This window comes from Geobacillus sp. Sah69 (genome assembly GCF_001414205.1).
GTDB lineage: Bacteria > Bacillota > Bacilli > Bacillales > Anoxybacillaceae > Geobacillus > Geobacillus stearothermophilus.
This window is the reverse complement of sequence record NZ_LLKS01000019.1, coordinates 225660-283330: the sequence shown is the minus strand read 5'-3', so window position 1 is coordinate 283330 and position 57671 is coordinate 225660. Positions and strand designations below refer to the sequence as shown.

Here is a 57671-nt window from a genome sequence, read left to right as displayed (position 1 = left end):
CATTCTTTCAATCGATTTACTTTGTTGCTCAACCGTTGTTTGCCGTTCGCCAGGCTCAAATAACATAAAACCAGATTCATCAATTTTTTTGCACAACTCCAAGAAATGTTCCGCATCGCGAACTTCAATCGGTCTGATCATCATTTTTTCTTTCTCCCTTTATCATCCTTTATGCCGTCGCCGTACGGTGAAACACCTTCGCAAACTGCGTATACCGCTCCACTTGGCGGCGGTCGACGTCATAGCCGATGCCGGGAGCGTCCGGCACGCGGATCAAGCCGCCGTGCACCTCAACTTCCGGCGTGATGATATCCCGCTCCCAATAATGCGACGACGCGGCGGTGTCGCCGGGAAGGGTGAAGTTTTCCAACGTCGTGATCGCGATGTTGTGGGCGCGCCCGACGCCTGCTTCCAGCATCCCCCCGCACCAGACCGGCGCACCGCGCTCAGCGCAAAGATCGTGGATGCGCTTCGCCTCGCCAAGCCCGCCAACGCGCCCGATTTTGATGTTGATGATGCGGCAGCTGCCAAGGTCAAGCGCCTTGCGCGCATCGTCATAGGAACGAATGCTTTCATCAAGGCAAACCGGCGTCTGAAGAAGCGGCTGCAGCCGAGCGTGATCGACAAGATCGTCAGCGGCGAGCGGCTGCTCGATCATCATCAGCCCGAATTCATCGAGCGCTTTCAGCCGATCCGCATCGGCAAGCGTATACGCTGAATTGGCATCGGCCATAAGCGGCACGTCAGGAAACGCGCGCCGCACGTCGCGGATGACATCAACGTCCCATCCCGGCTTGATTTTCACCTTGATCCGCCGGTACCCTTGCGCCACATACCGTTCCATCACCTGAAGCAGATCGGCAACCGTCGGCTGGATGCCGATGCTGACGCCGACTTCAATGTCCTTTTTCGTTCCTCCGAGAGCTTGAGAAAGCGGAACGCCGAGCCGCTTGGCGTACAAATCCCATACCGCCCCCTCAAGCGCCGCTTTCGCCATGTTGTTTTGGCGGATGGCAGAAAAGCGCTTTGACAGCTCCTCCGGGTGGTGAATCGGCTCAGCCAACGCAAGCGGCACAAGGAAATCCTCGAGCATATGCCAGTTCGTTTTCACCGTTTCCTCGCTGTACCACGGGGCGGAAAATGCGACCGATTCGCCCCAGCCGGAAACGCCGTCGCCATCGACAACTTCCACTAAAATCAACTCTTTCCTTTGAAACGTGCCGAAGCTCGTCGTAAACGGCGCCTTCAACTCCATTTGCAAATGGCGCAATATGACGTACTCGATGTTGATCGTCATTCTTCTTCCCCTTTCTGCTGCCATCGTTCACTCCGCCGCTTCCATATGTAATAAAGCACCCCTTCCTCCAGGCAGCGCCAAGCGCCGGCGGCAATCCATCCTTCCGCAAGCAGCCGCTGAAACAAGGCGCGCGTCGCCAGCCGCCACTCAAGCGCCAGCGCGAAATCCTGCTCTTTCAGCTGCGGAAAGTCAAGCGGGATGGCTGTCAACAGCAACGGCGCCGCTGTTCCATCGATGTCTCTCAGCACCGGCTGCAATAGGCCGTCAGCCCTTTGCCCTGCCTCGAGCACCGTCAGACTTCTGGCCTTGAGAAGATCAGCTTTAGCCAAGCTCCGCTCCCCGGTCGGACGCTCATCAAGCCGCCATTCGACGATGAAGCGGTCAGACGGCAGTTGACCGTTCAACGCGTCATTCATTTCGCCGTAGCAGTTTTCCACATACTCGACGCCAACAGCCCCAAGCTTCGCCAAGTTCAAATAGCCGTTGCGGCTTTGCAGCGGGTCATACGTCCAGCGGATGACTCGGTAGCCGCGCCGCCGCGCTTCTTCCGCCTGCTTCCTTTTCAGACGGTAGCCGATTCCTCGGTCGCGAAAGGAAGCATCAATCCCCATCATATGGGAACAAAGATACACTTCCCCGTTTCGAAACCCAGGGAAGCTATACACAAAGCCGACGAGTTTCCCGTCCATATACGCGCCGATCACAATGCCGCCGTTTTTTGCCGCCGTCAACGTTTGATGGAGCGGAACCGGCGCTGTTTTCCAAATCTCCTCCTCAAGCTTGGCCATCTCTTTCAACTGTTCGATCGTCTCAATGATTTGCAGTGACAGAGACACGCCCGTTCTCCCCCTGCAGCGCAAACGTCGCAAACGTATTGATGACCGTTCGCGCCAAAATTTCCACACCGGAAAGCAAATCATCGCGCCGGAACGTCATGTTCGGGTGATGGAGCCCCGGACGCAAGTCGCAGCCCAATCCGAGCATCGTTGTTTTCAGCTCCGGTTTTTGAAAGGAATAAAAATGGAAATCCTCTCCTCCCGATGTCACAACCGGCGGAACGCATTTTTCCGTCCCCAAGGCCGCGATAATCGCCTCCTCCATCATCCGCACCGCATCTGGATCAGGATGAGCGGCGACAATGCGCGTCCGTTCCACTAGTTCAATCTCCGCCCCATAAATGGCAGCGACCCCGTTGATCACATGACGCAGCCCTTCAACGAGCCGCTCCATCGCCTCGTTCGTTTGCGCCCGCAAATCAAGGGCGAATTCCGCGTAGCCCGGGATCGTGTTCGCATCTTTTTCACCGGCGTGAAACTTCGTCATTTTGATCGACGCCGGCACTTGGGGATCGACATGAATTTTGCCGAGCTCTTGCACAATGGTGCTGCCGACTTCAATGACATTGACGCCTAAATGCGGCCGCGCCGCGTGCGCCGCCACACCGCGGATCCGCCCTTCGATGCATTGCGCCGCCCCATGGATGATCGCCGGCGCCGCATATCCGCCTTTCACTTCTTGAATCGGCCGCAGGTGAACGCCGTATAAAAACGACACGCCGTCGACCGCTCCTTTTTCGATCAGCTTTAACGCCCCTGTTCCTTTCTCCTCGGCCGGCTGGAACAAAAACCGGAGCGTCCCCGGCGGCTCATAGCCGATGCGGCGAAGCAGCTTCGCCACCCCGAGCACGATCGTCATGTGGGCATCATGTCCGCACGCATGGTTCGGCTGCCAAACGCCGTTCACTTCTTGCCAAAGCGCATCCATATCGCTGCGCACCCCAACCGTAAACGGCCCGGCGCCGATTTCCGCCACCACACCCGGGCAATCGGCAAACGTCCGCACCCGATATCCTTCGCGCTCCAACTCTCGGCGGAGAAATTCAGTCGTTTGCCACTCTTCCCAGCTGATTTCTGGATGGCGGTGAAGGTGATCGAAAACCTCCCATAGCTCCGCTTTCATCTGCTCGATAATGTCTTTCATTCCACTCTCCCCCGCTGTTTCAAAATCAATAGAAAAAACATCGTTATATTCATTATAATATTCAGACAAACAAATACAACGATAGGCAAATGATTGAAAAAAACAGACACGTGCCATTACGGGCGGCGCTTTACCAGCTGGTTGACGACCTCAGAAAAAATGAGCCCCATCGCAATCGCCCCAGAAATCATGAACGCTTTTGCCGCTAGTGAAATGGCCGCATTGTAATCGTTCATGACAACATGGCGCATCGCCTCAAACGCTGTTCCGCCCGGCACAAGGGGAATAATGCCAGAAACGATAAAAATCGTCGCCGGCGTTCGATAGCGGCGGGCGAACCCGTTGCTTACAAAAGCGACGAAAAACGCCGCTGCAAACGTGGCGGCAACACCGTCCACCCCCGACCGGGCGGCGGCCATATACATCGCCCAGCCGCTCATGCCGACAAATCCACTGTGCGGCAGCAATCGTTTCGGAATATTGAAAATGACGCCAAACAGCGATGACGCCACAAAGCTAAGCAACAGCTGCACAATCATCATCGGTACTCCCTGCTAACGAATCGATAAAATAAAGGCAATGCCGGTGCCGATCGCAAACGCGGTTAAAAACGCCTCAGCACCGCTCGACAAACCGGCGATCAAATGGCCGGCCATTAAATCGCGCACCGCATTGGTAATCGCCAGCCCCGGCACGAGCGGCATCACCGAGCCAATCATCATGTTTCCTACGTCCCTGACAAATCCGGCACTTTCCATCAACAGCACGATCCCACCGGCGACAAAAGCGGAAAAAAATTCAGCGAAGAATCGGATTTTCACGAACCGATGCATCATTTCAAAACACCAAAACGCCATTCCACCAGAAAGAAGGGAAGGGAGAAAATGATTCATGCCGCCTAACAGCGAGGCAAAACAAGCGCTCGCCGCCGCTGCGGCAACGGTTTGCTGCCAAAGCGGATAACCGAGTGGCAGCTGCTGAACGCGTTCCAGTTCTTTGCGCGCTCCGTCGAGCGACAGTTCGCCGCTGCTGATGCGGCGGGAAATGTGGTTGACAAGCGCCATCTTGGATAAATCGGTCGAACGCTCGGAAATGCGAATAAACCTTGTTACATTCGTTCCCTCAACGGAAAACATAATGCCCGTTGGGGTCACATAGCTGTGAGAGCGGGAAACACCGAACGAAGCGGCGATGCGCCCCATCGTATCTTCCACCCGGTACGTCTCCCCACCGCTTTCAAGCATCAATTTTCCCTCTAATAAACAAACATCAACAATGTCATCCACCCGCTCCGTCATGACCGATTTGCTCCTTTCGTTTTCACCCGGCATGGCATTGGCCATCCCGTTTTCCCCTGCCGGGCGCTCATCGCAAAAACAAACTCCCACCAAACAAATTGGCAGGAGCCGCCTCGGATATCGTCTTTGTCAAACTTGTTTCCATTATAGCAAACAAGCGGTTGACTACCAAACCGTGAAGGAACTCTCACCATTTCCCTTTCTTTCCTATTTTTCTGTTTCTTTCGCCTGATTTTTCGCTCTCACAGTCGAAAAATAGCGCACCGGCGGAAGACGAGACAGCGGTTCAACAAAATGAACAAACGAACACCAGCACAAAAATCGAAACGAACTCGTCCCCCACGCAAGCGATCAAGATAGAAACAAAAGGGAATATGTACCATAAAACTGCTGCCAGCGCCAAAGCAAACGGTCAAAAACACCAAGCGGCGGTTGCTGTGAACAAACAAACAGAGTCTCGTGTCTCGGTTTCCCATTCACAACAACTGAAGCAGGCAGCTGCACCGCAAGTGAAAGCCGACCATCCGGCAGGCCAAGGGAAACAGAACAAGCAAGAAAACAATAGAAAATGAGTTCCGAATGACATACTCCCGCCACCTGCGTATTATGAGTTCTTCATTTAAAATGAGAAAGGGGCTGACCCAAAAGGCTGTCTGACTTCAAGATAGACACGAAATATAGTGCGGAAGAAGCGGTCAATGCCGTATATAGAGAGACGAAAGGGGGTGTCCTGATCCTTTTGGGACACCCTCTTGGCGTTTGGCCATGTGCAACGCCGCTCCCTTTTCCCTGTTTCTTCAGTTGTCCGTTTTGCTTTCGACCGCTTCTCTCCTTTACGCTCACGTCGAATGATGGCGGTTCTCCCGCTCCGAGATGATTTTCGAAATACGCACAAACCCCAACATACAGAGAATCGTGATCCCCCAACCAATGCCTTCGCGAATGACAATCGCACGGTCAAACGCTTCGACGTCGTAGCGAACGATCAAGTACGCCTTAATCGCCGCCAACAGCCCGTCGCGCAAAGCAAAACCAACAGTGATCCATTGAAAAAGTGAAAAGACATCACGTTCCAAAAACCGTCTTTTCATGACCGAGCGCGGAGCCCCCTGCATTTCCACAAAATCAAGAGAAAAATAAAGCAACAACGGGCGCTTGACAACGACCGTCACCAAAAAAAAGACAGACAAAACAATCGAGTACCAGACGTCATTCCATAACATCTGCAACGCAGAGCCAGCGAATATGTTCAACAGCGTACTAACGGCCAGATTAACAATCAAAAACGTGCCGGACCATTGCACTTTGCGAATACGCCAATAGCGATAAACGGTATAAACCGCTCCCGGCACGGTACAAATCAACATCGCCCCGTACTCCCCAACCGGGCTGCGCAATGCATGCCAAAGCACGATCGGAAACACCACATAGAATACGACATCAAACATGACCATCCGCTTCCCCACCACTTGTCTCCTCACTCTCCCTTTCTCTTTTCACATACGCCCTCATCATTCACCGAGTTCCGCGCCAATGACTCGCATCCTTTTAGCCTCAATCCAAGCCGACACCTCTCCCACCCCCGCTTCTTCTCCATCAGCGTGAACGGGGACGGGAGCGGCGGGGCGAATGTGCACGTTCCGCCCGGCAAACACGGAAACTTCTTTCATTCGCACATGCCCGCCCCAAAATACGGTTAAAAACAGCCCAAGAATTTTCCAACGCTGCATCGGCCCGACGACCGTCACATGAAGCAAGCCGTCATCACCCCGGGCGAACGGGGCGATGCGCATTCCCCCACCGTAGTATGGGTGATTCGAAACCGTTGCCAGCCAGGCCTTCAAAAACGAATAATTCTGTCCATCCACACAAATATCAAGGTCAACCGGTTGATAGCGAAACAACTCTCTTACTAAATAAAACACATAAATGAACGAACCGAGTCCAAAACGATTCAGCCTCCCTTTCCATTTTGAACGGTTGGCCATGCGGGCGATATGGGCGTCAAAACCGCAGCCGACGCTGTTGGCAAACGCGCCGTCGGGCACGGATAATCCCTTTTCTTACCTATTGGCGGTTTGTTTCATTTTTCCTCTCGGCGAAATAAGAAAAATCCGAACCCGCAAACCGGATTCGGATCAGTCATCATTCCTCACCGATAATTTTCACTTCCAGCTCTAAATCAACTCCGAACTTCTCCTTTACGGTTTTGCGCACCATGTCGATCGTCGCGATGTAATCGGCAGCCGTCGCATTGTTTTTGTTAATGATGAATCCGGCGTGCTTCGTCGACACTTCCGCACCGCCGAATCCTTTTCCCTGAAGGCCGCTGTCTTGGATGAGCTTGCCGGCAAAATAGCCCGGCGGCCGCTTAAACACGCTGCCGACCGACGGATACTCAAGCGGCTGTTTCGATTCGCGCTGAAATGTTAAATCATCCATTTTCGCCTTGATTTGTGCATAGTCGCCCGGCTGCAGGGAAAAGACGACTTCAAGCACAATATCATGCGTCCGGCTGATGATGCTTGTTCGATAACCGAGCTCCAGTTCCTCGTTTGTCAATGTTTTCAACTCGCCGGCGAGCGTCGCCACCTTGACATGGTCAAGCACATCTTTCACTTCCCCGCCGTACGCTCCGGCGTTCATCATAATCGCCCCACCGACCGACCCCGGAATGCCGCAGGCAAACTCCAACCCGGTGAGATGTTGTTCGAGCGCGAACCGCGACACCGCTTTAATATCCGCCCCGCTTTGGGCGATCACGTTGTTTCCTTCACGCCAAATGCGGTTGAGATGCTTCAGCTGCATGACAATGCCGCGCAGCCCGCCGTCGCGGATGATGACGTTCGAACCGTTGCCGAGAAGGGTAAACGGCAGGCCGTACTCCTCTTTCAGCCGCAACACCTCGATGACTTGCTCGTACGTTTCCGGCCAGACCAGAAAATCAGCCTTGCCGCCGATCCGCACTAATGTATGGTTTTTCATCGGCTCATCGCGCAGGACGTTTCTTTCCCCACAAATCTCTACGAGTCTTTGATAAATATGTTCCGCACGTTTCATCGTTCTGTCTCACCTTCTTCTCTCATTCCATGCCGCTTGGCGGCATTCATTCCACATCGTTTCCATTATCGCCGGAATCGCGCCGCATATCAAGTGGGCAATGTTCCTTATTCTGTTTTATTCGGGACTGGGCGGAAAGGTGACGTTTTTGCCGGACGGAAAAAGCAATCTACAGGAAACGGAGCACCCTTCGCGTGCAGAAAAGTGGAGCGGTCTGTCCGCTGAAAAAACGGAACCGCGTTACGCGATCCAAGATCAACCCCCATCACCTTTGTTTCGTGTCGCGGTTCCACTTCAAATGTGACCGCAACAGCCAAGTACCATTTCTTTCTCCTTGCAACGATTACATGGTATCGTTTTTTTTTCATCATCATTCAATTATGAAGAAAACGGCTCGCTTTTATCCCCCCCTCGAGGAGTGGGCTTTCTCGCTCGCTGATCTGTAATGCGGACGAGAGCAAAGAGGTTTACAATCATATACATATGGAAAAAATGGTAACAACCATTTCATGGGAGGGAGTCCATTGCACGACGCACACGACGCATTAGCAGAGGTCAGCGCCATTCTCGGCCGGTCGAAAGAGGCGCTCAGCCAGTTTCAAGCGATTTTAGAGCCGACAATTGAACAAGCGGTTGATGATCATGAACGGCTGTATTGGCATCATATTTACGAAGAAGAGGAGCACCGATTTGACCGTTTGGCCGCCCTGCTTCCAAAGTTGGAGGAGGCATTGGCGGACGAAGCGTTCTTATCGCGGGAAAACGGCGACTTTTTGCGCCTGTTGCAAGACATCAGCCTAGAAAAATTCGGCTTGCACAACTTTTTGGAGCATCTCGATTTGTCGTTGTTTCATTATAAAGGGACGGAACATGAACCGGCGATTGCGGCACTGCGCGACATGACCGCTGCGGACTACCAACAGATGAAAGCCGCTCTCGAAACGCTCAACCGTGCGCTCGATGCGCCATTGTCTTTCGACGCTTCAGTGCCGACGGACGAAAAAGAGCATCAAAAAGACCATTTGAAACTGGCTCAGTACGCTGTCCCTCCTTCCGACCCGGCGCCTGTCCGCCCATCGATCGGAACGAGACGGCAACTGACAGTCGGCAGCTTAAAACACGGATAAGAAAGGAGAGGAAACATGGATAAAATGAAGCTGTATCCAGAAGCCCCGCTCACAAGCAGCCAATGGGGCGAGCTTGACGAACTGGTCATTGAAACGGCGCGGCGCCAGCTCGTCGGCCGCCGATTTATCGATTTGTACGGTCCGCTCGGCGAAGGTGTCCAGTCGGTCGCCAACGATATTTATATGAACCCGGAACAGGGGGACATGAGCTTCCACGGCAAAGAGCTGAGCCTTTCCGAGCCGGCGCGCCGCGTGCATTTAACGATCCCGCTTTTGTATAAAGACTTTATTTTGTACTGGCGTGACATTGAACAGGCGAAACAGCTCGGCAGCCCGATCGACTTTTCCGCCGCCGCCAACGCCGCCCAGCAGTGCGCGCTGCTCGAGGACGATTTGATTTTCAATGGTTCAACTGAATTTGATGTGCCGGGCATTATGAACGTCAAAGGAAAAATCGCCCACATTCGCAGCGATTGGATGAAATCGGGCAACGCCTTTACTGACGTCGTCGAAGCACGCAACAAGCTGCTTCAGCTCGGCCATACCGGCCCATACGCGCTCGTCTTGTCGCCGGAATTGTATGCGTTGATCCACCGCGTCCATGAAGGAACGCACGTGCTTGAAATTGAGCACATCCGCGAGCTGATGACCGCCGGCATTTACCAAACTCCGGTCATTAAAGGCAAACGCGGCGTCGTCATTGACACCGGCCGGCAAAACATCGACCTCGCTGTCGCGGCCGACATGCAAACTGCGTTTTTAGACACAGAAAATATGAACTACCTATTCCGCGTCTATGAGTCCGTCGTACCGCGCATCAAACGTCCAAGCGCCATCTGCACGCTCGAGGATCCGAACGAGTCAGCATGAGCAGCGCCTGATCCGGAGAAGCGACACGCGGGCTTCCCTTGCCATCAAACAGCAAGAACGGCATATGGCCAGCGATCCGCGCCATGAAAACGAGGCTACAGCAAATTCCCTTTAACGAAGACGCGCCCGGACGATAGGGGAGATCGCCGGGCGGTTTCTTGATTTTCCCATTAAGCGGTGCGGGCCGTTTGTCCTTGAACGTTGGAGACGAGCAGCGACAATTCGGGGCTGAGCGCCTCAACACCGATGTCATCGATAATCATTTTCGCTTCCCGCCAAAAATGAACGGTATAACTGCCTTCATAAATCTCAAAGAGGCGTTTTAAATAGCGCCGCTTGTTGTTGATGGCTTCCCGTTTATAAGCGGCGTTGTTCAGCTCACGAATTTTTTTATGTTCAGGCGCAGAGATGACGCTGATGTCATGAACGTTGACGATGAGCCGTTCCCCTTGTTCGGTCACAAAACCGACCGAATAGTATTGGGCGCCTAGTTGATCGATATGAACGATGCAGACGTTTCGATATTCTTCGCCGGAACGGAGGCGGAGAAGCGCCGCTTCCACCGCGCCGCCGACTTTTCGCTCGTTGGCCAAAATCGCTTTCATATCGCGCAGTCCGTTCATCGGAATGCCCATGGTGTCTCCCCCTTGTCCCTAGCCAAGATGGCGTTTTCGCAATTCCTTTTACTATTATGATACCAATCATTCATTCGGATGTAAATGAGATTCATTTTCAAACTAACCATGTAATTTAAAGGAGATGTGTAAAAAAATGGATAAAACATTCACGGTCGGCTCACTGAAGCCTGCCGTCCGGCCATCGGAGCGCTCCATTTCTGCCGCGCCGCCTAAGCCCGATGGGCCGTCCGCCGTGCGGCCGTCTGTCATTCAAATCGAACAAAAAGGGAAAACGTTCACCGTGCAGCCAGCCCCCGGCGTTTCGCTTCTTGACGCCGCCCTAGGACAAGGTGTTCTGCTCGATCACAAATGCAAAAAAGGAACGTGTGGCCGTTGCATGGTCACCGTTCTCGCCGGCGCTCACCTTCTCGCTCCGAAAACGCGGCGCGAGCGCGAAAAAACGGATCAACCAGCCAAACGGCTTGCCTGCCAAGCACAAATCCAATAAGCCGAGCGCTATTTTAGCACGATCGGCTTATTTTTTCCCATGCAACCGCTCCCACCTACTTTCTCTCATTGCCTGACTCTTTACGCCATGGTATGATGGTGAGAAATACAAAAAACGGAGGGGATGCCTATGAGAACGGTCACCTTAACCGACGTCTTTGCCCATCCGATTGCGCAAAAATATTTAAAACGATCCGGCCTCGCCCACGCCATCACCGCGGCGTACCATGCCTACCACCTTGCCCTCCGCCACGGAGTAAACGTCGACTTGGCGACAAAAGCGGCACTGCTTCATGATATCGGCCATTACACATGGTACAAAAACGGCCGTTGGGACTACGAACAATACCGGCAAAACGACATCCATGCCATCAAAGGGGCCGAGCGCGCCCATAAGCTGCTGATCCGCCTTGGCGAACATCCGCAAAACGCTAAGGAAATTGCCCTGGCGATTTTGCTTCATACCGATTCCTACCTTCCAGAAGGAGAATGGAAACGAACGCCGCTTCAAGCCATCGTCAAATGGGCCGACGAAGCCGACGAGGAGCCCGGCGGCCGCCACCATTATCGAACGATCAGCGACGACTTAGCGTGGAAAAAAATCCGCCAGCTCGACGAACTCGTCAGCCGTCAGCACGGAAAAGAGCGACTCGGGGATATTGTTTGACCGCTTGCCTTGATGTCGCCATTCCCCTTGAACAGACGCGAAACATCGCCACGAACAATGTATGCTCTGAACGGAAACAGCTCACCCTTTCATCAGGTGGGCTGCTCGCGCGCCAGCGACACAGAACGATACATACCATCGAATGCCCTCTTATATCCTCATCGTCCACTCACGCTTTAAGTTTGGCGTGTTGCTCAAGCCACTCTTTTCGTTCTGATGGGTACACGTACGTGTAACACGTGTACTTCTCGCCATCAGCATCTATGGCGGTCACGGTGATCCGTTCATAATGGTTAGGCTGTCCCGGGCCGTGATACCCTTCAAGCTGGTCAAGTATGGCAAGCGCCGTTTCCGGGTCGCCAAGCTGGTTATAGGCGATGGCGCTTGAACCCAGCTGAGCGAAACGTTGAAAAATCGCTTCCCCCCCTCTTCAGCCATACCTCGTCATTGTCGTGCTCCTCTTCCACGAGCCACTGATTCAATTGCTCGCGCAGCCGTTCGATTTCCTGTTTTTTCCCCACTTCTCCCGTCCCCTTTCGCATTCAAAAGCAAGTTTTTTCTCATTATACCAAGGTAAGGCGCCCAAGCCTACCGTCCGACAACAAGCCGCAACATCTCTTTTCCTTTTCTCTTCCCCATTGTATAATGCAGCGAGAATCCCTCCGTTAATCATGTTTTCCGGCAAAAAACCGCGTTGGACGATGCCCCAACGCGGTTTTCCTTACAGCTCATCAAACCCATTATCCACTTGCACTTTCGTATATTGGCGCGGTTTTTGCTCGAAGAAGTCTGATTTGCCGAGGTCGACTTCTTCATACGCTTTAATCCAGCGGAGCGGGTTCGTCCGATAGCCGTCAAACGGGCGGTCAAAACCGAGCTGATGAGCGCGGACGTTGGCGTAAAACTTAATGTACGCTTCCAAATCAGCCAAGTCGATGCCATCGATGTCATTCCCGATGATTTCCCCGGCCCATTCGATTTCCAGCTCAGCCGCTTTCGTAAACGTTTCACGGACAAAATCGGAAAGCTCCGGCGTCCGATACTCCGGGTATTCGTTCAACACTTCCTTGAAAATTTTTGTAAACAAATCAACATGAATGTGCTCGTCACGGTTGATGTAATTGATCATCGTGCTCGTCGCCACCATTTTTTGCTGGCGCGCGAGGTTGTAGAAAAAGGCGAACCCCGAGTAGAAAAACAATCCTTCTAAAATAACGTCAAAGACGATCGACCGCAGCAAGTTCTCCACGTTCGGCTCTTCGGCAAACGCCTTGTAGCCGTTCGTCACAAAATCGTTCCGCTTGCGCAGCGTCGGTTCGTTTCGCCAAAAGTCGAACACTTCATCTTGCTTTGCTTTCGGCACAAGGCTCGAGAGCACGTACGAATACGAATGGTTGTGAATGACTTCCTGCTGGGCAAGCATGATCATCAAGGCATTGATGCTTGGATCGGTAATGTAATCCGCCACACGTCCCGCGTAATCGGTTTGAATGCTGTCAAGCAGCGCCAACAGGCCGATGATTTTCAAAAACGCCTCCTGTTCGCGGGCGGTCAGCTGCGGAAACTGCTTCACATCTTGGGCCATATTGATTTCAAACGGTGTCCAAAAGTTGGCGAGCATTCGCTTATATTTCGCATACGCCCATGGGTAGGCGATATCGTCCCAGTTCAACACATTCGAGCAGCGGCCGTTGATAATGCCCGTCGAACGGTTCGGCGCCTCTGGATCCATAATCGGCCGTTTGACTAAGCTGATTGTCATGATCCATTCCTCCCTTTCAGCTAAGCTTCGGCGTGAATCTTTCCCCGGAATCGGCAACGTCTGGGGGAAGACCGTCAGCTCGCGCAAGAATCGCACTCGTCGATCGTCCCCGATGTCGAACGCACGTAATACGTCGTTTTCAGCCCCGACTTCCACGCCGTCAAATGCAAATCGAGCAGCTCTTTTGCCTTAATCGTGTTCACGACGTAGAAATTAAAGGAGATGGCTTGGTCGATATGGCGCTGGTGGGCGGCGTTTTGCTTGATGCTCCAGCGCTGGTCGATATGGTACGCCGATTTGTAATACCATGTCGTCTGTTCGTTTAAATCCGGCACCGTAACGGGAATCTTATAATCTTTCTTTTCCTCGGCGTACACTTTTAAGAAAATCGGGTCAATGCTCGCTGTACTGCCGGCGATGATCGACGTCGAGGCGTTCGGCGCCACCGCCATCACATAGCCGTTTCGCATCCCATAGCGGGCCACGTCTTGCTTCAGCCGATCCCAATCCAATTCACCGTGGCTTTCGTAGCCGCGCCGCTCAAAATAAGCGCCTGTCTGCCAATCCGATCCTGGAAACGCCGGGTAGCTCCCTTTCTCTTTGGCGAGCTCCATGCTCGCTTGAATCGCCAAATACGCGATCGTTTCATACAGCTCGTCGGCATAGCGGACCGCTTCGTCCGACTCCCAGCGAATGCCTTTTAACGCCAACAAATGATGCCAGCCAAAGGTTCCAAGCCCGACAGCGCGGTATTTTTCGTTCGTCAGGCCGGCTTGCAGCACAGGGATATTGTTTAAATCAATGACATTATCGAGCATCCGCATTTGAATCGGGATCAGCCGCGCCAAAACGCCGTCGGTCACCGCCCGCGCCAAGTTGATCGACGATAAGTTGCAGACGACAAAATCGCCTGGGATTTTCTCAATGATGATCGTCCCGTCTTTCACATATTGCCGCTTCGTCACTGTCGGGCTTTGGTTTTGCGCGATTTCCGTGCAAAGGTTGCTGCAGTAGATCATCCCGAGATGGCGGTTCGGGTTTTGCCGGTTCACTTCATCGCGGTAAAACATAAACGGCGTCCCCGACTCGAGCTGGCTGCGCATAATGCTTTTCATCACGTCGATCGCCGGCACTTTTTCTTTCGACAGCCTTGGTTCGTTGACGCATTGCCAATATTTCTCGCGGAAACTCCCGCGCCCTTTTTCCTCATCATAAAAATCTTCCAAGCTAAACCCCATCACCTTCCGCACTTCATGCGGATCAAACAAGTACCAGTCGCCGCGCTGTTCGACTTGCTCCATGAACAAATCAGGGATGCACACGCCGGTGAACAAATCATGCGTCCGCAGCCGTTCGTCGCCGTTGTTGAGCCGCGCATCGAGAAACGCAAAAATGTCTTTATGCCATACATCTAAATAGACGGAAATGGCTCCTTTTCGCTGTCCCAACTGATCGACGCTCACCGCTGTATTGTTCAACTGCTTCATCCACGGGATGACGCCGGAGGAGACCCCTTTGAATCCTTTGATGTCGCTGCCGCGCGACCGGATTTTGCCTAAATAGACGCCGATGCCGCCGCCCGATTTCGACAAATTGGCGATGTCGGTGTTGCTGTCATAAATTCCTTGCAAGCTGTCATCGACCGTATCGACAAAGCAGCTCGACAGCTGGCCGTACGACTTCCCAGCGTTGGCAAGCGTCGGCGTCGCCACGGTCATGTATAAGTTGCTTAACGCCCAATACGCTTCCTTCACGAGCGCAAGGCGCCGCTTTTGCGGTTCATTCGCCATGAGCGTCATGGCAATGACCAAAAACCGCTCCTGCGGCAATTCATACAACCGCCGCTCATAATCGCGCGCCAAATACCGGTCCGCGAGCGTGCGCAGCCCAATGTACGTAAACAGCTTGTCCTTCTCCGGATCAAGAAACGCACCGATGGCGTCGACTTCTTCTTTCGTATAACGTTCAAGCAAGAACGGACTGTACACCCCTTGTTCCGTCAGCGCAACAAGCAGCGAGTAGAAATCGCCATACCGCTCGCGTTCATCGTACCCGCGCTGCCGCGCCGCTTCACGGTACAATTGCCGCAAATACAGCCGGGCGCACACAAACGTCCAGTCCGGCTCCTCTTCATCAATGTAAGAAAGTCCTTCCAAAATAGCCGTTTGGTGCAGCTGTTCTACCGTGACGGACTCCTTTCGGCTAAGAAGCTGCCAAACACGCTCGACGTATTCATCAAGCGACAGACGGCCGAATCCAGCGGCGGCTTGCCCAATCAGCGACACAAACTCTTCACGTGAAAACGAAACCGACTTCCCTTGATCATCGAGGATGACCGTTTTCGTCAATGTGGTCATTCGTTTCTTCTCTCCTTCCATAAAAAAATCCGCTCGGGCAGGCGAGCGGATGAAACGACAGACGAAAAAAGGCAGACGAACCCTTTGTTCTTTTCCCCTATCGTTTCATCTTCTCACACCCCGAAGAACATGAAACGTTCCAAGCAAGGCAGGTCTCCTGACTCGTGCATCGTCCTACTTTGGGGCCTTCCCAGCGGCGCGCCGAACAGCTCTTGCCGCCAGTGGCCATCCCATTTCGTCCGCACATACAGTTGCGGGGGCAGTTCCGGATTCGCACCGGATTCCCTATTAAGTCCTGATGGACACCGTTGCTTGGCAGAACAATATGTAGTTGTAAAAAAAGACCTCAAAACCAATATATAGTAGTTTAGCATCCTGATGGAACAAGCATATACCAAAACCGGGAAAATTGCAAGAGCGGGAGAAAGCAAATTTTCTCTTTCGCTTCGCCAAAGGCAAGGAAACTGTCCGCACCATCGAAAAAGGCGTTCTAGGTGTCGCCCTTAGAACGCCCTGTCGTTTCCCTGCTACGCCTCCAAAACAGACGCTGGCCGCTCCTCGCTTTGTGCGGATGAAGCAAAATCGTACTTCTTTTCCACATACACTTGATGCCAAACCATAAACGCCAACACCGTCCACAGCTTGCGGCTGTGGTCCGCCTTGTGGCGGGCATGTTCATCCAGCAGCCGATAGAGCACGTCCTTATGGAACAGATGATCAGTTTCGCTTTCGTTGATGAGCTGTCTCGCCCAGTCATACATTTCGTTTTTCAGCCAGTGGCGAATCGGCACGGGGAACCCTAATTTTTTCCTGTTTAACACATGATCCGGCACGATGCCTTCGGCGGCTTTACGTAAAATATATTTCGTCGTACCGTTGGCTATCTTCATATCAGGGGCGATTTGCCTAGCAACCTCAAATACCTTTTTGTCTAAAAAGGGAACGCGCAGCTCAAGCGAATGGGCCATCGTCATTTTGTCCGCTTTGACTAAAATATCGCCCCTTAGCCATGTATGAAGATCAATATACTGCATCCGGTTGACGGGCGGGTCATGAAGCGTTTCGCGGTAAAACGGAGCCGTCACCGCCGTATATTCGCACCCTCCTCGGTACGTTTTGAGCAGCGCCGCTTTTTCCTTTTCGCTATAGATTTTGGCATTGCCGACATACCGCTCTTCAAGCGGCGTCGTGCCGCGCTCCAAAAAGCTTTTTCCTTTCATTCCGTCCGGAAGCAGCTTCGCGATCATCCGCAACACCGCTTTTACGATGTTTGGCATACGCACAAACAGCCGCAGCGACTCTGGTTCGCGGTAAATGTTGTAACCGCCGAACAGCTCGTCCGCCCCTTCGCCAGAAAGCACAACCGTGACATGCTTTCTCGCCTCACGAGCGACAAAATAAAGCGGCACCGCCGCAGGATCGGCAAGCGGATCGTCCATATGCCACATAATTTTCGGCAGCTCTTCCATATACTCCTGCGGTGAGATGACATAGCTAATGTTGTCTACCCCAAGCTTCTCTGCCGTTTCTTTTGCGACATCGATTTCACTGAACCCTTCCCGCTCAAATCCGACGGAAAAGGTCTTCAGGTGCGGATGGAATTGTTTCGCGATGGCGACGATGAACGATGAATCAATGCCTCCCGACAAAAACGCACCGACCGGCACATCGCTGCGCATATGGACGTTGACCGAATCAAACAGCGCATCGCGGATTTTCTTTACAAGCTCCTCTTCCGATTGGCGAATGGGGTCGAAGGATGCCTTCCAATAACGATGAATCGTGAGCGGTTTTCCGACTTGTTTCTTGAGATAATGCCCCGGCTCCAGCTTGTAAATGCCGGCCGACATCGTCAGCGGCTCAGGGACATATTGGAATGTTAAATAATGCTGCAGGGAATCGCCGTTTAGCGACTCCTGTCCCAGAGCGAGCAAGATGCTTTTCTTTTCCGAAGCGAAAAACGTGCAGTCTCCTTGCTCCGCATAAAAAAACGGCTTAATGCCGAACGGATCCCGCGCCGCAAACACCGTTTTCTCTTGCTTGTCCCAAATGACAAACGCAAACATCCCGCGCAGCTTTTCGACCGCTTTTTCTTTTTCCGCGCTGTAAAGGGCGACAATCACCTCGGTATCCGAATGCGTCGCAAACGAATATCCTTTCGCCGCCAGCTCTTCCCGCAATTCAAGATAGTTGTAAATTTCCCCGTTAAAAATGATCCAATATCGATCGTTTTCATAAGACAGCGGCTGATGTCCCGCCTCCAGATCGATGATGCTCAGCCGCCGAAAGCCAAAACTCACGTAGTCATCAAAAAAATACCCCTCATCGTCGGGGCCGCGATGGGTAATCAGGCGGTTCATCTCCACCAACGTTGTTTTCCATGTTTGCTCAATCGCTCTCGGGCGATCATGAATACAGCCAATAAAACCGCACATGGCGATGATTGTCCCTCCACTTTGCTAAGAAGAATTCAAAAACAACACCAAAAACCTTTTTGTTTAAAACTAAAATGACCCGTGGTGCTAGTTGAGCTTTATCGCTCAACTAGCCCAAGTGTAACCAGGGAATAAGCTAACAATATACCGTCTAGTGCCACTTCAAATCCGATAATCGAATTGGCTCGGATCCCCGTGATGCGATAGTGATCAACCAGAACCGAGAACACCGTCTCGATCACTTTGCGTTTTTGTTGGATCCACTGCTCCCATGTCTCAGACGCACGATGTTTCTGGTTTTTTCGAGACGGAGTCCAAAGCGCCATTTGGTATTCTTCGTACAGCCTTTTTTGCAAGTCACGGCTAATGAATCCTTTGTCCCCAAAGTTATACGGGTGGGGAATTTGGGTCATCACGCTTTCGGCTGCGATTCGATCGTGGCAAGATGCTTCCGTCACCACATACCCCATTGGCAGCCCTTGATCGGTCACTTGAAGGTGCAGCTTCAACCCGTAGTACCATTGCTTTTTGGAAGCGCAATACCCGATGTCGGCGATCTCTTGAAACCGTTTRACGCGATGCATTCTTGCCGTATGGCACAACGGGAGCGGCAAGCTGTCMACGACGGCATAGGCATGATGTTGACCGCGTTTTGCCAGCTCATGCCGGATCCATTTGATGGCGAAACCAAGCGCCCGGCAACGGCGGTTGTATCGGGAGCGTTCAAGAAACGAGCCGTTTGTGAACAAATTTCCCGTGACAAAACGATGCCATGCCCGTTCGGATGTAAAACCGAGCAGCTTTCCTAAAAGATGAATGGCGATGATGACAGCGTCCTCTTGCTTGACCAAATGGCGATTTCGACGATGAAGATGCACCTGAATGCATGAAAGTTGAGCAGAAACAAAAACGAAAATGGCGGCATATTGCTTTTGAATCTTGGCTCGATCTGTAGTAAAATGAAAGTGCTCTTGCATGGGGATTCTCCTTTCGAATGGCAGGTCGCACTTTCATTCTACAGGAGATCCGCCAGCAAGGGCTATTTTTATGCTTGCTCAAGTTTATCTAGCACCACGGGTTGTATTAAGATTGTGCACCCGCTTTACATGGAGTGGCGGGCATGATAGCCTTGTTTGGCGATGCTGATGTTGTAACATCTGGCTTCTCGGCAGTAGAATCATGCCCGCAGAGGCTCCATGTCAAGCGTCATCGCTCCCCACTCTTAAAGGGGCAGGAACTTAGTAAAAAATTAACTTTTTTGTGTCCAAAAATTTGACGTAAATCCATTTACACTATATGACTAGAACAGAAACTTTATATGATGTCAACTCCCGAACCAAATTTTTAACTTTTTATCCAAAAATATTTTTCATTTTTGTGAATATTTTATTTGCGATATTTTTCACAAGTTAAATGTATGCTACACTACATATGTACAGATCAAAAAGTCCCTTTTTGCCTAGAAGGAGGATTATAATCATGAAAGCTGCAGTTGTGGAACAATTTAAAAAGCCGTTACAAGTGAAAGAAGTGGAAAAACCTAAGATCTCATACGGGGAAGTATTAGTGCGCATCAAAGCGTGTGGGGTATGCCATACAGACTTGCATGCCGCACATGGCGACTGGCCTGTAAAGCCTAAACTGCCTCTCATTCCTGGCCATGAAGGCGTCGGTGTAATTGAAGAAGTAGGTCCTGGGGTAACACATTTAAAAGTTGGAGATCGCGTAGGTATCCCTTGGCTTTATTCGGCGTGCGGTCATTGTGACTATTGCTTAAGCGGACAAGAAACATTATGCGAACATCAACAAAACGCTGGCTATTCCGTCGATGGTGGTTATGCTGAATATTGCCGTGCTGCAGCCGATTATGTCGTAAAAATTCCTGATAACTTATCGTTTGAAGAAGCCGCTCCAATCTTTTGCGCTGGTGTAACAACATATAAAGCGCTCAAAGTAACAGGCGCAAAACCAGGTGAATGGGTAGCCATTTACGGTATCGGCGGACTTGGACATGTCGCAGTCCAATACGCAAAGGCGATGGGGTTAAACGTCGTTGCTGTCGATTTAGGTGATGAAAAACTTGAGCTTGCTAAACAACTTGGTGCAGATCTTGTCGTCAATCCGAAACATGATGATGCAGCACAATGGATAAAAGAAAAAGTGGGCGGTGTGCATGCGACTGTCGTCACAGCTGTTTCAAAAGCCGCGTTCGAATCAGCCTACAAATCCATTCGTCGCGGTGGTGCTTGCGTACTCGTCGGATTACCGCCGGAAGAAATACCTATTCCAATTTTCGATACAGTATTAAATGGAGTAAAAATTATTGGTTCTATCGTTGGTACGCGCAAAGACTTACAAGAGGCACTTCAGTTTGCAGCAGAAGGAAAAGTAAAAACAATTGTCGAAGTGCAACCGCTTGAAAACATTAACGACGTATTCGATCGTATGTTAAAAGGGCAAATTAACGGCCGCGTCGTGTTAAAAGTAGATTAAAAAGTAGATTAAAAAGAAGGCGTCTGAGGGCGCCTTCTTATTTTACTTCAACGGAAAATACTTGATGATCATGAAGCTCTTCCTTATTTACGTCCCACAAAACGTCCGATACGGTCGATCAGACGGCTCAGGAGGTATAGCATATTACCCGTGGTGCTAGATAAACTCAAACAAGCATAAAAATAGCCCTTGCATGAGGATCCCCTTAAAATGAAAGTGCAACCAACCATTAAAAAGGAGCTCCTTTTTTTTCCGCACCCGCCCGTCAGTCGATGCTGCACAGCTCGGGCGGGCAGCCTTCGCAGGCGATTTGGTCGCGCAAGTATTGCAGGTCGTGGACGCGGATTTTGCCTTTTTGCACGGAGATGACGCCTTTTTTCCGCAAATCGCCGAGCATGCGGTTGACGACTTCACGGGAGGTGCCGCAAAAGTTGGCGAGCTCTTGGTTCGTCAGCGGCACGTCGATCAAAATGCCGTCTTCTTTCATGACGCCGTAGCTGTTGCACAAACGGATGAGCGTTGAATAGAGCGCTCCTTTTTTGCCGTGTAAAATCAAGTCGCGGAATTTCGTCTGCGTTTTGCGGAAATGGAGGCTCATCCATTTCATCAACTCGATCGCCAGCGTCGGATTGTTGGCAAGTTCTTGTTCGAGCGTCTCGCGCTTAATGGCGGAAACGACGCCGTCTTCCAGCACTTTCGCCGTCAGCATGTAGCGGGCGCCAGGGCAAAACAGTGTCAGCTCGCCGATCAAATCGCCCTCGCTGCAAATGCGCAGCGCGAGCTCCTGTCCGTCCATGTCCATTTTGCTGATTTGGATTTTCCCCGATTGGATATAGTAAATATCGTCTGCTTTTTCCCCTTCTTGAAACAAGTACGTTCCCTTCTCAAGGCGAAGATCGCGCCCAAGCGGTGTAAGCCACTTCTGCCATTCACGAGATTCCATCTCGTTCATCCGATCACAACCTTACGTAAAATGTATCGCTATATAAAAGTTTACAGGAAAAAAGAGGGAAGTCAATATAAGGATAGTGGAAAGATTAAAAAACTTGTTGAACATCGGTGGAATCGTTTGTGAAAGTCTTTGCATCCCAAGAACATGAGGGCGATGGAGTCAAGGATGCACCTTGGCTGCCGGGACAAATCGGTATTCGTTTCCCATAGACGGAGGGAGGGGCAAGAAAAAAATCCTTGAAAATTATTAAATATACATTTGATTTTATTTTTATACAGTATTATAATGAGAACTACATGAGGCATACGGGTGAGGGGGAACATGATGAACGTAGCCATTATCGGGGCGACGGGGTACAGCGGCGCGGAGTTGTTCCGCTTGCTATACGGGCATCCGCATGTGAGCCGTTGCGACGTGTTCTCGTCGTCGCAGGACGGGGTTCATGTATCGGAAAGTTTCCCGCACGTCGGTTCGGTCGATGGTGCGGTGTTGCATAAACTTGAAATCGAGGCGCTTTCCCGTTACGATGCGGTCTTTTTCGCCACGCCGCCCGGGGTGTCCGGGGAGTGGGCGCCGGCGCTCGTGGATCGGGGAGTGAAAGTGATCGATTTATCGGGCGATTTCCGTTTGAAAGACGGAGCGGTGTACGAACAATGGTACGGGCGGCAGACGGCGCCGGCGGAATATTTGCAAAAGGCGGTGTACGGGCTGACCGAGTGGAATCGGGAGGCGGTGCGCGAGGCCGTGCTCCTATCCAACCCGGGCTGTTATCCGACGGCGACGCTGCTTGGCCTGGCGCCGCTTGTCAAAGAAGGATTGATTCAGGAAGATTCGATCATCGTTGACGCCAAGTCCGGCGTATCGGGCGCGGGGCGGAAAGCAGGGCTTGGGACGCATTTTTCCGAAGTGAACGAAAACGTGAAAATTTATAAAGTGAACGTCCATCAGCACATTCCGGAAATTGAGCAAACGCTGCAAACGTGGAATGAAGCGATGGAGCCAATTACGTTCAGCACCCATTTGATTCCGATGACACGGGGCATTATGGCGACGATCTATGCGAAGGCGAAACAATCGATTTCGCCAAACGATTTGGTAGATTTATATAAAACAAGTTATGAAGGTTCGTCGTTTGTCCGTGTTCGCAAGGTCGGGCAATTTCCAGCGACGAAAGAAGTGTACGGATCAAATTATTGCGACATCGGCCTCGCCTACGATGAGCGGACGGGACGGGTGACGGTCGTGTCGGTGATCGACAACTTGATGAAAGGCGCTGCCGGGCAGGCGGTGCAAAACTTCAACTTGATGATGGGGTGGGATGAGGCGGAGGGCCTCCGATCCTTGCCGATCTATCCGTGAGGGAAGGGGAACGAACAATGACAGCAACGAAACAAACGGCGCAAGTAACGGCGGTCGTCGATGGAACAGTGGTTACGCCGAAAGGATTTCAAGCGGCCGGGGTGAATGCCGGGCTGCGCTATTCGAAAAACGATTTAGGGGTTATTCTATGCGACGTGCCCGCTTCGGCGGCGGCGGTGTATACGCAAAGCCATTTTCAGGCGGCGCCGCTCAAAGTGACGCAGGCGAGCCTCGCTGTAGAACAAAAATTGCAGGCGGTCATCGTCAACAGTGCATGCGCGAACGCCTGCACTGGTGCGCAAGGGCTCAAGGACGCCTATGAAATGCGCGAGTTGTGCGCGAAACAGTTTGGCCTGGCGCTGCACCATGTGGCCGTCGCTTCAACGGGCGTGATCGGGGAATATTTGCCGATGGAAAAAATTCGCGCCGGCATCAAACAGCTTGTTCCAGGGGTGACGATGGCGGATGCGGAGGCGTTTCAAACGGCGATTTTAACGACTGATACGGTGATGAAGCGCGCTTGTTACCAAACAACGATCGACGGGAAAACGGTCACCGTCGGCGGAACGGCGAAAGGATCGGGGATGATCCATCCGAACATGGCGACGATGCTCGCATTCATCACGACGGATGCCAATGTTTCGTCGCCGGTGCTGCACGCGGCGCTGCGGTCGATTACGGACGTTTCGTTTAACCAAATTACGGTCGACGGCGATACGTCGACAAATGATATGGTCGTCGTGATGGCAAGCGGTCTTGCTGGAAATGATGAGTTGACGCCGGATCATCCGGACTGGGAACACTTTTACGAGGCGCTGCGGAAAACGTGCGAAGATTTGGCGAAGCAAATCGCCAAAGACGGCGAGGGGGCGACGAAGCTCATTGAAGTGCGCGTGCGCGGCGCGAAAACGGATGAGGAAGCGAAAAAAATCGCCAAGCAAATCGTTGGCTCCAACTTAGTGAAAACGGCCGTTTACGGCGCGGACGCCAACTGGGGGCGGATCATCGGCGCGATCGGCTATTCGGATGCCGAAGTGAACCCGGACAACGTCGATGTCGCCATCGGGACGATGGTGATGCTGAAAGGAAGCGAGCCGCAGCCGTTCTCGGAAGAAGAAGCGGCGGCGTATTTGCAACAAGAGACGGTCGTCATTGAGGTCGATTTGCATATAGGCGATGGTGTCGGCGTTGCGTGGGGCTGCGATTTGACATACGATTATGTGAAAATTAACGCCAGCTATCGGACGTAAGGAGAGAGAACGATGGGGAAAACGGTCGTCATCAAATGCGGCGGCAGCGTGCTTGATGAGCTGTCTCCCGCCTTTTTTGCCAGCGTGAACGCAATGCGAAAACAAGGGATGGAGGTCGTCATCGTCCACGGCGGCGGGCCGGAAATCGGACACATGTTAAAAAAATTGTCCGTGCCGAGCGAGTTTGTCAACGGCTTGCGGAAGACGACGAAAGACGTGCTCGCGGTTGTGGAAATGGTGCTCTCCGGCAAAGTGAACAAACAGCTTGTCGCGATGCTCAGGCAGCACGGTTTGCCCGCGGTCGGTGTTTCCGGCGTGGACGGGGGGCTGCTTGAAGCAGAACCGATCGACTTGGCCAAACTCGGCTATGTCGGCCGTGTGAAAACCGTTCGTTCCCAGCTGTTGCGCACGCTGCTTGCGGCGGGCTACATCCCGGTCATTTCCCCGCTTGGCATCGACCAAAACGGGCAAACGTACAACATTAACGCCGACACGGCCGCCGGGGCGGTCGCAGCGGCCATCGGCGCCAGCCAGCTCGTGTTTGTGACGAACGTGCCCGGCATTTTGCGAGACGGTGCGCTCGTGGCTGAGGCGACGGTGGAAATGATTGAACGACTGATCGAAGACGGCGTCATCACGGGCGGGATGATCCCGAAAGTGCAAGCGGCGCTCTCCGCCCTGTCCGATGCGTTGCCGGAAGTGATGATCGTCAGTGGCAAAACAACGTTTTATCAGAACGGAACATGGTATGGGACAACAATTCGAAAAGAAAACGAAGTGGGGGTCTACTCATCATGAGCGCGCTCTTTCCAACTTACAACCGTTGGAATATCGCCGTCCAGTCGGCCGAAGGGACGGTGGTGACCGATGTGAACGGAAAACAATATCTCGACTTTGTTTCCGGCATTGCCGTCTGCAATCTCGGCCATCGCCATCCGCATGTCCAAACGGGCATTGAACAACAGCTGAATCAATATTGGCACGTCTCGAACTTGTTTACGATCCCGATTCAAGAAGAGGTCGCCTCCTTGCTTGTCGCCCACAGCGCCGGCGATTATGTTTTTTTCTGCAACAGCGGGGCGGAAGCAAACGAGGCGGCGCTGAAGCTGGCGCGCAAACATACCGGGAGACACAAAGTCATTACGTTCCGCCAGTCGTTTCACGGCCGCACGTTCGCGACGATGGCCGCGACCGGGCAGGAGAAAGTGTATAGCGGTTTTGGTCCGCTGCTTCCGGAATTCATTCACTTGCCGTTGAATGATGTCGACGCGCTCAAGCAGGCGATGAGCGAAGAAGTGGCGGCAGTCATGCTTGAAGTCGTCCAAGGGGAAGGCGGCGTCCGCCCGGTTGACCCGGCGTTTTTGCAGACAGCGTCGGAGCTGTGTCAACAGCACGGGGCGCTTTTGATCATCGATGAGGTGCAAACTGGCATCGGCCGGACTGGGAAGCCGTTTGCGTACCAGCACTTTGATGTGGAGCCGGACATCATCACCGCAGCGAAAGGGCTTGGCAGCGGCATTCCGGTTGGGGCGATGATCGGCAAAGCGTTTTTGAAAGAATCGTTTGGACCTGGGGTGCACGGGTCGACGTTTGGCGGCAACCCGATCGCGATGGCTGCCGCCAAGGCGACGTTAGAAGTGGTGTTTGATCCGGCGTTTTTGCAAGATGTGCAGGAGAAAGGCCGCTATTTGCTTGCACTCCTCCATGACGCGCTCGCTTCGCTTGACATCGTCAAGGACGTGCGCGGACTCGGGCTGCTGGTCGGAATCGAGTGCCAAACGGACGTCGCACCGCTGTTGCCATTGATTCACGAAAACGGCTTGCTCGTCCTTTCGGCGGGGCCGAGCGTGATCCGCCTGTTGCCGCCGCTTGTCGTGACGAAAGCGGAAATCGATGAAGCGGTGGACATTTTGACAAACGTGTTGAACAACGCCAACGCCTCAGCCGTCTTGTAAACGGACGGCCGACGGCTTAATTTTTATTCTTGTCCATGCATAAAAATTCCTGAACGGTTATAAAAACTCAAACGATGAGGTGGCGCCAATGAAAGCGTATTTGCATGTGGCGAGCGGAAAAACGTTCAGCGGGGAGCTCGCTGCTCCGCTTGAAGAAAAGGTGAGCGGGGAGATCGTTTTTTTCACCGGCATGACCGGGTATCAAGAAGTGTTGACCGACCCGTCGTATAAAAACCAAATCATCGTTTTTACGTACCCGCTCATCGGCAATTACGGCATCAACGAAAACGATTTTGAAAGCAAGCGGCCGCACGTCGAAGCGGTCGTCGTCTACGAAGCGAGCCGAGAAGGGTTTCATTACGGGGCGAAATACAGTCTGGCGGAATACTTGCAGCATTGGAACATTCCGCTTCTCACGCACGTGGACACGCGCGCCTTTGTGAAAGAAATCCGCACCGCTGGAACGATGATGGCGGAATTAAGTTTGTCGCCGATTTCAGCCGTTGGAGGCGTGGAAGCAGTATTTCCCGTGCGCGCGGTGTCAACGAAAACGATCGAAACATACGGCGAAGGCGGCCCGCATTTGGTGCTCGTCGATTTCGGCTATAAAAAATCGATTTTGCAGTCGCTTCTTGCACGCGGCTGCCGGGTGACGGTTGTGCCGCATGATACGACGCCGGAAGCGATTGATGCGCTGAAACCGGACGGGCTTGTCCTCTCGAACGGCCCAGGCGATCCGAAACAGTTACGCCATCAGCTTCCCGCTATCCGTCAGCTGATCGACCGGTATCCGACGCTTGCGATTTGCCTTGGCCATCAGCTCGTTGCCTTGGCGTACGGGGCGGATACGGAAAAACTCCGCTTCGGGCATCGCGGCGCCAATCAACCGGTGTGGGACGCGGTGAAGCAAAACGTGATGATGACATCACAAAACCATAGTTATGTCGTCAAAGAAGGCAGTTTGGTGGGCAAACCGTTTGACATTCGTTTCATCAACGTCAACGACGGTTCGGTCGAGGGCATCGTCCATCGCCATAAACCGATTTTGTCCGTGCAATACCATCCGGAGGCGCATCCGGGGCCGCACGATACCGGCTATATTTTCGACGAATTTTTGCAAACCGTGTTCAAGGGAGAGAACGTCTATGCCTAAAGATTCTTCGCTCCAATCGATTCTCCTGATCGGGTCGGGGCCGATCGTCATCGGCCAGGCTGCTGAGTTTGATTATTCCGGCACACAGGCGTGCATCGCCTTAAAGGAAGAAGGATACCGCGTTATTTTAGTGAACAACAATCCGGCGACGATCATGACCGATGATGTCCATGCCGATGCCGTGTATTTTGAACCGCTCACCGTTGAGGCGGTCGAAGCGATTATTGCCAAAGAACGCCCGGACGGGCTACTCGCCACATTCGGGGGCCAGACAGGGCTCAACTTGGCGTTTCAGCTGCATGAAGCCGGCGTGCTTGAAAAGTATGGGGTGAGACTGCTCGGAACACCGATTGAAGCGATTAAGCGCGGGGAGGACCGCGAAGCGTTCCGCGCGTTGATGCACGAGCTTGGCGAACCGGTGCCGGAAAGCGAAATTGTTACAAGCGTCGAGGAAGCGGTCGCGTTCGCCGAACAAATCGGTTTTCCGATCATTATTCGTCCTGCGTATACGCTCGGCGGGACGGGCGGCGGCATTGCCGAAAACATGGAGCAGTTTCTCGCGCTCGTGGAAAAAGGATTGAACGAAAGCCCGATTCATCAATGTTTGATCGAACGGAGCGTCGCCGGATTTAAGGAAATTGAATATGAAGTGATGCGCGACCAATCGAATACGTGCATTACCGTTTGCAATATGGAAAACGTCGATCCAGTCGGCATCCACACGGGCGATTCGATCGTCGTCGCACCGTCGCAGACGTTGACCGATGAGGAGTACCAAATGCTCCGTTCGTCGGCGGTGAAGATCATTTCCGCATTAGGGATCATCGGCGGCTGCAACATTCAGTTCGCCCTTGACCCGAACAGCAAACAATATTACTTAATCGAAGTCAACCCGCGCGTCAGCCGCTCGTCAGCGCTCGCCTCGAAAGCGACCGGCTACCCAATCGCCCGCATTGCGGCGAAGCTGGCGGTCGGCTATACGCTCGCGGAACTCGTCAATCCGGTGACGAAAACGACGTACGCCAGCTTTGAACCGGCCTTGGATTATGTCGTCGTCAAGTTTCCGCGCTTGCCGTTTGACAAGTTTCCGCACGCGGATCGGAAGCTCGGCACGCAAATGAAGGCGACCGGGGAAGTGATGGCGATCGACCGTAACATGGAGCGGGCGTTTCAAAAAGCGGTGCAGTCGCTCGAAGGCAAAAACAACGGACTGTTGTTGCCGGAGCTTTCGGTGAAAACGAATGATGAGCTGAAACAGCTGCTTGTCGACAAAGACGACCGCCGCTTTTTCGCGATTTTGGAACTGCTCCGCCGCGGGGTGGCGGTTGAAGCCATTCACAAATGGACGAAAATCGACCGCTTTTTCCTTTGCTCGTTCGAGCGGCTTGTCGCCCTTGAAAAACAGGCAGCGGCTGCAACGTTGGATACGATTGAGGAGCAAACGTTCCGTTTCTTGAAAGAAAAAGGATGTAGCGACGCCTTTTTAGCTGAAACGTGGGACGTGACGGAGCTTGACGTGCGCAACAAGCGGAAGGAACTTGGCATCGTGCCGTCATACAAAATGGTCGACACGTGCGCGGCCGAATTTCATTCAGAAACGGATTATTACTACTCGACTTATTTCGGCGAAGACGAGCGAAAACAACCGAGCGGCAAAGAGAAAGTGCTGATCATTGGAGCCGGACCGATCCGCATCGGCCAAGGCATTGAGTTTGACTACAGCTCCGTTCATAGCGTGTTCGCCTTGCAAAAAGAGGGCTATGAAACGGTGATGATCAACAACAATCCGGAAACGGTGAGCACCGACTTTGCCGTCGCCGACCGTCTGTACTTTGAACCGCTGACGCTTGAGAGCGTCCTCGATGTTATCGAAGCGGAACAAATCAAGCATGTCATCGTTCAATTTGGCGGTCAGACGGCGATCAATTTGGTCAAAGGACTCGAAGAAGCAGGTGTGCCGCTGCTTAGCGTCACGTACGATATGATTGACCAGCTCGAGGATCGCGATCGTTTTTACCAGTTGCTTGAGGAGCTTGACATTCCGCACGTACCGGGCTTGGTGGCGAACAATGCCGAGGAGCTCGCCGCCAAAGCGGCTGAGATCGGCTGCCCGGTGCTGCTTCGTCCGTCGTATGTCATCGGGGGCCGCGGCATGTTTATCGTCCATAGCGAGGCGCAGCTCGCTGCTTTGATCGAGCAAGGCGAGTTGACCTATCCGATTTTGATTGATGCGTATTTGGACGGGAAAGAGGCAGAAGCGGACATCGTGACGGATGGAACAGACATCGTGCTGCCGGTCATCATTGAACACGTCGAAAAAGCCGGCGTCCACTCCGGTGACAGCTATGCTTGGCTGCCGGCGCAGACGCTCACAGGTGAAGAAAAAGCGAAAATCATCGACTATGCGGGCCGGATTGCGAAAAAACTCGGCTTTAAAGGAATTATGAACATTCAATATGTCATTGCGGACGGCAATGTATATGTTCTGGAAGTGAACCCGCGCGCGAGCCGGACGGTGCCGATCGTCAGCAAAACGACCGGCGTGCCATTGGCGCAAATTGCGACAAAGTTATTGCTTGGGAAATCACTTGTCGACATCGTTGACGAAAAAGCTCGCGCATTGGCGGTCATGCCGTACGCCGTGTTAAAGTATCCGGTCTTTTCGACCCATAAGCTGCCGGGGGTTGACCCGGTGGTTGGGCCAGAGATGAAATCGACCGGCGAAGGCATCAGCATCGCCGCAACGAAGGAGGAAGCGGCGTATAAAGCGTTTTATCCGTATTTGCAAAAGAAAGCGAACGCGAACGAGGTCTATGTCATTGGCAACATCGATGCCGAGCTGGAGGCGGAGATGACGGCAAAACAGCTGACCATCGTCGCTGATGTCCCGTTTGCCGATTGGGTGAAGCGCGACACGGCGCTCGCGGTGATCGACTTGGGCAAAGAGGAAGGCGAAGCGAACAAACGAATGACTGCGTTGTCCCGACAATTGCTCGTCTTCACGGAACGTGAGACATTGAAGCTCTTCTTGCAGGCGCTCGATGTCGATCATCTTGACGTGCAGCCGATCCATGGCTGGTTGGAAAAGAAAAAACAGGCAGAACAGGCGGTGATCGCATGAATGCAGTGATGTCATTAAAAGGGAGAGATTTTTTAACGCTTCTTGATTTCACGACAGAAGAAATTTTGGACTTGCTGGCGTTAGCAGCTGATTTAAAAGCGAAACAAAAAGCCGGTGTATCGTATACGCCGCTTTCCGGGAAAACAATGGCGATGATTTTTGAAAAGCCGTCAACGCGCACGCGCGTGTCGTTTGAAGTCGGCATGATTCAGCTTGGCGGCCAGGCGATGTATTTAAACGGAAACGATTTGCAGCTTGGCCGCGGCGAAACGATCGCCGATACGGCCCGCGTCTTGTCGCAATACGTCGATGTCATTATGATTCGCACATTTGCCCATCAAAAAGTCGAGGAGTTGGCCGAATATGCGTCCGTTCCGGTCATCAACGGCCTGACGGACGACGATCATCCGTGCCAGGCGTTGGCGGATTTGCTGACGATTTATGAAGTGAAGAAAACGTTCCAAGGCGTCAAGCTCGCCTATGTCGGCGACGGGAACAACGTCGCCAACGCCTTGCTTGTGGCCGCGGCGAAAGTCGGCATGGATGTCGCCATCGCCTGTCCACCGGGCTATGAGCCAAAGAAAGAATATGTCGAGGCGGCGCGCCAGATCGGCGAGAAAACCGGGGCAACCGTTGTGGTGACGCACGACCCGCTTGTGGCGGTGGCGGGGGCGGATGCGATTTATACGGATGTCTGGACGAGCATGGGCCAAGAAAGCGAAAGTGCTGAGCGGCTGCAAGTGTTTCAGCCGTATCAAGTCAACGAAGAGCTCGTCAAAGCGGCAAAACCGGATTATCTCTTTTTGCATTGTCTGCCGGCCCACCGCGGCGAAGAAGTGACGGCCGGCGTCATGGAAGGTCCGAACTCGGTCGTCTTTGAGCAGGCCGGCAACCGGCTTCATGCGCAAAAAGCGATTTTGTTGTCCGTTTTATAGCAAAGGGGGAATTCCCGTTTCGGGAGTTCCTTTTTCACTTTGAAAAGGATTTCGAGGGGAGAGCTCCTTTTCGTTGTGAACAGCTTGGCGTTCCGTTTGCGATCCTCCATCATTTTCCTTCTTATGAACAGCGATGAAACCGGGCATGATAACAAATGCAATCGAAGCAAGGGGGATGAAACAAATGGGCCAACCGCGCCATTTCAAACCAGGCGATAAAGCGCCGAACAACGGCGTGTATATTGAAATCGGCGAAACGGGAGACAATGTAAAGCACCCGAAAAAGCTGAAACTGAAAGCCGGCGATACGTTTCCAGAAACGTCGAACCATAACCGGCATTGGACGTATTTGCGCAAACCGTGAAGCAGAACAAAAGCCATTCCAAGCATGGAGTGGCTTTTCATTTGCCGTGCGCTTTGCGATCCGCTATAATGATTTATAGTCAAAGAAGGTCAAATGGAGGGGACGGCATGGACGTAAGCCGTTTGACAGAAAAACTGCAAGAGGCGCTCATGGCGGCGCAGTCGCTCGCCAAAGAGCGGCATCATCAACAGCTTGATGTTGAACATCTTCTGCTGGCGCTCCTCGAGCAAGAAGATGGCTTGGCGCCGCGGCTGTTTGCCCTTTGCGGCGCCGACCGCGCTCAGGCGATCCGCTGGCTGCAAGACCGGATTCGCCAAAAGCCGGAAGTGCACGGAGCGGGAGAGGGACAGATGTACGTTGCGCCTGCCTTGGCGCGGCTGCTTGAGGGGGCGGAAAACGAAGCGAAACGAATGCAAGATGAGTACATATCGGTCGAACATGTGCTGCTCGCGCTGTCTCATGGCGCCGAGCCGGTTGCCCAGCAACTGGCATCGTTTGGCTTGACAGAGCAAGCACTGGTAGAAGCCGTGAGAAAGGTAAGGGGGAATCAACGCGTGACGAGTCCACATCCGGAAGCAACCTATGAAGCGTTGACCAAATACGGGCGCGATCTTGTCGCCGAAGCGAAGGCGGGAAAAATCGACCCGGTCATCGGCCGCGACAGCGAAATTCGCCGCGTCATCCGCATTTTGTCGCGGAAGACGAAAAACAACCCGGTGCTGATCGGTGAGCCGGGCGTTGGGAAGACCGCTATTGTCGAGGGGCTCGCCCAGCGCATCGTGCGCAAAGACGTCCCGGACGGGTTGAAAGACAAAACGATTTTCGCTCTTGACATGAGCGCGCTCGTCGCCGGAGCGAAGTTTCGCGGTGAGTTTGAAGAGCGGCTGAGGGCTGTATTGAACGAAATTAAAAAAAGCGAGGGCCGCATCATCTTGTTTATCGACGAGCTGCACACGATCGTCGGCGCCGGCCGGGCCGAAGGGGCGATCGACGCCGGCAATATGTTAAAGCCAATGCTTGCCCGCGGCGAGTTGCGCTGCATCGGGGCGACGACGCTTGATGAGTACCGGCAATACATCGAAAAAGACCCGGCGCTCGAGCGCCGCTTCCAACAAGTGCTTGTCCAAGAGCCGAGTGTCGAGGACACGATTTCGATTTTGCGCGGATTGAAAGAACGGTATGAAGTGCACCATGGCGTGAAAATTCACGACCGGGCGCTCGTCGCGGCCGCCGTTTTGTCCGACCGTTACATCTCTGACCGCTTTTTGCCTGACAAAGCGATCGATTTGGTCGATGAAGCGTGCGCGACGATCCGGACGGAAATGGAATCGATGCCGTCGGAGTTGGACGAAGTGATGCGCCGCGTCATGCAGCTGGAAATTGAAGAGGCGGCCTTAAGCAAAGAAACGGATGAAGCGAGCCGCGATCGGCTTGCGGCATTGCAAAAAGAACTTGCCGATTTGCGTGAAAAGGCGAACGCCATGAAAGCGCAATGGCAAAAAGAAAAAGAGGCGCTTGACCGCGTCCGCCGTTTGCGCGAGGCGCTCGAGCGGGCAAAACGCGAACTGGAAGAGGCGGAAAACGAGTATGATTTAAACAAGGCGGCGGAGCTTCGCCATGGCCGCATTCCGCAGTTGGAAAAGCAACTCAAACAGCTCGAGCAAGAAATCAGTGAGCAAAGTGAAGGGAAATTGCTGCGCGAGGAAGTGACGGAAGAAGAGATTGCCGAAATCGTGTCACGCTGGACTGGCATTCCGCTCACCCGCCTCGTCGAGGGAGAGAGGGAAAAGCTGCTTCGCCTTCATGAATTGCTGCATAGACGGGTCATCGGTCAAGACGAAGCGGTCGAGCTTGTCGCCGACGCCATCTTGCGGGCGCGGGCCGGCATGAAAGACCCGAACCGCCCGATCGGATCGTTTTTGTTCCTTGGACCGACCGGCGTCGGCAAAACGGAACTGGCCAAAGCGCTCGCCGAGGCGCTGTTTGACAGTGAGGAGCAGCTCATCCGTCTTGACATGTCCGAGTATATGGAAAAACACGCCGTCTCCCGCTTGATCGGAGCGCCGCCCGGCTATGTCGGCTATGAGGAAGGCGGCCAGCTGACCGAGGCGGTGCGGCGCAAGCCGTATTCCGTTCTGTTGTTCGATGAAATCGAAAAAGCTCATCCGGACGTGTTCAACATCCTGTTGCAGCTGCTCGATGACGGACGGCTCACCGATTCGCAAGGGAGGACGGTCGACTTTAAAAACACGGTCGTCATTATGACATCGAACATCGGATCGCCGCTGTTGTTGGAAAACAAACAGGGCGACATCGATGAAGAAACGCGCAAACAAGTGTTTGACCAACTGCGCGCCCATTTCCGCCCAGAATTTTTAAACCGGATCGACGATATCGTCTTGTTTAAGCCATTGTCGATGAATGAAGTGAAAGGCATCGTCGAAAAGTTCGCCCGCGAGCTGTCGGCCCGTTTGGCCGATCGGCATATCGAACTCGTGCTGACCGAAGCGGCGAAGCAATACATCGCCGAAGCGGGCTTCGACCCAGTATACGGCGCCCGCCCGCTCAAACGGTTTATGCAAAAGCAAATCGAAACGCCGCTTGCGAAAGAGCTGATCGCTGGGCGGGTGAAAGATTACAGCACCGTCACGGTCGATGCCGAAAACGGCCGGCTTGTCATTCGCCCGTCAGCGTGAAACGAGTCGAAGAGGCGGGGGATAGCCGGGGGAAGAGACGCGCTTCTTGCTGGCAGCGTCAAACGTTTTTATGCCCCCATAAAGCCCATCTCATTGAGCATTGTGGGGCACGTGGCCGGCTGCAGAAAACACCAACCTACACCCATCAAGATGGAGTCCCTCCTCGACTTACGCCTATATACGTGTTGGAATGGGGCTTCTCGATGACAAAAACAACGCCTTGGGACTTTCACCCCAAGGCGTTGTCTTATGAAGCGAATGATCAATGATGGTGATCCCCAGCCGGCTCGTCCGGAATCAAAGCGGCGACGACAAGGACTAAAACGGTCACGATCACGCCGAGCAAGGCGCCGGTTGCGAAATCATAGCCGGTCCCTTGCATCGAGCCCATGACGTACGTCGCCATTTGCACAAGCAAAAACGTCCAAAAAAACGTCCAAAACAAGCGCATCTTTGTTCCTCCCGTCTTCTCGTCATTTCTTTTCTTATCTTATCACAATTTGTCGCGTAGGCATATACCCGGACGTTTTTTTTGGCCGCGCATATCGTATACTGTACCATTATGCATTGCCAAACAAGGGTGAATGGAAACGATGGCAGGACAACGGCGGTTTTTTCAACTCGATGAGCAAGGGTGCATCGTTCACGTGCCGGAGCGCCCAAATGGGTTTGCCCTTTTTTTAATAGGCGACGGCGACCATTTTGTGAACGAACAGACGAGTTTTTGGCTCGAGCATCCGGGGCGGCGCCAATGGCTGGAAGATTGGTTGGAACGTGGGTATACGGTCTTTTCGTCCCATTTGTACGGCTGGCATTGGGGGAGTCCGAAAGCGGTCCGGCTGGCGCGCCAGCTCATTTACTCGGTGTTGAAAAGCGAAATTGTGAACCAGCGCATCTATATCGTTGCCGAAGGAATGGGCGCGCTCGTTGCTTTGCAACTGCTTGGCGCCATGCCAAGTCAAATCCGCGCCGTCGCCATGATCAACCCTTGCCTTGACGTACGCGCCCAGCTTGACTATGAACAGGAACATCCATTCGTGTACCGGCGGATGGTGAGGGAAATCGCGACTGCCTATGGCTTGAAAGAAGAGGAGGTGCCCGAGGCTGTTCCGTCCCTCTTTCTCAGTCCTCATGACGTTCCGGTGACGATTTGGCAGCTGGCCGGAGTGAGCCCGTATCCATCCGCCTTGCATAGCCGTAAATATGAACAATGGATGAAAACGACAAACAACCGGGTGCGCGTCGTTTACGAGCTGCCGGAGAAACGGCGCCAACTGGCTCGGCAAATCGGGCAATTTTTCTGCCAATACAATGAACTCCCGTAAACGACAAGGGCAGGAGCTGACTCAAAAGCTCCTTTTTGATGAAATTTCACCCAAGTATTGAAAAGACCACCTCTGACCCCCGTGGTTGTACCGGGTTTTCAAGGTGGTCTATTTTTCCATGTTGCCTCAGATAGGGGTATTACCGCTTTTTTGGATCAGCCTCTGCTATTTTTTCAATAAGTCGACGAGCGAGGTGATCTTTTTCACGAGCGGTTTTAATTGTTGCAATGAGTCGGCTAGCGTATTGACGTTTTCAAACAGCTTCATGAAATCGATGTTCGGCAGTAAAGGCGGTTCTGCCTCGCTCCCTTGATCTTCGCGCTCGCCGGTTGTGCGAGAAGGAAAAGATCCGAACATTAGGCGGGAAAAATGGTCTTGCCGTTCGCGATGTTGTTCTTGTGCTTCGCCGTTGGCCATGGGCGATCCTCCCTTTCATGCGATGGTCGCTCGTATTTGTATTGTATGGCAGAAAGGAAAAAGCGGTTTGGACAAATGCCTTAGGGGAACGGAAAACGCTGGTTCAACTTTCGTTTTTTATTGCGCATCCACGCTCTTTCGGCTAAAATTAGTACCAAGTAATAATAATTGGTAATGTAGACTGATTGTACATTCAAGTTTGGTTGTCAGCGTGAGCGTTTTTTGCCATTTTGGGAAAGAAAGAGGAGATGAATGATATGGGAGCAGGAATTATCGGGGTCGGCCGCTATGTGCCGGAAAAAGTGTTGACCAACTTTGATTTGGAAAAAATGATGGATACATCGGATGAATGGATCCGGACGCGCACCGGGATCGAGGAGCGCCGCATCGCTCCGGATGACATCGATACGTCCCATATGGCGTATTTTGCCGCAGAAAGGGCGCTTCAAGACGCTGGCATTGAGGCGAAGGATATTGATCTCATTTTAGTTGCCACCGTCACCCCGGACCGTCCGTTTCCGTCGGTCGCTTGCATGCTGCAAGAGCGGCTTGGCGCCGTCAACGCCGCTGCGCTTGATATTAGCGCTGCCTGCGCGGGGGTTATGTACGGGATGGTCACGGCCGCCCAATTTATTGACACAGGCACCTACAAATATATATTAGTAGTGGGGGCAGACAAACTATCGAAAATCACCGATTGGACCGACCGCAACACGGCGGTGCTGTTCGGCGATGGAGCCGGAGCGGTCGTCATGGGTCCGGTGTCGCCCGGGCGCGGGATTTTATCTTTTGAGTTGGGAGCTGACGGAACAGGAGGAAAACATTTATACAAAGACGAATATATCGTCATGAACGGCCGTGAAGTATTCAAGTTCGCCGTCCGGCAAATGGGAGAATCAAGCGTGCGTGTGCTTGAAAAAGCCGGGCTCACGAAAGACGATGTCGACTTTCTCATTCCTCATCAAGCGAACATTCGCATCGTCGAAGCGGCCAGACAGCGGCTCGAGCTGCCGGAAGAGAAAATATCGACGACGATCCGCCGATATGGCAACACGTCGGCCGCATCTATTCCGATTTCGCTTGTAGAAGAGCTGGAAGCGGGTAAAATCAGTGACGATGATCTCATCATTATGGTCGGATTCGGCGGCGGGCTGACGTGGGGCGCGATCGCCTTGCGCTGGGGCCGTTAACGGCACGGATATTATCGAAATAAAAAAAGGAGAGACGGAAACGATGGAAAAAAGACGAGTCGTCGTGACAGGCATAGGCGCCGTCACCCCGCTTGGGAATGACGCAGAAACGACGTGGAAAAACATCATCGCCGGCCAGTCCGGCATCGACATTGTCACCCGCGTCAATCCGGACGACTTTCCGGCAAAAGTGGCGGCGGAAGTGAAAGACTTCGATCCGTCGCTGTTTATCGACCGCCGCGAGGCGCGGAAGATGGACCGATTTACCCAATTCGCCGTCGCTGCGGCGCTTATGGCGGTCAAAGATGCCAATCTCGACATTCATGAAAGCAACGCTGAACGGGTCGGTGTTTGGATTGGTTCTGGCATCGGCGGTATGGAGACGTTTGAACAGCAGTTTGAGATTTTCCAGCAGCGCGGTTATCGCCGAGTGAGCCCGTTTTTCGTGCCAATGATGATCCCGGATATGGCCGCTGGGCAAGTATCGATCATCCTTGGAGCGAAAGGGATCAATTCGTGCACGGTGACCGCTTGCGCGACCGGGGCAAACTCGATCGGTGATGCGTTTAAAGTCATTCAGCGCGGCGACGCCGATGTCATGATCACCGGCGGGACGGAAGCGCCGATTACGAAAATGTCGTTCGCCGGTTTTTGCGCCAATACGGCTCTCTCAACCAATCCAGATCCAAAAACGGCGAGCCGCCCATTTGACAAAAACCGCGACGGTTTCGTCATGGGTGAGGGAGCAGGAATCGTTGTTTTGGAGGAATTGGAGCACGCGCTGCGCCGCGGCGCGAAGATTTACGCCGAAATTGTCGGTTACGGCGCGACCGCCGATGCGTACCATATCACCGCGCCGGCGCCGGGCGGCGAAGGCGGCGTGCGGGCGATGCGCCAGGCGCTTCAAGACGCCGGCTTGAAGCCGGAGGACATTGATTACATCAACGCCCACGGCACGAGCACCGAGTACAATGATAAGTATGAGACGGAGGCGATCAAAGAAGTATTCGGCGATCATGCCTATAAGCTCGCCGTCAGCTCGACGAAGTCGATGACTGGGCATTTGCTCGGGGCGACCGGCGCGGTGGAAGCGATTTTCTCCGTGCTGGCGATCCGCGACGGCATCATTCCGCCGACGATCAACTACGAAACACCGGATCCGGAATGCGACCTCGACTATGTGCCGAATGAAGCGCGCAAGCAAGACGTGCGTGTGGTCTTAAGCAACTCATTTGGATTTGGCGGCCATAATGCGACATTGATTTTTAAAAAATATGTGTAATGGATGAAAAGGAGAGCCTTGGTTGAGCAGAGCTGAAAACGCGTGACTAACGGCGGGTTCGGTTCAGCGTCAGGCTCTCTTTTTTGTTTTGTTTCACCGTCTTTTCCCTGCCGACATAACGTAAGAGAAAAGGAGGGAAAAGCGATGGGATTGCTTCCAACCGATCGATGGCTGGAAGAGGATGAGGGGGACCCGCTCCTGTTGTGCGGGAGGTTGAGTTCGTTTTTTAAAGGAGCGTCGGCGCGTGAGATTTACAGCTATTTACGGCTGTATGGCATGTACCGAAGCACTCGACAGGCCGAGCGGCTTTTGCCGGAGATGAAAGAGCGCCGTCTTTGGGAACGTCTTGGCCGTTTGTATGAACGGCAACGGGGGATATGGAAGGGGCCAGACGTTCCGGTATGTTTGCTGCCGGCCGATGACGAAAACTGGAAGCTTGTGCGCGAATTCCAAGGAAAAGGCGGGGTGGCGTTTGCTGATAAATTGTTTTTCTTCTTGCTGCCGGATCATGGCGACGAGGAGATCGCCGCGTTGGTGGCGCATGAATACAACCATGTATGCCGTCTCAAGCAGTTGCCGAACGAAGGCGAAGATGCGACGTTGCTGGATGCCGTCGTGATGGAAGGATTGGCGGAGCATGCCGTCGCCGAGACAGTCGGCGTCAAGCAGTGTGCGGGATGGACGAAGTATTACACCGATCGGGAGATGGAACGGTTTTGGCGGCGTTATATTGTCCCGAACCAACATTTGCCCGTTTCGCATCCGCATACTTCCCGCATTTTGTACGGGCTTGGATGGCATCCGAAAATGGGGGGCTATGCCGTTGGGTATGCCATCATCCGTCGTTGCCTAGAAAGAGGCTATTCGCTCGCCCAATTGATGAAGATGGAAGCGAAAGACATCGCGGAGTTGGCGGGCTTTTCAGGCAAACAGCAAGGAGCGTCTTAGCTCGAAACCGCATGGCGGACGCCGCTGTCCGGTTATCACAAGAATCTTAGGGGCATCGGGCGCAAACAGGCATGTTGTCCATGGCGCCGACATATATGTAGAACAAGGATGTGGACAAGAAGGAAGGGAAAGCCCGGTGGTCCGCCTGTTTTTTTATTTGGTCGGTTTCGGTTTTTCAGTCGTCGGCGGCATGATGGTGATCGCCTATTTGAACATCATCACTCCAGAGCGTGGTTTTCACGAATACTTATCTTATATTTCGACAAGGGTGGAATGTTATTTATTCCCTATTGGCCTTCTTTTGATGTGGGGGAGCTTGACGTTTCCAAGCCGCAGCCCCTAGAGGGGAAAAGAGGATGAAATGGAATAAAATTCCCCACCTCTGCCTATACTGATGGACAAACACGTCTGGAAGTGAGGGGTCTCGCATGCTTTATCTGCACGACATTTGGGTCAACTGGTTTGAAGGAGAAGAGAACGGATACAACGTCTGTCATTTCCATGAATGGCGCAAGGACGATCAAATCGAGCTGCTCGACCAAGTGCCGCTGTTAAAAGTATCCCCGGCCCTGTTTCATTACATTGAAAACAGCTTGTCCGATCTTCCAAAACCGCTGCTAGACGATGTACATCAGAAGGCGTATGTCCGCAAAAACCATGAACGCATTCAGCTGGACTATTGTTTCGTTGTCACGGACGGCGCCGGCGTTTTGGCTGTCGATACAATCGGTTATCAAATCCCGATTCGCAAAAGCCGTCTCATTCCGCGTCAGGAACAACTCGTCTACGAAGTGGCGGCCGAAGCGGAGGAACGGGACTATCCGCTGCCGAGGTATGAAAAAGAATACCACATTTTATCGCCGGCTCCGGAACTGATGTGCGGACTCACGCGCAAAGAGCGGCAGTTGAAACAGCTGTTGTTTATGGCGCTTGACCAGCTTTATTCGACAAAAAATACTGCCCAGATGCGCTATTGGTATACGGAATGGGCGCCGGAAAAATACGCCGCTATTCAAAAAATGTCTTTTGATGAAGCGTGGGAACAATTGTATAACGAGACGAAATACGGGTGGTCCGAACGGCATGAGCAGCTGTGCGAAAACTTGATCAAAGGGCAGCCATTTTTCGAAAAACTGTGGGAAATGGAGCAAGAACCAAAAGTCAATTAAAAAACGGGCCAAGGCGATAGGCGCCTGCCCGTTTTTGTATGGCTTCGCTGGATGCGGCTATTTACCGCCGCCGCCCGAGCCCCATGGCTTGCTCCATTTTGCGCACCATTTCCGATGCAACCCGATTTGCTTTTTCCGCCCCTTCATCCAACACGCGGTCAAGCTCCTCGCTTTCCGTCCAATGGTGATACCGCTCTTGAATCGGTCGAAGCGTTTCGATGACGACTTGAGCGAGGTCTGCTTTGAAGACGCCGTATCCTTTTCCTTCGTATTGCCGCTCCAACTCCTCGATCGATTGACCGGATAGCGTCGAATAAATATTGAGCAAGTTCGAAATGCCTGGCTTCGCTTCTTTGTCGTAGCGAATCGTTCCTTCCGAGTCGGTGACCGCGCTTTTGATCTTCTTCTCGATCGTTTTCGCATCGTCAAGCAGTGTGATGTACGCTTTCGGGTTGGGGTCGGATTTGCTCATTTTTTTCGTCGGGTCGACAAGCGACATGATGCGGGCGCCGACTTTCGGAATGCGCGCCTCAGGGATCGTGAACAGCTCGCCATACCGTTTGTTGAAGCGCTCGGCCAGATCCCGCGTCAATTCGATATGCTGCTTTTGGTCTTCGCCGACCGGGACGATGTCGGTGTTATAAAGCAAAATGTCAGCGGCCATCAGCGGCGGGTACGTGAGCAGCCCGGCGCTGACCGCCTCTTTGCCGGCCGATTTTTCTTTAAATTGCGTCATCCGCTCAAGTTCGCCGATATAAACGATGCACTGCAGCATCCAAGCGGCTTGAGCGTGCGCCGGCACTTCTGACTGGATGAACAACGTCGCTTGCGTCGGGTCGATGCCGACGGCCAAATACAAAGCGGCGAGGCGGCGGATGTTTTGCCGCAGTTCGTGTGGGTCTTGCCAAACGGTAATGGCGTGTTGGTCAACGATGCAAAAATAGCAGTTGTATTCATGCTGCAGCTCGACAAACTGCCGCAGCGCCCCAATATAGTTGCCAATGGTGATGACGCCGCTTGGCTGAATGCCGGAAAAAATGGTTTTCATCGATCTTCACTCCCTCAAGCCAAAAATAAAAAAGGCCCTGCCAGCCCTCTGATAGGGACGGTAGGACCGCGGTGCCACCCTATTTATTGCGTCAAGAAGCGCAATCGCTCAGCCCATGCTTTGCGCATGGCCCCCTGTAACGCGGGGAACGTCCTCGCCTACTGCGTCGCCGGTTCGGCGGGAAGCTCGAAAGCCCATTCCATATGGCTAGCCGCTTGTTCGCACCTTCCACAAGCTCTCTGAAGGCATCGCCAATATGTACTCTTCTTTCTCATCGCTCGGTTGATCCTAGATTTGCCTTATATTATACGGAAAACATTCAGCTGTTGCAACCTTATTGCACGGCATATCCGGCGGCAATCATCGCCAAAAACAGAAGCAGACCAGAAAAGAGAAGCGGATACGTGATGGCGAAACGCCGCGGACCGAGCAGCTCATCCGATTCATGTTCTGCTGCCGCTTCCTCAAGATACCGCTCCACCTTCGTTCGATTCCTGCGCAATCGGCGAAACCCGTATGCGAATCCGCTGAAAAACCCGCGTTCATAAACAAACAAAAGCCCGCCAAGCGACAGAGGCAAAAGGGAGAGCAAAAACGAAACGTTAATAAAGGCCACCGTACTCCATGCTCCTTGCCCTATTACGATGAGTGCGCTTGCCGCCAGCATCGCAACGACGAGCCATCCAGTCCGCACAGCCGTTTGTTTCATATCGTCTGTTCCCGCCTTTCCCTTCTCACTGCTTATTTTATCATAAATCATGTGGGCGGGAAGATTGTCAAAATTATTAACAAAATTATATTGAAAAATATAGAATAACCTGGAAGTTCAGGAGAGATTTGCTTCGAAGCTGAAAGGAAGGGCAAAAAAACCATATTGTAATCGTTTTCTTTTTTCTGTAGGCAGAAATTTTTTGTTTACAATGGTGGCAAAAGTCGTTACAATGCAGGTGTAAATGCAATCCGATCCTCTCCCGTTTGTAAGTAGTTTGAATTTTTTTATTTTAAGGAAATAAAAAATCCTTTTCAAATATACTATCACAGGATATAATAAGCGATGTAAGTACAATCTTCTGAAATCAAACGGTTCAGAAGATTTGTAATACACTACATAAACCTAAGGGGGGTTTTTAGTGAAGAAGCGATTTTCTTTCTTCCTCGTCCTGCTTCTCGCGCTGTCAACGTTCCTCGCGGCTTGCGGCGGGGGCAAGGACAACGACAACGCCCAAGGCGGCCAGGGCGGCGAAAAGCCGGCGGAGAAAAAGGAGCAGGTGCTGAACTTGCTTGATTCCTCAGAAATTCCGACGCTTGATTCGGCGATGGCCACCGACCAAGTATCGTTTATCGTGCTGAACAACGTCATGGAAGGTCTGTACCGTTTAGGCAAAGACAACAAACCGGTGCCAGGGATCGCGGAAAGCTATGAAGTGAGCCAAGACGGCAAAACGTATACGTTCAAGCTTCGCCAAGATGCGAAGTGGTCGAACGGCGATCCGGTGACGGCGCACGATTTCGAATTCGCTTGGAAGCGCGTGCTTGATCCGAAGACGAAATCGGAATATGCGTACATTATGTACGACATTAAAAACGCCGAAGAAGCCAACACAGGCAAGGTACCGCTTGACCAAGTCGGCGTCAAAGCCCTTGATGACTACACCTTGAAAGTCGAGCTGAAAAACCCGGTTCCGTATTTCGTCGGCTTGACGGCGTTTGGCACGTTCATGCCGCAAAACGAAAAATTTGTGAAAGCGCAAGGCGACAAATACGGTCTCGAAGCTAATACGACGCTTTACAATGGCCCATTCGTGTTGAGCGAGTGGAAGCATGAACAAGGTTGGGTATATACGAAAAACCCGAACTACTGGGACAAAGACAACGTCAAGCTGGAAAAAGTCAATGTGAAAGTCGTGAAAGACACGGCGACAGCCGTCAACTTGTATGAAACAAAACAAACGGACCGCGTCGGCTTGACGGCGGAGTTCGTGGATAAGTACAAAAACGACAAAAACTTCCATACGAAATTGGATCCGTCGATCTTCTGGCTGCGCATGAACACGAAAAAAGAACCGTTGAACAACGTCAACGCCCGCAAAGCGATTGCGATGGCCATCGACACGCAAGCGATGGTCGATACGCTCTTGAACAACGGTTCGATTCCGGCGAAGTTCACCGTTCCGAAAGACTTCGTCACCGGTCCGGATGGCAAAGACTTCCGCGATGTGAATGGCGATTTGGTCAATTACAATCCGGATGAAGCGAAAAAATTGTGGGAGCAAGCGAAAAAAGAGCTGGGCAAAGACAAATTTACGCTTGAATTGCTGAACTTTGACAACGACAGCGCGAAGAAAATCGGCGAGTATGTGAAAGCGCAGCTTGAACAAAACTTGCCGGGCTTGACGGTCAACATTAAACAACAACCGTTTGCACAAAAACTGAAGCTCGAAAGCAACATGCAATATGATTTGTCGTTCTCCGGCTGGGGGCCGGACTATCAAGACCCAATGGCGTTCCTGCAGCTTTGGACGTCGACAAGCCCGCACAACCAAACGGGTTGGTCGAACGCTGAATACGACAAGCTGATCAAAGACGCGCAAACGACGCTTGCCAACGATCAGCAAGCTCGTTGGGATGCGATGCTGAAAGCAGAAAAAATCGTCTTTGAAGGAATGCCGATCGCTCCGCTGTACCAACGCGGCGCTGCCTATTTGCAACGCGAGTATGTCAAAGACTTCGTCACGCATACATTCGGCGCCGACTACAGCTTGAAATGGGCGTATGTCGAGTAATCCGTTGTTCTCTTGAAAATGCGGAGGAGAGTATATGCCTAGGCATATACTCTCCTTTTGCCTGTCAAGGCGAAAAATGTCGAAAAACAACGAAGATTATAGAAAAGCAGAGGAGGTGCGGTCATGGCGCGGTATACGCTTCAGCGGTTCGTTTATATGATCATCACGTTGTTTATCATTGCGACGTTGACGTTCTTTTTAATGAAGCTGTTGCCTGGTTCGCCGCTTCAGAACCAAGAGAAATTAACGCCGGAACAGAAGGCGCTTATTTTAAAAGAGTACGGATTGGATAAGCCCGTGCCGGTTCAATACATTCAATATTTAGGGAATTTGCTGAAAGGAGACTTGGGGGTATCGTTCCAATATGACAACCGCCCTGTGACAGAGCTCATCAGCGATCGAATCGGCCCGTCGGCCCAGCTCGGGTTTCAGGCGATTGTGTTTGGGACGATCGTCGGGTTGATTCTCGGAATTGTCGCGGCGATTCGACATAATCATTGGGAAGATTACACCGCTACGGTCATTGCGGTGTTGGGCGCCTCGATCCCGTCGTTTGTGTTAGGGGGGTTTTTGCAATATTTTATCGCTGTGAAACTGCAATGGCTTCCGGTCGCTTTTTGGGAAGGCTTCAAATATACGATTCTCCCGACATTGGCGCTGTCTGTCGGGGTCATCGCTAGCATCGCCCGTTTTATGCGCACAGAAATGCTGGAAGTGTTAAGCTCTGACTACATTTTGACGGCTCGGGCGAAAGGGATCAGCCAGGCGGGGGTTATCATCAAGCACGCCATCCGCAACTCGCTTATCCCCGTCATTACCATTTTAGGACCGATGACCGTCAATTTAATGACGGGAACGCTTGTCATTGAGAAACTGTTTGCTGTCCCTGGTCTTGGGGAACAGTTTGTCCGTTCGATTGAACTGAACGATTACCCGGTTATTATGGGAACGACGTTGTTTTATTCCGCCTTGTTGATTTTGGCAGTATTCATCGTTGATGTGTTGTACGGGGTTGTCGACCCACGCATCCGGTTAGCGGGAGGGAAAAAATGATGGCGAAACAACAATACGAACAACTGTCACCGGAATGGTTTCAGCCCGCCCCGCCGAACGTTGGTGAGCAGGAAAAAATCAATCGTCCAAGCTTGACGTTTTGGCAGGATGCTTGGCTTCGTCTTCGGGAAAACAAGGCAGCGATCGTCGGGCTCGTGATGATTATCATCTTGGCGCTCATGGCGATCATCGCCCCGATGGCGAGCGACCGGACGTATAAAGATCAAAACTTGCGGCATGCGAAACTTCCACCGAAAATTCCGGTGCTTGAACATATTCATTGGCTTCCGTTTGACGGCCGGGATGCGAACGGCGTTGATGTGTATAAACAGCGCGGCGTGAAAGAGTACTATTGGTTTGGCACGGATGACTTAGGACGCGACTTGTGGGTGAGGACGTGGTATGGCACGCGTATCTCCCTTTACATTGGTTTGCTGGCGGCGTTGATCGACTTATTGATCGGGATTGCGTACGGCGGCATTTCCGGCTACTATGGCGGCCGCGTCGACAATGTGATGCAGCGGATCATCGAAATTTTAAACGGCATCCCGTATTTAATTATGGTCATTTTGTTCATTTTGATTTTTGAGCCTGGAATCATTTCCATCACGCTGGCGATGGTCATTACCGGTTGGACGACGATGGCGCGGATCGTGCGCGGACAAGTGTTGAAATTAAAGAACATGGAATACGTGCTGGCGGCAAGGACGCTCGGAGCGCCGACATCACGGCTTATTTTCAAACATTTGATCCCGAACGTCATCGGCCCGATCATTATTACGACGATGTTCACGATTCCATCGGCCATCTTCACTGAGGCGTTTTTGAGCTTTATCGGCCTTGGCATCCGTCCGCCGGAAGCGTCGCTTGGCTCGCTTGTCAATGACGGATACAAATCGATCCAAACATATCCGCATTTAATGATTATTCCGGCCGTTGTCATCAGCTTGCTCATTTTAAGCTTCAACTTGGTGGCAGACGGAATTCGCGATGCGCTCGACCCGAAAATGCGCAAATAACCGACGGAAGGGGTGAAACCGATGGAGAAAATTTTGCAGGTGAACGATTTGCATATTTCCTTTGACATCCACGCCGGTGAAGTGCAGGCGGTTCGCGGCGTCACGTTCGACTTGTATAAGGGAGAAACGCTGGCGATCGTCGGCGAGTCAGGGTCTGGGAAATCAGTGACTTCAAAAGCGTTGATGCGCCTGTTGCCGACGCCGCCGAGCCGAATCAAGCAAGGGGAAATTTTATTTGAAGGAAAAGACTTGACCAAGCTGTCGGAGAAAGACATGCAATCGATCCGCGGGGCGAAAATTTCAATGATTTTCCAAGATCCGATGACGTCGCTCAACCCGACGATGACGATCGGAAAGCAAATTATGGAAGCAATTTTAAAACATCAAAAGCTGTCGAAAGAGGAAGCGCGCAAACGGGCGATTGAACTATTGCAGCTGGTCGGCATTAAAAACGCCGAGCTGCGCATGAAGCAATACCCGCACCAATTTTCCGGCGGAATGCGCCAGCGTGTTGTCATCGCCATCGCCTTGGCGTGCAATCCGAAAATTTTGATCGCTGATGAACCGACGACCGCGCTGGATGTGACGATTCAGGCGCAAATTTTGGAGTTGATGAAAGACATTCAGAAAAAGCTCGGCATGTCGATTATTTTCATCACCCATGATTTAGGGGTTGTCGCCAACATGGCCGACCGAGTGGCGGTGATGTATGCCGGGAAAATCGTGGAGATCGGCACGGTGGATGAAATTTTTTACAATCCGAAACATCCGTACACCTGGGGATTGCTCGCCTCGATGCCGAGCCTTGATCATAAAGATACGGAGCTGTATTCGATCCCGGGCTCGCCGCCGGATTTGTTAAATCCGCCAAAAGGCGATGCGTTTGCGCCGCGCAATCCGTATGCGCTCAAAATCGACTATGAGCTCGAGCCGCCGATGTTCCAAGTGTCTGATACGCACTATGCGGCGACATGGCTGTTGCATGAAAAGGCACCGAAAGTGGAACCGCCGGCGATCGTGCGCGAACGGATGAAACGGTTTGCTGACATCGTCGCCCGGAAAGGAGGGAAGCCGCGTGGCTAAGCAAAAGCTGCTTGAAGTGAAAAACTTAAAACAATACTTCCCGGCCGACCGCGGCGAGGTGGTGAAAGCGGTCGACGGCGTCACGTTTGACATTTATAAAGGGGAAACGTTCGGCCTTGTCGGCGAGTCGGGCTGCGGCAAGTCGACAACGGGGCGGACGATCATTCGGCTGTATGAGGCGACAGACGGAGAAGTACTGTTTAACGGCGTTAACGTACACGGCAAAAAATCAAAAAAAGAGCTGAAAGAGTTAAACCGAAAAATGCAAATGATTTTCCAAGATCCGTATGCGTCGTTGAATCCGCGGATGACGGTCGCCGACATTATCGCTGAGGGCATTGACATCCACGGATTGGCGAAAACGAAAGAGGAGCGGATGCAGCGCGTCTATGAGCTGCTTGAGACGGTCGGGTTGAACCGCGAGCATGCGAGCCGCTATCCGCATGAGTTTTCCGGCGGGCAACGCCAGCGGATCGGCATCGCCCGGGCGCTCGCCGTCGAACCGGAATTCATCATCGCCGATGAGCCGATCTCGGCGCTGGACGTTTCCATTCAGGCGCAAGTCGTCAACTTGCTGAAGCGCCTGCAGCGTGAAAAAGGGTTGACGTACTTGTTTATTGCCCATGACTTGTCGATGGTCAAATACATCAGCGACCGGATCGGCGTGATGTATTTCGGGAAAATGGTCGAGCTCGCTGAATCGGAAGAGCTGTACCGCAATCCGATCCACCCATACACGAAGGCGCTCTTGTCGGCCATTCCGCTTCCTGATCCGGAAACGGAGCGGACGCGCAAGCGGATCGTTTACGATCCGGCGCAACATGGCTACAAAGATGGAGAGGAACTTGAATTCCGCGAAATTACGCCTGGCCATTTTGTGCTTTGTTCGGAGGAAGAGTATAAGCGGTATCGGGCGATGTATGCCTAGCCGAATCGAAAAAAGCGCCGCTCTTTCACCGCTGCATGATGCGAACGGTGAAAGAGCGGCGCCCACCTATGCGCCTGTTTTGGTGCGTTATTTTTTTCCCCCGACGACTTTCCATCCTTGTTGGATGCGGCGGGAGGCCTCGACATGCTTTCCACTTTTGTTTCGGCCGAACAACCGCTCTCCGATCGTGTTGCTGATGTTCCCCATCAATGCGGTGAGGACGACGATCAATGCCGAAGCAATGGCAAAGTCGATGAAATAGCCGGCCATCGGTTCTTCCTCCCTTTTCCTTTTCTACTTTGATTGTAGAGGATTTGCCTTCACTTTGGAAGAGGAAAGAAAGAAAATTGCATTTATCATCGAAAAACTATATCTTTCTTGGTCGATGTATTGTATAATATATTATGTTAAAGTCATTTCAATTTGTAAACGATTGGCAAAGCGGCTGATCGCCAGACTGGCGTCCAGGCCGTGTCGCTATGCTGTCAGACGTCAAACCGGCATAGCGGTGCACGTCTGTCGTCTGACGGACGAGGGAAGCAAGGGATTCCTTGTCAAAAGGAGTGATCGAAGTGGTCAAGCTATACACATCACCGAGCTGCACGTCATGCCGGAAGGCGAAGGCGTGGCTCGAGAAGCACAATATTCCTTATGTAGAACGCAATATTTTCTCTGAACCGCTCACGGTTGAAGAGATTAAAGAAATTTTGCGGATGACGGAAACGGGAACGGACGAAATCATTTCGACCCGTTCGAAAGTATTCCAGAAGCTGAACATTAACTTGGAAGCTTTGCCGCTGCAAGATTTGTACGAGCTGATTCAGAAAAACCCAGGAATTTTGCGCCGGCCGATCATCATTGATGAAAAGCGGCTGCAAGTCGGTTATAACGAAGATGAAATCCGCCGCTTTCTGCCGCGCAAAGTGCGGGCGTATCAGCTTCGTGAAGCGCAGCGGCTGGTGAACGGGTAATAAAAAAACTTCTACATGGTCTGCCATGTAGAAGTTTTTTATCATTTGCTTTATGTGGCGCGCGACCGGCGGTGGGCCGCCAAGCCGAGCAAAACGGCAAGAATGGCCGTTAAGACCGGAAACAACGCCTCCCAGCGCGGGTCGTAAAACGGACGCAGCCGCTCTTCGGCAGTGATCATGTTTCCGGCTGTGTATGCCAAAAGGGCGCCGCCGACATAAATCAGAAACGAAAACCGTTCCAAGGCATAAAGGATGATTTTGCTGCCTAAAATGATGATAGGAACGGAACAAAGAAAGCCAAAGATGACAAGCCCCATATGGCCTTGAGATGCTCCGGCGATGGCGATGACGTTGTCCATGCCCATAACGACATCGGCGGCGACGATCGTCTGGACGGCTTTCCAAAGCGACGGTTCGGCTTTAATGGCGGCATGTTTTTCGTCTTTTTGCCCCATGAGCTTCAAGGCGATCCAAAATAGGAGGAGGCCGCCAGCTAGCTGCAGAAACGGGATGGTCAACAGCCATACGACCGCTGCGGTCAGCAAAATGCGGACGGCGATCGCCAGCGCCGTGCCGAGGACAATGGCGATGTTCCGCTTTTGTTCCGGCAAGTTGCGGCTCGCTAACGCAATGACAACCGCATTGTCCCCGCCAAGAATGACATCAATGCCGATAATCAGCAAGATGGAAACGATGTATTCATCCACCATAGACGTCCCTCATTCCGTCCGTGTTCATCACCATTATAGTAGGACATGGCCGGTTTCATAACCAATTTTTTAAAATGCGTTTTTTTATTTTCCTTCTTTCGCTTTTTATCATAAAATAAAAGTACAAGATCATAAGTTTTGATTTAAATAGTTTCAGGGGCACAATCCCTTCCTTTTTTACTTCTCTGTTTTAGAAGGGAGAGTTGAGAAATGGAAATCGAACGCATCAATGAACATACGGTGAAGTTCTACATTTCCTATGTTGATATAGAGGAGCGCGGCTTTGACCGCGAGGAAATTTGGTACAATCGGGAACGAAGCGAAGAATTATTTTGGGAAATGATGGATGAAGTTCACGGGGAAAGCGATTTTTCGCTCGATGGCCCGCTTTGGATCCAAGTGCAGGCGCTCGAAAAAGGTCTTGAAGTCGTCGTGACGAAAGCGCAGTTGTCCAAAGACGGAAGCAAGCTCGAGCTGCCGCTTCCAGAAGAGAAATGGCGCGAGTTTTCGTTGTCAGCTGGTGAAAAGGTGGAATCGCTGTTCGGCCACCATTTCCACTTTGGTCAAAACGGGGACGCCGAGGAGAGAGAAGAGCAAGATGTCCTTCAATTCATCCTTTCGTTCAAGGATATCGAGGATGTCATTTCCTTGGCCCATCGCGCTGACTTCTCTCGGTTGTCGAATCGCCTGTTCCAATTTGAAGGCCGCTATTACTTGTTCGTGGAGTTTGACGAGCGCTACACCGAGCAGGAAGTGGACAATATGCTCAGCCTTCTGTTGGAATACGGAAGAGATTCCCAGCTGACGATTTATCGACTTGAAGAATACGGGACTGAAATTATGGGCGACAATGCACTTGAAACGATCAAAACGTATTTTCCAGCCTTATAATGTTTCCATTCCGCCGATTTCGCCGCCAGAAATCGGCGTTTTCTACGTTAGCGGAAGAAAAACGGCCATCATGAAGAGCCGGGTGGAGGGGTTTTGTTGCGAAACACATCGAGAGTGGCGATTCTCGTCGTCATTGTCGGCGCGTTGCTGGCATTGACGAACGGGTTTTGGGAAGGGAAGCTGCTTGGTCTTTTCAGCGTATTGATGTCTTGTTCCGTCATCTTTATTGCGCTGGTCATTTCTCTTGAGAATCGAAAGCCGGCGCACACGATCGCTTGGCTGGCGGTGCTGGGGAGCTTTCCGATTGTCGGCTTTTTGTTTTATTTATTGTTCGGACGCAACTATTGGCAACAACGGCGCTATAAAAAGAAAGCCGATTTTGATGAGGCGGTGCTGCTCAAGTTTCAAGAGCCGTCGCCGATTGCCGTCGAACGGCTGCCGATGGCGCCCCATCAGCGTCCGCTTTTGCGCCTTGCTTATCGCGTCGGCCAGCATCCGGTTTCGCTTGCTTCGCAGACGGCGGTGTTGACGAACGGAGAGGAGACATTTTCTTCTATTTTTGCTGAACTGGAAAAAGCGGAACACCATATTCATTTAGAATATTATATTGTCCGTCATGATGAAATCGGCCAACAGTTGAAGCGCGTCTTGATGGAAAAAGCGCGTCAAGGTGTGCGCGTCCGTTTTTTGTATGATGCTGTCGGCAGCTGGAAGCTGTCGAACGATTATATCGAAGAGCTGCGCGCTGCCGGGGTTGAGATGATCCCGTTTTCGCCGGTGCGCCTGCCGTTTTTAAGCAACCAAATCAACTTCCGCAACCACCGGAAAATCATCGTCATTGACGGGAGTGTTGGCTTTGTCGGCGGGCTGAATATTGGCGACGAGTATTTAGGAAAAAACGAGTATTTCGGATTTTGGCGCGACACGCATTTGTTGATCCGGGGCGAAGCAGTCCGGACGTTGCAGCTTATTTTTTTGCAAGATTGGTATTATATGACGGGAGAGCGGCTGCTGACGCCGGACTACTTGTCGCCGCCTCGCATTGTAGAAGAAGGGCAAGGCGGCGTCCAGCTCATCGCCGGCGGTCCGGATCAAAAGTGGGAGGTCATTAAGCAGCTGTATTTTGCTATGATCACAGCAGCGAAACGGTCGATTTGGGTGGCTTCGCCGTATTTTGTGCCGGATGAAGACATTTTGACGGCGCTGAAAGTGGCAGCGCTAAGCGGCATTGATGTGCGGTTGCTTGCGCCGAAGCGGCCGGACAAAAAAATCGTTTTTTACGCTTCGCGCTCGTATTTTCCCGAGCTGCTCGAGGCAGGGGTAAAAATTTATGAGTATGAACGCGGGTTTTTGCACAGCAAAGTCATCGTCGTCGATGGCGAGCTCGCCTCGATCGGCACGGCGAACATGGATATGCGCAGTTTCCATTTAAACTTTGAAGTGAACGCCTTTTTGTATTATACCGACAGCATTCATAAACTCGTCCGCGACTTTTTGGAAGATTTTCGCCACGCTTCCATGATCGACTACGAACAGTTTCAACAGCGCCCGTTCCGGGTGCGTATCGCTGAATCGGTCTCCCGGCTGTTGTCGCCTCTGTTGTAACCAACCGCTTGTAAACGCCAGTCCGCCGAATCGGCGGACTTTTTTCGACGCAGTTTGGCTTTGGGCAGGAAAACCGGCGATGGTCAACGAATAAAAGGGAAGAACCGAACGGTGAAGGGGGGCAGCAGAGAACAATTCCAGCTGTTCCCGCTCACGGACAACTATTTTTTACTGGAAAGGAAGTGATCATGTTGTTTGTCGCTCTCGCCGCTGATGGCAGGACGGTTTCGCTTGCCGGGGCGGAAAGATGGGAACGAGAGGGGCTGATGCGCCTGAAACGACAGGAACCGTTTTTTTGTCCCGCGTGCCGTCAAGAAGTGGTGCTCCGGTCGGGCCGCTACCGTTTGCCGCATTTCGCCCATCGAAAAGGGGCGGCCTGCCCGGTCGAGCACGAACCGGAGTCGGAGCGTCACTTAACTGGGAAGCGAGACTTATTCGCGTGGCTCATTCGCCAAGGCATGGAGGCGAAGCTCGAGCCGTATTTGCCCGCCATCAAGCAGCGTCCTGACGTATTGTTCCGCCATGGCCCACACCTTTATGCCCTCGAATACCAATGTTCCACGATCGATGAATCGCTGTTTCGCGAACGCAATGACGGCTACCGTCTCCTTGGCATCCGCCCGTTGTGGGTGTTAGGAGCCCATCATTTGCGGCGTTCGCCAAAATATTCGGGGGAAGTGCAACTCTCCCGGTTTCAATGGTTGTTTGCCCATCGCGCTCCACATTCAGTCGTTCCACATATATGGTACTACAGTCCAGAGACGAAACGCTTCATCCGTCTTTTTCGCCCGTTGCCGCTATCGGTGCAGCGAACATTGGCCGTGGTCGATTCAATTCCGCTTTCGTCGTTTTCGTTCCCCGATTGGATGGCCCCCTGCCCGCTGCCGCTTCCATCCGAGTTTTGGGAGCGATGGCTCGAACGAAAAAAACAATGGCGGCGGACGTTTCCGCTTTATCCGAACCAAACCGTGCGCCGCATTTGTGCTGATTTTTACCAGGCGGGCATCGTTCCGTCACTGTTTCCGACCGAAGCAGGCTGGCCAGTGCCGCGGGGGTATTTATGGGAGACGGCGCCGTTCATTTGGCAAACGTATGTCCTTTTGTTTCTTCTTGGAAAGACCGGACGGCCGGCAACGGCAGTATCTTTATTTCAGTGGCTCGATGACAAAATCCGCACCGGCCGCCTTGTTCCGCGCCGGCTGCCGCTTGTCGGCCGGGATACGTATCGTGAGGCCGTCGGCGAGTATTTGCATTGGTTGAGCCTGCTCGGCTATCTCCGCCGCGAAGAGGGCGACCAGCTTCATTTGGTGAAGCCGCTGTCGTTTCCGTCGACCGTCGATCAGATGATTCATCAAGATGCTGCGCTTCTTGAGCAAATTCACCAAACGTCGGCGCTTAGCTGCTATTGGTCAACACTTGAGTTCGGGAGAGTGGAAAAAATGAGCAGAAAACAGGAAAAGATGAACGGAACGGTGAATAATAATTCGTGTATCGATTATTTGGATAAGGAGGAATGATGACGGTGGAGGAAAAGAAAGCGAAAAAGTCGCTGCCGCTGCGAAGCGAGATTCCCGTGGAAGAAACGTGGCGGCTTGAGGACATTTTTCCTACCGATGACGCCTGGGAAGAAGAATTCAAACAAGTGAAGGCAATGATTCCAAAGCTTGGCGAATACAAAGGGCGGCTTGGCGAATCGCCGGAAGTGCTGTATGAAGCATTGCAATGCCAAGATGACGTATCGATGCGCCTCGGCAAGCTGTATACATACGCCCATATGCGCTATGATCAAGATACGACTAACTCGTTTTACCAAGGGCTCGACGCCCGGGCGAAAAGCTTGTACAGCGAAGCATCGAGCGCGATGGCGTTTATCGTGCCGGAAATTTTGGCGATCGATGAAGCGGTGCTGCGCTCGTTTTTGGAACAATACGAGCCGCTTCGCTTGTATGCGCACGCGTTAGACGAAATTACGCGCCAGCGCCCGCACGTGCTGTCGGCGGAAGAGGAGGCGATCTTGGCGCAGGCGGCCGAGGTGATGCAGGCGACATCCGACACGTTCAGCGCGTTGAACAACGCTGATTTGACGTTTCCGACGATCATCGATGAAAACGGTGAGGAAGTCGAAGTCACGCACGGCCGGTTCATTCGCTTTTTAGAAAGCACGGACCGCCGCGTCCGCCGCGATGCGTTCCATGCGGTGTACCATACGTACGAAAAGTTTCAAAACACGTTTGCCAGCACGCTTGCCGGAACGGTGAAAAAACATAACTTTTTTGCCCGCGTCCGCCGTTATGAATCGGCGCGCCAAGCGGCGCTCGATGCCAACAACATCCCGGAGAGCGTGTACGACAACTTGATTGCCACGGTTCATGAATATTTGCCGCTTTTGCATCGCTATGTGCGGCTGCGCAAACAAGTGTTGGGGCTTGACGAGCTCCATATGTATGACTTGTACACGCCGCTTGTGCAAGATGTGAAAATGGACGTGACGTACGAGGAAGCGAAGCAATATATGCTTGACGGGCTGGCGCCGCTCGGCGAGGAGTATGTAGCGATCGTCAAAGAAGGGCTTGACAACCGTTGGGTCGATGTGCGCGAGAACAAAGGGAAGCGGAGCGGTGCGTATTCGTCGGGAGCGTATGGCACCCATCCGTACATTTTGCTCAATTGGCAGGACAACGTTCACAACTTGTTTACGCTCGTCCATGAGTTTGGCCACTCGGTCCATAGCTACTATACGCGCAAAACGCAGCCGTATCCGTACGCCCATTATTCGATTTTCGTCGCTGAAGTGGCGTCAACGTGCAATGAAGCGCTCTTGAACGATCACTTGCTGAAAACGATTGATGATGAGAAGAAACGGTTGTACTTGTTGAACCATTATCTTGAGGGATTCCGCGGCACTGTCTTTCGGCAGACGATGTTTGCGGAATTCGAGCATCTGATCCACCTGAAGGCGCAACAGGGCGAAGCGTTAACGGCTGAGACGCTCACCTCGCTTTATTATGATTTAAACAAAAAGTATTTTGGCGATGAGATTGTGGTCGACCAAGAAATCGGCTTGGAATGGTCGCGCATTCCGCATTTTTATTACAACTATTATGTGTACCAATATGCGACCGGCTTCAGCGCGGCAACAGCGCTCAGCAAACAAATCTTAGAGGAAGGCGAACCGGCGGTGAAACGGTACATTGACTTTTTAAAAGCCGGCAGCTCGGACTACCCAATCGAAGTGCTGAAAAAAGCCGGCGTTGATATGACGAGCGCCGAGCCGATCCGCCAAGCGTGCCAAGTGTTTGCGGAGAAGCTTGATGAGATGGAGCAGCTGCTTGAGAAATGAAACGAATGCGGCGCTACAGCCGCATTCGTTTGGACGGAAATCCACGAAACTGATGGCGGCGGTTCCATGTTGCCGCCAATCCAAGCAAGGAGAGAAACAAAAGCGGCATGGTCGCCCAAAGCGGAAGGAGTTGCATGAGGCCCAACAAGTTCAGAATAAAGGCGGCAGTGGATGCCGCCGCCCAAAGGGATAAGACGATGCGCTGCTTCATGGCGATGGCCCCCCTCTTCCCATTTGCTTTAGTTGATGGCTCTTCACCACAACATGTACTTGACAAGCAATACGGTTTCCTGCACAAAGATGTGCAAAAATCACTGATTTGTTGATTTTCCCTCACAAGCGTAAATAGGGTATGTTCAGAAAAAAACAAGTACAACTTTTGGGGAAGAGCCTAGTTGATTATATGCTGTTTGTCTGCCTGATCATGACGCAGGCGAATTATGACAATAATGTGAACAAACGAGCAAACGGGTTGACAATTTGATCGGCCGTTTGTTAGGATGAAGATATGAACGGAAGACAAAACCTAAACCTGATACCCCTTTGTTTGACCGTGAACAATTTCTCCCATCCCCTTTGTTGTCTTGGCAACAAGAAAAAGCCCGGCTTCGGCCGGGCTTTTTCTTGTCGGTCGCACGCTACAGGCGGGCTTTTTCGATATAGCGCCAAAACGTTCCATGCTTGACAGGCACCCGCTCGACCTTTTGTTTCAGCTGCAGCTTTTTCATTTCCGTTTCCGCTTCTTGGATGGTCCAATTGTACACAACGGCAACTTCTTTCGTGGCGACGAACTTAAAATGGCTTAAAAATGATTCCAGTGGAGGGGGAGGAGACGGCTTGGGATGGAAGCCAAGCATTTCGGCGATCAGTTCGACGTAAATGTCATACGGATAGCATCCGGAAATTTTAATGCCTTCATCTTCAATGTTTTCATTAAATAAGACAAGCGTCGGTATTTCGTCGACATCCATTTCCGACGTGATTTTCAAATCACATTGGAACGCTTTTACCGCTCCCGGCGAGTGCATGTCGCGCAGAAATTCATCGAGGTCAAGACCAGCTTCGGCGGCGCATTCGGCGAGCACCGACAAATCAGAGACATTTTGTTTTTCGAGAAAGAGCTGTTCTTGCAGCTTGCGTAAAAAGCGGAGGCCGGCCCGCTTTCCTTGCATTTCCGCCGCTTTAATGGCGAGCGATGGGGCGAACGGGCTTGAAATCCGATTTTCGAGCCAAACGCTGCCGTCGCATGACATGCCGGTGCGGCAAGCCGCCCATTCCCATGCTTTGGCCATTGCCTCCGGCTTTGTTCCTTTGTGCGCGCCCCATGTCGCCCATGTTCCGCTCAATATGTGCCTTAAGGTAAAAAAACGGCCGTATTCGATCGTCAGTTTTTTGATGACTGGTTCAAGCCCCCAGCATTCCGGGCATAAAGGATCGATAAACAAATACAGCTCGAGCGGTTTGTTCGTGTTGCCTAGCGGCTGGGAAGGGTAGCAAGTTGATGTCGTCTTCCCAGCAAACTTCTCACTCAAGGGTATGCTCCTTTCTGTCCAGATGATCTGGGGTATTGACCATATGATGGGCGGTGAGTACGAGCCGGTGATAAAACTGTTCGCGCGCCGGCCCGGACAAGCCGATTTCGTCCATGGCTGCC

General features: G+C 52.4%; 57 protein-coding genes, 1 riboswitch and 1 other annotated feature (2 of these 59 cut by a window edge). Of the genes, 31 read left to right on the top strand and 26 right to left on the bottom strand.

From position 1 onward, the window contains the following. The 6 genes from AP057_RS03285 to AP057_RS03260 form a co-directional block, all read right to left on the bottom strand. Positions 1 to 144, bottom strand: partial view of a GNAT family N-acetyltransferase gene (locus AP057_RS03285; protein WP_015374232.1) — the 5' portion only. It extends 351 nt beyond the left edge of the window; only the first 144 of its 495 coding nucleotides appear in the window; the start codon lies at positions 142 to 144; its stop codon lies off the left edge, out of view. Between the two features lie 25 nt (positions 145 to 169). Continuing rightward, entirely contained in the window at positions 170 to 1297 is a 1128-nt protein-coding gene (menC, locus tag AP057_RS03280) for an o-succinylbenzoate synthase (protein WP_055358051.1), read from the bottom strand. Beyond that, on the bottom strand, positions 1294 to 2133 hold the full coding sequence (locus tag AP057_RS03275) for a GNAT family N-acetyltransferase (RefSeq protein ID WP_055358050.1): 840 nt from the start codon (positions 2131 to 2133) through the stop codon (positions 1294 to 1296). The genes menC and AP057_RS03275 overlap by 4 nt, the downstream gene beginning before the upstream one ends. Beyond that, entirely contained in the window at positions 2108 to 3277 is a 1170-nt protein-coding gene (locus AP057_RS03270; RefSeq protein ID WP_055358049.1) for a M20 peptidase aminoacylase family protein, read from the bottom strand. Before AP057_RS03270 ends, AP057_RS03275 begins: the two co-directional genes overlap by 26 nt. A 116-nt stretch (positions 3278 to 3393) precedes the next feature. Further along, complete coding sequence (locus tag AP057_RS03265; protein ID WP_020279520.1) at positions 3394 to 3819, bottom strand: threonine/serine exporter family protein; 426 nt, start codon at positions 3817 to 3819, stop codon at positions 3394 to 3396. Positions 3820 to 3831: 12 nt separating this feature from the next. After that, a complete protein-coding gene (locus tag AP057_RS03260; RefSeq protein WP_055358095.1) occupies positions 3832 to 4575 on the bottom strand; it encodes a threonine/serine exporter family protein in 744 nt (247 codons plus the stop codon). A gap of 437 nt (positions 4576 to 5012) precedes the next feature. Here AP057_RS03260 and AP057_RS18010 point away from each other — a divergent pair, with 437 nt between their 5' ends. Continuing rightward, entirely contained in the window at positions 5013 to 5147 is a 135-nt protein-coding gene (locus AP057_RS18010) for a hypothetical protein (protein ID WP_255350125.1), read from the top strand. Between the two features lie 267 nt (positions 5148 to 5414). Here the strand turns inward: AP057_RS18010 and AP057_RS03250 are convergent, their stop codons facing one another. The 3 genes from AP057_RS03250 to murB form a co-directional block, all read right to left on the bottom strand. Then, the gene (locus AP057_RS03250) at positions 5415 to 6041 is read right to left on the bottom strand and encodes a VC0807 family protein (protein WP_055358048.1); all 627 of its coding nucleotides are present in this window, start codon (positions 6039 to 6041) and stop codon (positions 5415 to 5417) included. A gap of 45 nt (positions 6042 to 6086) precedes the next feature. Further along, the gene (locus tag AP057_RS03245; protein ID WP_235468447.1) at positions 6087 to 6623 is read right to left on the bottom strand and encodes a diacylglycerol kinase family protein; all 537 of its coding nucleotides are present in this window, start codon (positions 6621 to 6623) and stop codon (positions 6087 to 6089) included. Positions 6624 to 6720: 97 nt separating this feature from the next. Then, complete coding sequence (gene murB, locus AP057_RS03240; protein WP_015374224.1) at positions 6721 to 7635, bottom strand: UDP-N-acetylmuramate dehydrogenase; 915 nt, start codon at positions 7633 to 7635, stop codon at positions 6721 to 6723. A gap of 524 nt (positions 7636 to 8159) precedes the next feature. Between murB and AP057_RS03235 the strand changes: the two genes are divergently transcribed. Together AP057_RS03235 and AP057_RS03230 are read left to right on the top strand one after the other, a co-directional pair. Continuing rightward, positions 8160 to 8762: an IMEF encapsulin system ferritin-like cargo protein gene (locus AP057_RS03235; RefSeq protein WP_235468445.1), complete on the top strand. Its 603-nt coding sequence runs from the start codon at positions 8160 to 8162 to the stop codon at positions 8760 to 8762. A gap of 15 nt (positions 8763 to 8777) precedes the next feature. Beyond that, positions 8778 to 9632: a family 1 encapsulin nanocompartment shell protein gene (locus tag AP057_RS03230; RefSeq protein ID WP_055358046.1), complete on the top strand. Its 855-nt coding sequence runs from the start codon at positions 8778 to 8780 to the stop codon at positions 9630 to 9632. 170 nt (positions 9633 to 9802) lie between these two features. On the opposite strand, the gene AP057_RS03225 is transcribed toward AP057_RS03230, so the two are convergent. Further along, complete coding sequence (locus AP057_RS03225) at positions 9803 to 10267, bottom strand: hypothetical protein (RefSeq protein WP_011230416.1); 465 nt, start codon at positions 10265 to 10267, stop codon at positions 9803 to 9805. Positions 10268 to 10403: 136 nt separating this feature from the next. On the opposite strand from AP057_RS03225, the gene AP057_RS03220 reads away from it, so the two are divergent. Both AP057_RS03220 and AP057_RS03215 read left to right on the top strand, forming a co-directional pair. After that, positions 10404 to 10757 carry a 2Fe-2S iron-sulfur cluster-binding protein gene (locus tag AP057_RS03220; RefSeq protein ID WP_049626477.1) on the top strand — a complete coding sequence of 118 codons (354 nt, stop codon included), beginning with the start codon at positions 10404 to 10406 and terminating at the stop codon, positions 10755 to 10757. A 129-nt stretch (positions 10758 to 10886) separates the two neighbouring features. Continuing rightward, positions 10887 to 11423, top strand: coding sequence for an HD domain-containing protein (locus AP057_RS03215; protein ID WP_013146000.1), 537 nt, complete (start codon positions 10887 to 10889; stop codon positions 11421 to 11423). A 169-nt stretch (positions 11424 to 11592) separates the two neighbouring features. On the opposite strand, the gene AP057_RS17735 is transcribed toward AP057_RS03215, so the two are convergent. From AP057_RS17735 to AP057_RS03195, 6 genes are all read right to left on the bottom strand, one after another. Then, positions 11593 to 11760 (bottom strand): gamma-glutamylcyclotransferase, encoded by a 168-nt coding sequence (locus tag AP057_RS17735; protein WP_227412717.1) that lies wholly within the window; start codon positions 11758 to 11760, stop codon positions 11593 to 11595. A gap of 31 nt (positions 11761 to 11791) precedes the next feature. Beyond that, the gene (locus tag AP057_RS17730; protein WP_023633957.1) at positions 11792 to 11944 is read right to left on the bottom strand and encodes a hypothetical protein; all 153 of its coding nucleotides are present in this window, start codon (positions 11942 to 11944) and stop codon (positions 11792 to 11794) included. 200 nt (positions 11945 to 12144) lie between these two features. Next, a complete protein-coding gene (locus AP057_RS03210) occupies positions 12145 to 13185 on the bottom strand; it encodes a ribonucleotide-diphosphate reductase subunit beta (RefSeq protein WP_055358094.1) in 1041 nt (346 codons plus the stop codon). 74 nt (positions 13186 to 13259) lie between these two features. Beyond that, positions 13260 to 15542: a ribonucleoside-diphosphate reductase subunit alpha gene (locus tag AP057_RS03205; protein ID WP_055358045.1), complete on the bottom strand. Its 2283-nt coding sequence runs from the start codon at positions 15540 to 15542 to the stop codon at positions 13260 to 13262. 129 nt (positions 15543 to 15671) lie between these two features. Beyond that, positions 15672 to 15867, bottom strand: a riboswitch (cobalamin riboswitch). A 202-nt stretch (positions 15868 to 16069) separates the two neighbouring features. After that, entirely contained in the window at positions 16070 to 17977 is a 1908-nt protein-coding gene (asnB, locus tag AP057_RS03200) for an asparagine synthase (glutamine-hydrolyzing) (RefSeq protein ID WP_049625525.1), read from the bottom strand. Positions 17978 to 18075: 98 nt separating this feature from the next. Beyond that, a complete protein-coding gene (locus AP057_RS03195; protein ID WP_011230510.1) occupies positions 18076 to 18954 on the bottom strand; it encodes an IS982 family transposase in 879 nt (292 codons plus the stop codon). A 502-nt stretch (positions 18955 to 19456) separates the two neighbouring features. Between AP057_RS03195 and adhP the strand changes: the two genes are divergently transcribed. Next, complete coding sequence (adhP, locus tag AP057_RS03190) at positions 19457 to 20470, top strand: alcohol dehydrogenase AdhP (RefSeq protein WP_049626626.1); 1014 nt, start codon at positions 19457 to 19459, stop codon at positions 20468 to 20470. 265 nt (positions 20471 to 20735) lie between these two features. On the opposite strand, the gene AP057_RS03185 is transcribed toward adhP, so the two are convergent. Further along, on the bottom strand, positions 20736 to 21422 hold the full coding sequence (locus AP057_RS03185; RefSeq protein WP_049626625.1) for a Crp/Fnr family transcriptional regulator: 687 nt from the start codon (positions 21420 to 21422) through the stop codon (positions 20736 to 20738). A 324-nt stretch (positions 21423 to 21746) separates the two neighbouring features. Here AP057_RS03185 and argC point away from each other — a divergent pair, with 324 nt between their 5' ends. The 9 genes from argC (at position 21747) to clpB (ending at position 34255) form a co-directional block, all read left to right on the top strand. Continuing rightward, positions 21747 to 22781, top strand: coding sequence for an N-acetyl-gamma-glutamyl-phosphate reductase (gene argC / locus AP057_RS03180; protein ID WP_049624662.1), 1035 nt, complete (start codon positions 21747 to 21749; stop codon positions 22779 to 22781). A 17-nt stretch (positions 22782 to 22798) separates the two neighbouring features. After that, positions 22799 to 24031 (top strand): bifunctional ornithine acetyltransferase/N-acetylglutamate synthase, encoded by a 1233-nt coding sequence (gene argJ, locus AP057_RS03175; protein WP_055358044.1) that lies wholly within the window; start codon positions 22799 to 22801, stop codon positions 24029 to 24031. A gap of 12 nt (positions 24032 to 24043) precedes the next feature. After that, on the top strand, positions 24044 to 24829 hold the full coding sequence (argB, locus tag AP057_RS03170) for an acetylglutamate kinase (protein WP_055358043.1): 786 nt from the start codon (positions 24044 to 24046) through the stop codon (positions 24827 to 24829). Continuing rightward, positions 24826 to 25986, top strand: coding sequence for an acetylornithine transaminase (locus AP057_RS03165; protein ID WP_055358042.1), 1161 nt, complete (start codon positions 24826 to 24828; stop codon positions 25984 to 25986). The genes argB and AP057_RS03165 overlap by 4 nt, the downstream gene beginning before the upstream one ends. Before the next feature lie 88 nt (positions 25987 to 26074). Then, the gene (locus AP057_RS03160) at positions 26075 to 27139 is read left to right on the top strand and encodes a carbamoyl phosphate synthase small subunit (RefSeq protein WP_055358041.1); all 1065 of its coding nucleotides are present in this window, start codon (positions 26075 to 26077) and stop codon (positions 27137 to 27139) included. Further along, positions 27132 to 30260 carry a carbamoyl phosphate synthase large subunit gene (locus AP057_RS03155; protein WP_055358040.1) on the top strand — a complete coding sequence of 1043 codons (3129 nt, stop codon included), beginning with the start codon at positions 27132 to 27134 and terminating at the stop codon, positions 30258 to 30260. Before AP057_RS03160 ends, AP057_RS03155 begins: the two co-directional genes overlap by 8 nt. Further along, the gene (argF, locus tag AP057_RS03150; protein ID WP_055358039.1) at positions 30257 to 31195 is read left to right on the top strand and encodes an ornithine carbamoyltransferase; all 939 of its coding nucleotides are present in this window, start codon (positions 30257 to 30259) and stop codon (positions 31193 to 31195) included. The genes AP057_RS03155 and argF overlap by 4 nt, the downstream gene beginning before the upstream one ends. A 184-nt stretch (positions 31196 to 31379) precedes the next feature. Continuing rightward, entirely contained in the window at positions 31380 to 31559 is a 180-nt protein-coding gene (locus AP057_RS03145; protein WP_011230299.1) for a YjzC family protein, read from the top strand. Between the two features lie 107 nt (positions 31560 to 31666). Next, positions 31667 to 34255, top strand: coding sequence for an ATP-dependent chaperone ClpB (clpB, locus tag AP057_RS03140; RefSeq protein ID WP_049626103.1), 2589 nt, complete (start codon positions 31667 to 31669; stop codon positions 34253 to 34255). A gap of 262 nt (positions 34256 to 34517) precedes the next feature. On the opposite strand, the gene AP057_RS03135 is transcribed toward clpB, so the two are convergent. After that, on the bottom strand, positions 34518 to 34706 hold the full coding sequence (locus AP057_RS03135; protein ID WP_049624654.1) for a YjzD family protein: 189 nt from the start codon (positions 34704 to 34706) through the stop codon (positions 34518 to 34520). 133 nt (positions 34707 to 34839) lie between these two features. Between AP057_RS03135 and AP057_RS03130 the strand changes: the two genes are divergently transcribed. Beyond that, positions 34840 to 35580 carry an alpha/beta hydrolase gene (locus AP057_RS03130; protein WP_049624653.1) on the top strand — a complete coding sequence of 247 codons (741 nt, stop codon included), beginning with the start codon at positions 34840 to 34842 and terminating at the stop codon, positions 35578 to 35580. A gap of 165 nt (positions 35581 to 35745) precedes the next feature. Here the strand turns inward: AP057_RS03130 and AP057_RS03125 are convergent, their stop codons facing one another. Further along, a complete protein-coding gene (locus tag AP057_RS03125; protein ID WP_033015622.1) occupies positions 35746 to 35997 on the bottom strand; it encodes a hypothetical protein in 252 nt (83 codons plus the stop codon). A 257-nt stretch (positions 35998 to 36254) separates the two neighbouring features. Here AP057_RS03125 and AP057_RS03120 point away from each other — a divergent pair, with 257 nt between their 5' ends. From AP057_RS03120 to AP057_RS03100, 5 genes are all read left to right on the top strand, one after another. Beyond that, entirely contained in the window at positions 36255 to 37187 is a 933-nt protein-coding gene (locus tag AP057_RS03120) for a beta-ketoacyl-ACP synthase III (protein ID WP_049624652.1), read from the top strand. A 43-nt stretch (positions 37188 to 37230) separates the two neighbouring features. Beyond that, the gene (gene fabF / locus AP057_RS03115; protein WP_055358038.1) at positions 37231 to 38469 is read left to right on the top strand and encodes a beta-ketoacyl-ACP synthase II; all 1239 of its coding nucleotides are present in this window, start codon (positions 37231 to 37233) and stop codon (positions 38467 to 38469) included. A 144-nt stretch (positions 38470 to 38613) separates the two neighbouring features. Then, complete coding sequence (locus AP057_RS03110; RefSeq protein WP_033015627.1) at positions 38614 to 39417, top strand: DUF2268 domain-containing protein; 804 nt, start codon at positions 38614 to 38616, stop codon at positions 39415 to 39417. Between the two features lie 136 nt (positions 39418 to 39553). After that, positions 39554 to 39760, top strand: a complete 207-nt coding sequence (locus tag AP057_RS03105; RefSeq protein ID WP_055358037.1) for a hypothetical protein — start codon at positions 39554 to 39556, stop codon at positions 39758 to 39760. A gap of 85 nt (positions 39761 to 39845) precedes the next feature. Continuing rightward, a complete protein-coding gene (locus tag AP057_RS03100) occupies positions 39846 to 40586 on the top strand; it encodes a YjbA family protein (protein ID WP_049624649.1) in 741 nt (246 codons plus the stop codon). Positions 40587 to 40647: 61 nt separating this feature from the next. On the opposite strand, the gene trpS is transcribed toward AP057_RS03100, so the two are convergent. Both trpS and AP057_RS03090 read right to left on the bottom strand, forming a co-directional pair. After that, positions 40648 to 41634, bottom strand: a complete 987-nt coding sequence (gene trpS, locus AP057_RS03095; RefSeq protein ID WP_055358036.1) for a tryptophan--tRNA ligase — start codon at positions 41632 to 41634, stop codon at positions 40648 to 40650. A 50-nt stretch (positions 41635 to 41684) separates the two neighbouring features. Then, positions 41685 to 41918: a binding site (T-box leader), on the bottom strand. A gap of 50 nt (positions 41919 to 41968) precedes the next feature. After that, positions 41969 to 42343 carry a DUF3899 domain-containing protein gene (locus tag AP057_RS03090; protein ID WP_049626099.1) on the bottom strand — a complete coding sequence of 125 codons (375 nt, stop codon included), beginning with the start codon at positions 42341 to 42343 and terminating at the stop codon, positions 41969 to 41971. A gap of 421 nt (positions 42344 to 42764) precedes the next feature. Between AP057_RS03090 and AP057_RS03085 the strand changes: the two genes are divergently transcribed. From AP057_RS03085 to AP057_RS03065, 5 genes are all read left to right on the top strand, one after another. Next, the gene (locus AP057_RS03085; RefSeq protein ID WP_055358035.1) at positions 42765 to 44417 is read left to right on the top strand and encodes a peptide ABC transporter substrate-binding protein; all 1653 of its coding nucleotides are present in this window, start codon (positions 42765 to 42767) and stop codon (positions 44415 to 44417) included. Between the two features lie 123 nt (positions 44418 to 44540). After that, entirely contained in the window at positions 44541 to 45470 is a 930-nt protein-coding gene (opp3b, locus tag AP057_RS03080; protein WP_011230313.1) for an oligopeptide ABC transporter permease, read from the top strand. Beyond that, positions 45467 to 46489, top strand: coding sequence for an oligopeptide ABC transporter permease (gene opp3C / locus AP057_RS03075; RefSeq protein WP_044743398.1), 1023 nt, complete (start codon positions 45467 to 45469; stop codon positions 46487 to 46489). The genes opp3b and opp3C overlap by 4 nt, the downstream gene beginning before the upstream one ends. Before the next feature lie 21 nt (positions 46490 to 46510). Next, the gene (locus tag AP057_RS03070; protein WP_049624938.1) at positions 46511 to 47572 is read left to right on the top strand and encodes an ABC transporter ATP-binding protein; all 1062 of its coding nucleotides are present in this window, start codon (positions 46511 to 46513) and stop codon (positions 47570 to 47572) included. Beyond that, positions 47565 to 48500 (top strand): ABC transporter ATP-binding protein, encoded by a 936-nt coding sequence (locus AP057_RS03065; RefSeq protein ID WP_055358034.1) that lies wholly within the window; start codon positions 47565 to 47567, stop codon positions 48498 to 48500. The genes AP057_RS03070 and AP057_RS03065 overlap by 8 nt, the downstream gene beginning before the upstream one ends. Positions 48501 to 48587: 87 nt before the next feature. Here the strand turns inward: AP057_RS03065 and AP057_RS03060 are convergent, their stop codons facing one another. After that, on the bottom strand, positions 48588 to 48770 hold the full coding sequence (locus AP057_RS03060; RefSeq protein ID WP_049626044.1) for a hypothetical protein: 183 nt from the start codon (positions 48768 to 48770) through the stop codon (positions 48588 to 48590). Between the two features lie 302 nt (positions 48771 to 49072). On the opposite strand from AP057_RS03060, the gene spxA reads away from it, so the two are divergent. Beyond that, positions 49073 to 49471 (top strand): transcriptional regulator SpxA, encoded by a 399-nt coding sequence (spxA, locus tag AP057_RS03055; protein WP_011230318.1) that lies wholly within the window; start codon positions 49073 to 49075, stop codon positions 49469 to 49471. A gap of 50 nt (positions 49472 to 49521) precedes the next feature. On the opposite strand, the gene AP057_RS03050 is transcribed toward spxA, so the two are convergent. Next, a complete protein-coding gene (locus AP057_RS03050) occupies positions 49522 to 50181 on the bottom strand; it encodes a TerC family protein (RefSeq protein ID WP_055358033.1) in 660 nt (219 codons plus the stop codon). 210 nt (positions 50182 to 50391) lie between these two features. Between AP057_RS03050 and mecA the strand changes: the two genes are divergently transcribed. The 4 genes from mecA to pepF all read left to right on the top strand — a co-directional run bounded on the left by mecA (position 50392) and on the right by pepF (position 56017). Next, entirely contained in the window at positions 50392 to 51072 is a 681-nt protein-coding gene (gene mecA, locus AP057_RS03045; RefSeq protein WP_033015647.1) for an adaptor protein MecA, read from the top strand. 96 nt (positions 51073 to 51168) lie between these two features. Then, a complete protein-coding gene (gene cls / locus AP057_RS03040; RefSeq protein ID WP_055358032.1) occupies positions 51169 to 52677 on the top strand; it encodes a cardiolipin synthase in 1509 nt (502 codons plus the stop codon). Positions 52678 to 52865: 188 nt separating this feature from the next. Next, complete coding sequence (locus AP057_RS03035; RefSeq protein WP_055358031.1) at positions 52866 to 54194, top strand: competence protein CoiA; 1329 nt, start codon at positions 52866 to 52868, stop codon at positions 54192 to 54194. Further along, positions 54194 to 56017 carry an oligoendopeptidase F gene (gene pepF, locus AP057_RS03030; RefSeq protein ID WP_055358030.1) on the top strand — a complete coding sequence of 608 codons (1824 nt, stop codon included), beginning with the start codon at positions 54194 to 54196 and terminating at the stop codon, positions 56015 to 56017. The genes AP057_RS03035 and pepF overlap by 1 nt, the downstream gene beginning before the upstream one ends. Positions 56018 to 56030: 13 nt before the next feature. Here the strand turns inward: pepF and AP057_RS03025 are convergent, their stop codons facing one another. The 3 genes from AP057_RS03025 to AP057_RS03015 all read right to left on the bottom strand — a co-directional run. Next, the gene (locus tag AP057_RS03025) at positions 56031 to 56228 is read right to left on the bottom strand and encodes a hypothetical protein (protein ID WP_011230324.1); all 198 of its coding nucleotides are present in this window, start codon (positions 56226 to 56228) and stop codon (positions 56031 to 56033) included. A 427-nt stretch (positions 56229 to 56655) separates the two neighbouring features. Next, on the bottom strand, positions 56656 to 57549 hold the full coding sequence (gene spxH / locus AP057_RS03020; RefSeq protein ID WP_055358029.1) for a ClpXP adapter protein SpxH: 894 nt from the start codon (positions 57547 to 57549) through the stop codon (positions 56656 to 56658). Next, on the bottom strand, positions 57542 to 57671 hold the 3' portion of the coding sequence (locus AP057_RS03015) for a globin (protein WP_053532175.1). Its footprint extends 284 nt past the window's final position; 130 of the gene's 414 nt are visible here — the last part of the coding sequence; its start codon lies off the right edge, out of view; its stop codon occupies positions 57542 to 57544. Before AP057_RS03015 ends, spxH begins: the two co-directional genes overlap by 8 nt.

What these genes read in the sequence shown, in the direction of transcription:
- AP057_RS03165 (WP_055358042.1), top strand. Translation starts at nt 24,826, where the DNA reads ATGAGCGCGCTCTTTCCAACTTACAACCGTTGGAATATCGCCGTCCAG.
- AP057_RS03145 (WP_011230299.1), top strand. Translation starts at nt 31,380, where the DNA reads ATGGGCCAACCGCGCCATTTCAAACCAGGCGATAAAGCGCCGAACAAC.
- AP057_RS03270 (WP_055358049.1), bottom strand. Translation starts at nt 3,277, where the DNA reads ATGAAAGACATTATCGAGCAGATGAAAGCGGAGCTATGGGAGGTTTTC.
- fabF (WP_055358038.1), top strand. Translation starts at nt 37,231, where the DNA reads ATGGAAAAAAGACGAGTCGTCGTGACAGGCATAGGCGCCGTCACCCCG.
- AP057_RS03135 (WP_049624654.1), bottom strand. Translation starts at nt 34,706, where the DNA reads ATGCGCTTGTTTTGGACGTTTTTTTGGACGTTTTTGCTTGTGCAAATG.
- murB (WP_015374224.1), bottom strand. Translation starts at nt 7,635, where the DNA reads ATGAAACGTGCGGAACATATTTATCAAAGACTCGTAGAGATTTGTGGG.
- AP057_RS03035 (WP_055358031.1), top strand. Translation starts at nt 52,866, where the DNA reads ATGTTGTTTGTCGCTCTCGCCGCTGATGGCAGGACGGTTTCGCTTGCC.
- argJ (WP_055358044.1), top strand. Translation starts at nt 22,799, where the DNA reads ATGACAGCAACGAAACAAACGGCGCAAGTAACGGCGGTCGTCGATGGA.
- pepF (WP_055358030.1), top strand. Translation starts at nt 54,194, where the DNA reads ATGACGGTGGAGGAAAAGAAAGCGAAAAAGTCGCTGCCGCTGCGAAGC.
- adhP (WP_049626626.1), top strand. Translation starts at nt 19,457, where the DNA reads ATGAAAGCTGCAGTTGTGGAACAATTTAAAAAGCCGTTACAAGTGAAA.
- AP057_RS03225 (WP_011230416.1), bottom strand. Translation starts at nt 10,267, where the DNA reads ATGGGCATTCCGATGAACGGACTGCGCGATATGAAAGCGATTTTGGCC.
- AP057_RS03220 (WP_049626477.1), top strand. Translation starts at nt 10,404, where the DNA reads ATGGATAAAACATTCACGGTCGGCTCACTGAAGCCTGCCGTCCGGCCA.
- AP057_RS03230 (WP_055358046.1), top strand. Translation starts at nt 8,778, where the DNA reads ATGGATAAAATGAAGCTGTATCCAGAAGCCCCGCTCACAAGCAGCCAA.
- AP057_RS03050 (WP_055358033.1), bottom strand. Translation starts at nt 50,181, where the DNA reads ATGGTGGATGAATACATCGTTTCCATCTTGCTGATTATCGGCATTGAT.
- AP057_RS03070 (WP_049624938.1), top strand. Translation starts at nt 46,511, where the DNA reads ATGGAGAAAATTTTGCAGGTGAACGATTTGCATATTTCCTTTGACATC.
- AP057_RS03205 (WP_055358045.1), bottom strand. Translation starts at nt 15,542, where the DNA reads ATGACCACATTGACGAAAACGGTCATCCTCGATGATCAAGGGAAGTCG.
- opp3b (WP_011230313.1), top strand. Translation starts at nt 44,541, where the DNA reads ATGGCGCGGTATACGCTTCAGCGGTTCGTTTATATGATCATCACGTTG.
- asnB (WP_049625525.1), bottom strand. Translation starts at nt 17,977, where the DNA reads ATGTGCGGTTTTATTGGCTGTATTCATGATCGCCCGAGAGCGATTGAG.
- argB (WP_055358043.1), top strand. Translation starts at nt 24,044, where the DNA reads ATGGGGAAAACGGTCGTCATCAAATGCGGCGGCAGCGTGCTTGATGAG.
- AP057_RS03025 (WP_011230324.1), bottom strand. Translation starts at nt 56,228, where the DNA reads ATGAAGCAGCGCATCGTCTTATCCCTTTGGGCGGCGGCATCCACTGCC.
- AP057_RS03260 (WP_055358095.1), bottom strand. Translation starts at nt 4,575, where the DNA reads ATGACGGAGCGGGTGGATGACATTGTTGATGTTTGTTTATTAGAGGGA.
- trpS (WP_055358036.1), bottom strand. Translation starts at nt 41,634, where the DNA reads ATGAAAACCATTTTTTCCGGCATTCAGCCAAGCGGCGTCATCACCATT.
- AP057_RS03100 (WP_049624649.1), top strand. Translation starts at nt 39,846, where the DNA reads ATGCTTTATCTGCACGACATTTGGGTCAACTGGTTTGAAGGAGAAGAG.
- AP057_RS03185 (WP_049626625.1), bottom strand. Translation starts at nt 21,422, where the DNA reads ATGAACGAGATGGAATCTCGTGAATGGCAGAAGTGGCTTACACCGCTT.
- AP057_RS03130 (WP_049624653.1), top strand. Translation starts at nt 34,840, where the DNA reads ATGGAAACGATGGCAGGACAACGGCGGTTTTTTCAACTCGATGAGCAA.
- clpB (WP_049626103.1), top strand. Translation starts at nt 31,667, where the DNA reads ATGGACGTAAGCCGTTTGACAGAAAAACTGCAAGAGGCGCTCATGGCG.
- AP057_RS03125 (WP_033015622.1), bottom strand. Translation starts at nt 35,997, where the DNA reads ATGGCCAACGGCGAAGCACAAGAACAACATCGCGAACGGCAAGACCAT.
- AP057_RS03265 (WP_020279520.1), bottom strand. Translation starts at nt 3,819, where the DNA reads ATGATGATTGTGCAGCTGTTGCTTAGCTTTGTGGCGTCATCGCTGTTT.
- mecA (WP_033015647.1), top strand. Translation starts at nt 50,392, where the DNA reads ATGGAAATCGAACGCATCAATGAACATACGGTGAAGTTCTACATTTCC.
- menC (WP_055358051.1), bottom strand. Translation starts at nt 1,297, where the DNA reads ATGACGATCAACATCGAGTACGTCATATTGCGCCATTTGCAAATGGAG.
- argC (WP_049624662.1), top strand. Translation starts at nt 21,747, where the DNA reads ATGAACGTAGCCATTATCGGGGCGACGGGGTACAGCGGCGCGGAGTTG.
- AP057_RS03110 (WP_033015627.1), top strand. Translation starts at nt 38,614, where the DNA reads ATGGGATTGCTTCCAACCGATCGATGGCTGGAAGAGGATGAGGGGGAC.
- opp3C (WP_044743398.1), top strand. Translation starts at nt 45,467, where the DNA reads ATGATGGCGAAACAACAATACGAACAACTGTCACCGGAATGGTTTCAG.
- AP057_RS03090 (WP_049626099.1), bottom strand. Translation starts at nt 42,343, where the DNA reads ATGAAACAAACGGCTGTGCGGACTGGATGGCTCGTCGTTGCGATGCTG.
- AP057_RS03160 (WP_055358041.1), top strand. Translation starts at nt 26,075, where the DNA reads ATGAAAGCGTATTTGCATGTGGCGAGCGGAAAAACGTTCAGCGGGGAG.
- AP057_RS03215 (WP_013146000.1), top strand. Translation starts at nt 10,887, where the DNA reads ATGAGAACGGTCACCTTAACCGACGTCTTTGCCCATCCGATTGCGCAA.
- argF (WP_055358039.1), top strand. Translation starts at nt 30,257, where the DNA reads ATGAATGCAGTGATGTCATTAAAAGGGAGAGATTTTTTAACGCTTCTT.
- AP057_RS03155 (WP_055358040.1), top strand. Translation starts at nt 27,132, where the DNA reads ATGCCTAAAGATTCTTCGCTCCAATCGATTCTCCTGATCGGGTCGGGG.
- AP057_RS03120 (WP_049624652.1), top strand. Translation starts at nt 36,255, where the DNA reads ATGGGAGCAGGAATTATCGGGGTCGGCCGCTATGTGCCGGAAAAAGTG.
- AP057_RS03210 (WP_055358094.1), bottom strand. Translation starts at nt 13,185, where the DNA reads ATGACAATCAGCTTAGTCAAACGGCCGATTATGGATCCAGAGGCGCCG.
- AP057_RS03060 (WP_049626044.1), bottom strand. Translation starts at nt 48,770, where the DNA reads ATGGCCGGCTATTTCATCGACTTTGCCATTGCTTCGGCATTGATCGTC.